The organism is Variovorax sp. 01N429, from assembly GCF_056399425.1.
Window position 1 is genome coordinate 448,620 of the sequence record NZ_JBFTRG010000001.1, and the last position, 54,624, is coordinate 503,243.

Sequence of the window (54,624 nt, forward strand, 5' to 3'; positions counted from 1 at the left end):
GCTTACCTGGGCGTGGAGCATTGACGATGGGCTTCCTACTCGAAACGCTGTTCGGCGGCCTGATGGTCGGCATGCTCTATTCGCTGATCGCGATCGGGTTCGTGCTGATCTACAAGGCCTCGGGCGTCTTCAACTTCGCGCAGGGCGCGATGGTGCTGTTCGCGGCCTTGGCGATGGCGCGCTTCTCCGAATGGATTCCGCAGTGGCTGGGTTTCGAGAGCCAGGTGCTGGCCAACGTGCTCGCTTTCTTTGCGGCGATGGCGGTGATGATCGTGGTGGCATGGCTGATCGAGCGCCTGGTGCTCAGCAAGCTGGTCAACCAGGAAGGCATCACGCTGCTGATGGCGACGCTGGGCATCGCGTATTTCCTCGACGGACTCGGGCAGTCGATCTTCGGCAACGACATCTACAAGATCGACATCGGCATGCCGAAGGAACCGCTGATGGTGCTGGAGAACATCTTCCAGGGCGGGCTGCTGCTCAGCCAGGAAGACCTGATCGCCGCACTCGTTGCCGCCGCTCTGGTCGTGGTGCTGGCGCTGTTCTTCCAGAAGACATCCACCGGCCGTGCGTTGCGCGCCGTTGCCGATGACCATCAGGCCGCGCAATCGATCGGCATTCCGCTGAATCGCATCTGGGTCATCGTGTGGTCGGTCGCGGGCTTTGCGGCACTGGTGGCCGGGATCATCTGGGGTTCCAAGCTGGGCGTGCAGTTCTCGCTGTCGCTGGTGGCGTTGAAGGCACTGCCGGTGGTGATCCTCGGCGGCCTGACCTCCATCCCGGGCGCGATCGTCGGTGGTTTGCTCATCGGCGTCGGCGAGAAGCTTTCGGAGATCTACCTCGGCCCGATGCTCGGCGGCGGCATCGAGATCTGGTTCGCGTATGTGCTGGCGCTTGTCTTCCTGCTGGTGCGGCCACAGGGTCTCTTCGGCGAAAAAATCATCGATCGGGTCTAGACATGTTCTACCGCGAGAACGGCCAATTCAAGTCGACCTACCGCGCCGATCAGCAGATCTTTCCGATCCGGCAGGACCGCGTGCTCATCCTCGCGCTGCTGGTGTTTGCCTTTGCCGTCGTGCCGGTGATCGCGCCGGAGTACTGGTTCCGCGCGATCCTGATTCCATTCCTCATCCTTGCGCTTGCCGCGTTGGGGCTCAACATCCTCGTCGGCTACTGCGGACAGATCTCTCTCGGCACCGGTGCCTTCATGGCCGTCGGCGCCTATGCGGCCTACAACTTTCATGTCCGCACCGACGGGATGCCGCTCATCCTTTCGCTGCTGCTCGGCGGGTTGTGCTCGACGGCGGTCGGCGTGCTCTTCGGCATACCCAGCCTGCGCATCAAGGGGCTGTATCTCGCAGTCGCGACGCTTGCCGCGCAATTCTTCATCGACTGGGCGTTTCTGCGGATCAACTGGCTGACGAACAACTCATCGTCGGGCTCGGTGTCTGTGTCGGGGCTGAGCCTGTTCGGGCTTCCCATCGAGACGGCCGTGCAGAAATACCTGCTGTGCCTGACGCTGCTTGCAGTCTTCGCGCTGCTCGCAAAGAACCTCGTGCGCAGCGCCATCGGGCGCGAGTGGATGGCGATCCGCGACATGGATGTGGCGGCGGCGGTGATCGGCATCCGCCCGGTATACGCCAAGCTCTCGGCGTTTGCGGTGAGCTCGTTCATCGTCGGCGTCGCCGGCGCGCTCTGGGGCTTCGTTCATCTGGGCACCTGGGAGCCGGCGGCTTTCAACATCGACCGTTCGTTCCAGTTGCTCTTCATGGTGATCATCGGTGGGCTGGGCTCGGTCATGGGCAGCTTCTTCGGAGCGGCCTTCATCGTGCTGCTGCCCATCCTGCTCAATCAGCTTCCGCGCTGGTTCGGAGTGTCGATGTCGACCGCGTTCGCCTCGCATCTCGAGTTCATGATCTTCGGCGCGCTGATCGTGTTCTTCCTCATCGTCGAACCGCATGGCCTTGCGCGGCTGTGGTCCACGGCGAAAGAGAAATTACGCCTCTGGCCCTTCCCGCATTGATTTCGTCAGCAAACCGGCACTTTGGTGCCCATAAGGAGACAGGCATGAAACTGAAATCGCTCGCCGTAACCGCCGCCCTGGTGGCCAGCACCTTCGGCGCGGTGCTCGCACCTTCGCTCGCGCAGGCTCAGGCCAAGGAGCAGTTCTTTCCGCTCCTGGTCTACCGCACAGGGCCCTATGCGCCCAACGGCACTCCCTGGGCCAATGGCAAGCAGGACTACATCAAGCTCATCAACGCGACCGGCGGCATCAACGGCGTGAAGATCAGCTACGAGGAATGCGAGACGGGCTACGCCACCGACAAGGGCGTCGAATGCTATGAACGCCTGAAGGACAAAGGCGCCACGCTGATCGATCCGCAGGCGACCGGCATCACCTTTGCGCTAACGGACAAGGCACCTGCCGACAAGATCCCCCTGCTGACGCTCGGCTACGGCCTCTCGGCCTCGCAGGATGGAAACGTGTTCAAGTGGAACTTCCCCCTGATGGGCAGCTACTGGACCGCGGCCGACATCCTGATCCAGCACATCGCGAAGAAAGAAGGCGGTGCCGACAAGCTCAAGGGCAAGAAGATCGCACTGGTCTATCACGACTCGCCTTTTGGCAAGGAGCCGATTCCGCTGCTGCAGGAGCGCGCCAAGATGAACGGATTCGAGCTGACGCTGATTCCGGTCACGGCACCTGGCATCGAGCAGAAGTCGGCATGGCTGCAGGTGCGCCAGCAGCGGCCTGACTACGTGCTGCTCTGGGGCTGGGGCGTGATGAACTCGACGGCACTCAAGGAAGCAGTCGCTACCGGCTATCCGCGCGAGAAGATGTATGGCGTGTGGTGGGCCGGCGCGGAGCCGGACGTGAAGGACGTCGGCGCCAACGCCAAGGGCTACAACGCACTCGCGCTCAATTCCTCCGGCACGCAACCCAAGGTCATCCAGGACATCCTGAAGAACGTGCATGACAAGGGCCAGGGCACGGGTCCGAAGGAGGAAGTCGGTTCGGTGCTCTACACGCGCGGCGTCATCATCCAGATGCTCGGTGTCGAAGCGGTGCGGCGCGCACAGGAGCGCTTCGGCAAAGGCAAGGTCATGACCGGCGAACAGGTTCGCTGGGGCCTGGAGAACCTTGCGCTCGACCAGAAGAAGCTCGATGCACTGGGCTTTGCCGGCGTGATGCGGCCGATCAGCACTTCGTGCCAGGACCACATGGGATCGAGCTGGGCACGCATCGAGACGTGGGACGGCAGCAAGTGGAATATCGCGCCCGAGTGGTATGAGGCCGACGAACAGATCATCAAGCCGATGGTCAAGGCGGCGGGCGAGAAGTACGCGAGCGAGAAGAAGCTGAACCGGCGCGACGCCGCTGACTGCAGCGCTTCCTGAACCGCACACTGCGCGATCACTTCGAGGCACCATGAGCGAACGCAAGGTCCTTCTCGACGTCAATGGCATCGAGGTCATCTACAACCATGTGATCCTCGTGCTGAAGGGCGTTTCGCTCACGGTGCCTGAAGGCGGCATCGTCGCGCTGCTGGGGGGCAACGGCGCGGGCAAGACGACCACACTGCGCGCCGTCTCGAACCTGCTCGCCGGTGAACGGGGCGCGGTGACGAAGGGAACGATCGAACTGCGGGGTGAGCGCATCGAGGCGCTCTCGCCCGCGGAGCTCGTCAAGCGGGGGCTGATTCAGGTGATGGAAGGACGGCATTGCTTTGCGCACCTGTCGATCGAAGACAACCTGATGACGGGCGCCTACACGCGCACCGACGGCAAGGCCGCCGTTGCCGAGACGCTGGAGAAGGTCTATGCCTATTTCCCTCGCCTGAAGACGCGGCGCACCTCGCAGGCGGCCTATACCTCCGGCGGTGAGCAACAGATGTGCGCCATCGGACGCGCGCTGATGGCCAATCCGAACATGGTGCTGCTGGACGAACCCTCGATGGGGCTCGCGCCGCAGATCGTCGAAGAAGTCTTCGGCATCGTGAAGGACCTGAACGAAAAGGAAGGCGTGACCTTCCTGCTGGCCGAGCAGAACACCAGCATGGCGCTGCGGTTCGCGGATTACGGCTACATCCTCGAGAACGGCCGTATCGTGATGGATGGCGAGGCCAGGAGCCTGCGCGAGAACGAGGACGTGAAGGAGTTCTATCTCGGCGTCGGCGGGGCGGATCGCAAGAGCTTCAAGGACGTCAAAAGCTACAAGCGCAGAAAGCGATGGCTGGCTTGATTCACCCCCAGGCTTCGCGCACTTCGTGTCGCTGCGCCACCCCCCTCGCTGGGGGCAACACCAGCGGCCCGGCGGAGCCGGCTCCGCGGTGTTTCCCGTATGCACGATGAACTTGAAGGATGGGCACGCTGATGATCGACTGTTATGACGCGCTCGAAGTGCGCGACCCCGAAGAGCGGGAGCGCGACCTGCTTGCCGCTTTGCCGCGCCAGATCATGCAGGCGCAAACGGGGGCGTCGGCGCTGGCGAAGATCCTCGACGGCATCGCGCCTGCGGACATCACGAGCCGCGAAGCGCTCGCGAAGCTGCCGGTCACACGCAAATCCGAGCTGCTGGCGTTGCAGACTGAAAGGCGCGCGAGCGACCCGTTCGGCGGCTTCTCCGCGATCCGGTTCGGCTCGCGCATGACGCGCGTCTTCGCGAGCCCGGGACCGATCTACGAGCCCGAAGGCGAGGCGACCGACTATTGGCGTACCGCGCGCGCACTGCATGCCGCAGGCTTTCGCAATGGAGAGTTGGTACACAACAGCTTCAGCTATCACATGACGCCCGCCGGATCGATCATGGAAAGCGGCGCGCGCGCGCTGGGCTGTACGGTATTTGCCGGCGGCACCGGACAGACCGAACAACAAGTGGAAGCCATGGCCCATCTGCGCCCGGCAGGCTATGTGGGCACGCCGAGCTTCCTGAAGATCATCATCGAGAAGGCCGCTGACAAAGGCGTCGCGCTGTCCTCGCTCACCAAGGCGCTGGTCTCCGGCGAAGCCTTTCCGCCGAGCTTGCGCGACTGGATCGCCGAACGCGGCGTGACGGGGATGCAGTGCTATGCGACCGCCGACCTGGGCCTCATCGCTTACGAGACGAACAGCCGCGAAGGGCTGGTGCTCGACGAGAGCGTGATTGTGGAAATCGTGCGGCCCGGCACTGGCGATCCCCTGCCCGAGGGCGAGGTCGGCGAGATCGTGGTTACCACGCTCAACCCTGATTACCCTTTGATCCGCTTCGGCACGGGGGATCTTTCCGCTGTGCTGCCGGGACGCTGCCCCACGGGGCGCACCAACACGCGCATCAAGGGATGGCTCGGCCGCGCGGACCAGACGACCAAGGTGCGCGGCATGTTCGTCCATCCCGGCCAGGTCGCGGAGATTGCGCGGCGCTTTCCCGAAGTGCTGCGCGCACGCCTGGTGGTTGAAGGCGAGATGGCTGATGACCGCATGACGCTCCGGCTCGAATGCGCCTCCGCGCCGGACAACCTCGCCGAGCGCGTCGGAGAAGCGGTTCGCGATGTCACCAAGCTGCGCGGCGCGGTGGAGTTCGTCGGGCCCGGGAGCCTGCCGAACGACGGCAAGGTGATCGAGGACCTGCGCAGCTATCGCTAGACGTCCACGTCGGCGCTGTCGAACTCAGCCGCGCGCCTTCTGGCTGCGCTCCCAGGTGCGCAAGCTGCGGTTCCACGCGCGCAGGCGTTCATCGGCGCCCAGGCTTCCTGATGACGTCGCGATGATTTGATCGAGCAGGATCTCCTGGTCGCGACTGAGTTGTTCCGGGAACACCGGCTTCACCGCGATCATCTGGTCTCCCCGGAGACCGCGCCGCGTGACAGGAAAGCCGTGACCTTTCAGGCGATACATCAATCGATCGCGGCGCAAGGCGATCGACTGGAATCCTGCAACCGTCGGAACCTGGATCTGGCGATTGGCGATCCATGCAAACCCGTCCACCGGAATCTCGCAACGGACCGTCCCGTCATCGTCGAGCGTGAAGAACGCATGGTCCAGCAGCTCGACCTTGATTTCGAGATCGACACCCGGCGGATTCGAACTTGCGCGTCGTCCGTCGACATGCAGGAGATCGCCCTGCCGCACACCCGCGGGGATGCGTACCTTCAATTGATAAGCGCGGATTTGCGTGCCGGCACCGTTGCAGTCGGGGCACGTGCGCTGCGCGATGCCGCCGCCATGGCAGGCGGCGCATTCGCTTTTGCCGCCGGGCCAGCCAAAGAAGGAGCGCTTTGCCACCGCCCCAGAGCCGCCGCAATGGCTGCAGTTGCCGCCGAGCACCTGGTGGCCGGCACCATCGCATGTGGCGCAGACATGCGTCGCTTTGCCGCGGACGGTCTTGATGCAGCCCAGCGCAGCCTCTTCGAGCGTGAGCTTGATCTTGCGGTTGATCGGGCGCCGGCGGGGCTCGGTGTCCTTGGATTGAGCCTCTGCAGACGCGGAAGCGGAAGCGGGCGCGGACTCTGGGCGAGGCTGGGCATCGCTGCTCCCGGCGCTCCCGGCGGTATCGACGAATCCGGCATTGCGGATCTGCTCGAATGCGCGATTGATGCGCTGCATCCTCGCGACGGCATCGGCGCTGCTGTTGCGGTCCGGGTGCCACTGCGACACCAGCCGCCGCCATGCAGCCTTCACCTCGCGCTCGGTGGCGCCGGAGGCAAGGCCCAGTTCAGCGAAAGCGTTGTCGGTGCCCAAGTTCAAATCCTTGTTTCTTCAAACTGCCAAGCGGTTCGGCACGAGACGCGAACCGCCGGAGCGAATTATCGGCGAGCAATTCCGCGCGATCACAGGCATGCTCCTTGCGACCGGCCTTTGCGCAAGAATCATTCCTCTTTCCTCGATGAGACAGATGCGCCACATGAGCCAGATGAGTCACTCGTTTTTTCAGCCCCCCGCCACCACGCGCTATGCCCTGCGCAACCTTCGCGCGCCTCGCTGCCTCGTGCAGGCCGAACTGCCGGGCGACGCGGATGACGAACTCGTCGGCGTCGACCTGCTGGTGGATGACGGCCGCATCGCTGCCATCGATGCAGCGGGCGCGATGCCCATCGAACTGGGACCCGACCTGGACGCCTCCATGGTGCTGCCCGGCATGGTCGACTGCCACACGCATCTCGACAAGGGCCACATCTGGCCGCGCCAACCCAATCCGACCGGCGACGGCGCCGGCGCATCGATGGCCACCCTGCGCGACCGCACCGCGCGCTGGAACGCAGAAGACGTTCGCCGGCGCATGGAGTTCGGGCTCAATACCGCCTATGCCAAGGGCGTCGTCGCCATCAGCACCCACCTCGACTCGCTCGCCCCGCAGCCGTCGATCTCGTTTCCCGTGTTTCGGAAGATGCGCGAGCGCTGGGCCGGGCGGATCGACCTGCAGGTGTCGTCGATCGCACCCCTCAATGTCTTCCTGACGGACGAAGGCCGCCAACTGGCCGACACCGTGGCTGAAAGCGGCGGCAAGCTGGGTTGCGTGACGCGCTCGGCCAAGCACCCGAACGAAACCATGCCACCGGATCTGGACGAGGCGCTCGTGCGGGTGTTCCAACTCGCGGCCGAGCGTGGGCTGAACCTGGACCTGCACGTGGACGAATCGACCGATCCGCACGCGCGTGCGCTCATCCGGGTGGCGCGCACCGCTGTGGCACAGCACTTCAAGGGGCGCATCCTGTGCGGCCACGTCACTTCGCTGGCCCTGCAGACTGACGAGTTCATCGAAGAGACGATCGCTGCGTGCAAGGACGCCAACATCGACATCGTCAGCTTGCCGACCGTCAACATGTACCTGCAGGACCGCAGCCAGGAAGCCCGCACACCCAGATGGCGCGGCGTGACCGTGCTGCACGAAATGAAGGCGCGTGGGCTGCGCGTGGCGGTGGCGGGCGACAACTGCCGCGACCCCTTCTACGCCTACGGCGATCACGACATGCTCGACACCTTCACGCAAGCCGTGAAGATCCTGCACCTCGACCACCCGTTGGGCGACTGGATACGCGCCGCGACTGAAACGCCGGCGGCGATCATGGGCATCGACCGGGGTGTGCTGAAGGCCGGCACGCCAGCGGACTTTCTCGTGCTGAAGGCCCGCAACTATTCGGAGATGCTGGCCCGCACGCAATTCGATCGCACGATCGTTCGTGCCGGGCGCGCCATCGACACGACACTGCCGGACTACCGCCTGCTCGACGATCTGATGGTCGGCTGAGCATCCGCAGCGTCCAAGTTTTCGCGTCTTTTCGTGCGGTCTTGCCGCGGGCCGAATCCGGCGTGTTCAGCGGCGGGCGCAGGGCCGGAGCCACTCATGGCATCCTCGTCATGCCTTCAAGCAGAGGCGCAGCTCGATGACACGATGACACGATGACCTTTGAGAGACTTCGAATTACCGGACACCGCGGGAAAGACTACGAGCTCGGCGAAGCCATGGAGGTGCACGACGCAGCCGTCCACCTCGGCACGCTCGATCCCGTGAGCGTCAGCCGCGACGGAACCGAAGTGTCGATCGGGCGTTTTCTGCCATCGCAGTTCGTGAAAGTCCAGAAGCGAAATTTCGGTCCACTGGTGCTGCTCGAAACCACCGCATTTCTCACCGAGAACTTCCAGGGTCTGCAGGCGGTGCGCTATGCGCTGAATCGTGAGATCGAGATGCATGGCGACGGAATGCAAGTGGCCGGCGCGCGCTCTGCGCTCCTGCAGGCGATGGGCGCCGAGGCGGTGACGATCTCGCCGATGCCGGATTCGGAAACGCCCGGCAACTTCGTGGTTCGGGGCATCTGGGCTTACAACGAGCGCAATCTTGAGGCACTCGGCCAATGCCTGAAGCAGGAAAGGGAGGTGTACCGGCAATGGGATGCGGCCCATGCCTCGAACGCCGCCCAGCCGATTCCGGCGCTGCGAAAGCGACTGCGCCAATTGCTGGCGCGCGGACCTGCCGACCGGGGCTTCAGGGGCGGCGAAACGGCCGACTGAAGCAGCCCGCCCTCAGCAGGATCAGGACGCTGGCTTTCGCCAGACGCTTGCCAGCCACGGCTGCTCCTCGAGCGGCAAGCCGGCGGGCCGAAAGTAGTGAGCCAGTTCAATAAAGCCCGCGGCCGTCATGAGATGGCGCCAACCCGCGAGGTCATGATAGGCCCCGTAGCGGTCCCCGCGCCAGCCTTCCTGCCCTTCGCCCCGAGGGTTCGAACTGAACAGCACACCCCCAGGCTTGAGTGTCTCGCGCAATTCGCCCAGCACGCGCGGCAACTCTTGTGCAGGCACGTGAAACAGCGATGCGTTCGCGAACACGCCATCGAACCGGGCGGGCGGGAGGTCCAAAGACAGAAAGCTCTGGTGCCATACCTCGCAACCGCTATAGGAACGCGCCATCTCGACGAACTGCGCAGCGCCATCGAGCCCGGTGGCGATGTGGCCGATCTGGCGGAAGGTCCGGAGGTCGCGACCGGGGCCGCAGCCGAAATCCAGGATCTCGAACGGCGGCGTTGCCTGGATGTGCTCGAGCAGCGCCGCGATGTTCTGGCTCACGTCGTGGCCGCGCGTGCCGGCCCAGAAATCTTCCGCCTGCCCGTCGTAATGGGCGAGCGTGAGTGCTTCGATGTGTTCGAGCTCTTCGGAGGTCAGGGGCATGGGCCTCCCGTCAGCGGGTCTCCCCGGCGATGTAGTGCTGCAACTGCTCGATGATGAAGTTCTGCTCCGAGATGATCCCCTTCACGATGTCCCCGATGGAGATCAGGCCCACCAGCTTGCCGTCGTCCATCACCGGCAGGTGGCGCACGCGGTTCTCGGTCATGAGCGCCATGCATTCCTCGCTCGTCTGGTTGGGCCGAACGTAGATCACCGCCGAAGTCATCACCTCGCGCAGCGGCGTGTCTTTCGATGAACGCGACAGCAGGACGACTTTGCGCGCGTAGTCGCGCTCGGTCACCACGCCCAGGATGCGGTCACCCTCCATGACGAGGAGTGCGCCCACGTTCTTCTCTGCCATGCGTTTGACGGCGTCGAAGACCGAGGCCGAAGGCTCGATCGAAAAGACGCTCGAATCGCCTTTGGCCTTGAGGATTTCAGCCACTGTTTTCATGAGTCGTTTTCTCCGGATGGGGCAATCGTTTCCAGTTTCCATTCTGCGCGGCCTGCAGGGTCGTCACAAGCCAATGCACCCCACGCCCGCCCCGACATTTACAGGTCTGCGGTGGACGCTCAGAATGCAAGCCCCCATCCTTCAAAGGAGAGTGGCCATGGATCTCGGACTCAAGGGCAAGCGCGCCCTCGTCACCGGCGGCAGCCGGGGAATCGGCAGGGCCATCGCAGAGTGCTTCGCGGTCGAAGGCGCGGATGTCGCCATCTGCGCGCGCAAGGAAGACGAGGTGGGCGAAGCCGCTGCGGCCTTGCAGGCCAAGGGCGTGAAATCCTTCGGACGCGCGCTGGACGTGGCCGACGGCCCTGCGCTTTCGGCGTGGATCGCCGCGAGCGCCGGCGTACTGGGCGGCATCGACGCCCTGGTCTGCAACGTGAGCGCGCTGGCGGTCGGGGACAGCGCCGAGTCCTGGGAGAAGTCGTTCCGCACCGACATGATGCATAGCGTCAATGCGGTCGCGGCGGCAGTGCCGTTCCTGGAGAAATCCGACTGCGGCTCCATCGTGCTGATCTCGAGCGTTTCGGGGTTCGAGGTCGACTTCGCAGCCGGCTCCTACGGAGCGATCAAGGCGGCGCTCATTCACTACGCCAAGGGGCTGAGCCGGCAGCTTGTCGGCAAAGGGATCCGCGTGAACAGCGTCTCGCCGGGCAACACCTATTTCGAAGGAGGGATCTGGCAGAACATCGAGAAGAACCTGCCGGACCTGTACGCGTCCACCCTCAAGGTCAACCCGACGGGCAAGTTCGGCACGCCCGATGAGGTCGCTCGCGGCGTGGTGTTCATTTCGAGCCCTGCCGCCAGCCGGATCTCCGGGACCAACCTGGTGATCGACGGCGCGCTGACGGTGGCGGTCTAGGAGTGCCGGCCATGAGCGAACCGGTGACGCACCATACGATCCACAGCAAGCACATCCATCACGGCTGGAACAATGCCTTTCCGCCCCGCCTGACGATCGCGCCGGGAGAGACGGTGCAGTTCGAAACGCTCGACGCATCTTCCGGCCAACTCACGCGCACGTCTACCGCGGCCGACGTCGGGAAGCTCGATCTTGCGCACGTGAATCCGGTGACCGGGCCGGTGTATATCGACGGCGCAAGGCCCGGTGACGCGCTCAAGGTGACCGTGCTGTCACTGCGGCCGTCGGGCTGGGGCTGGACCGCGAACATTCCCGGCTTCGGATTGCTCACGGACCAGTTCCCGGACGCGAGACTTCATCATTGGAACTACGATCCGGGCCTCACGCCGGCAATGTACGGACCGGGCGGCCGCGTGCCATTGAAGCCGTTCACCGGGACCATCGGCGTCGCACCTGCCGAACCGGGCTTGCACAGCATCATTCCGCCGCGCAATGTCGGCGGCAACATGGATGCGCGCGACATTGCGGAGGGGACCGAGCTCTACCTCCCGATCGAGGTCGAAGGCGCGCTCTTTTCCGTGGGCGATACGCATGCTGCGCAGGGCGACGGCGAGGTCTGCGGCACCGCCATCGAAAGTCCCATCGACGTGGCGCTCAAATTCGAACTCGTGAAGGATGCCCGGCTGCGCTCGCCGCGCTACGTGACACCGGGCCCGGTCAGCCGCCATTTCGACACGCACGGCTACGAGGTCACCACAGGCATCGGTCCCGACCTCATGACAGGCGCCCGGATGGCCGTTTCGGAAATGATCGAGCTCCTGAGCAGCCGCTATGGCTATGAGCCGATCGACGCCTACATGCTCTGCAGCGTGTGCGCGGACCTTCGCATCAGTTCGATCGTCGACGTGCCCAACTGGGTGGTGTCGTTCTATTTTCCGAGAGTGGTGCTCGTGTAGTCGATGCCCGCGATGAGCTTCGGCAACAGGTCTTCGGCGGGACCGCGCAAAACCGCGCTGGCCGAGGCGTCGAGATGCAGCGGCTCCATGTTGAGCGTGATGAGCTTGCTGCCGTGCCCCACCGCTTCCAGCGGCAAGGCGGCAGCCGGATAGACGACCGCGGTGCTCCCGACGACGATGAATGCGTTGCTCTCCTGCGCGGCCGTTTGAGCATCGAGCAGCACGCCCTCGTTCAGCATCTCGCCGAACATCACGATGTCCGGCCGTGCGCGCGACCCGCAACGCTTGCACCGGTGCAGCAGCCAGGGGCCGCGGCGATTGCCGCAGTGATCGCAACGCCAGCGGCGCAGCGATCCGTGCAGCTCCAGCACGTCGACGCAGCCAGCCAGCGTCAGCAAGCCGTCGACGTTCTGCGTGATGAGCCGCGTCGCGGGACGAAGCCGCTGCAATCGAGCCAGGGCCACGTGCGCCGGGTTGGGCTTGGCGCCCTCGACCGCCGCGAGCCGCTGCGCCCAGAACCGCGTGAAGCCCGCTGGGTCGCGCTGCAAGTCATCGGCATGCGAGAACTGCACCGCGTTCTGGTTCATCCAGAGCCCATCGGCGTCGCGGTAGGTCGGAATACCCGACGCCTTGGACAGCCCCGCACCCGAGAAGACGACGATGCGGTTTGCCTCGCGCAGCAGCTCGATGGCGGTCTGCAAGGGCTGCTGGCTTTCTGTCATCGAATCGGCGGGAACAGGGTTTTCGGGCGGCGCCAGGGATTCTTGCACTAAGGGCAATCCGGGATAAGTCAGCTTCTGGTCAGATCTTAAGATCACCACCATTTCGTTTTCGATCTGGAGTGACCATGAAGAAATTGCTCGCTTTCACGGCGCTTGCCGCGGCTGTCGCGTGCGTCCACGCACAGGATTTCCCTGCCGGCAAGCCCATCAGCATCGTGGTGCCGTTCGCCGCGGGCGGCCCGACCGACCGAGTCGCGCGAGACCTTGCCGAAGCCCTGCGCAAGCCGCTCGGAGGCGTGAGCATCGTGATCGACAACGTGCCCGGTGCCGGCAGTTCGATCGGTGCGGCCAAGGTGGCGCGGGCGGCGCCGGACGGCTATACGCTGCTGCTCAACCACATCGCCATGTCCACCATCCCCACGCTGGTGCGCAACGTGCCCTTCAAGGTCGACACGGACTTCGAGTACCTCGGCATCGTCAACGACGTTCCGATGACGCTGATCTCCAAGCCAAGCTTGCCGGCCAGCAACTACAAGGAACTCACCGCCTGGATTGGGGCCAACAAGGGCAAGATCAACCTCGGCAATGCGGGCGTCGGCTCGGCCTCGCACCTGTGCGGCCTGCTCTACCAGACCGCGATGAAGACCGAAATGACGCCGGTCCCTTACAAGGGCACGGCGCCCGCCATCACTGACTTGATCGGCGGGCAGATCGACTTGCTGTGCGATCAGACGACAAACACCTCTCCGCACATCGAAGGCAAGAAAGTAAAGGCCTTTGCCGTGACCACGGACAAGCGCTTGACCACGCCCTTGCTCAAGGACCTGCCGACGCTGCAAGAGGCCGGCCTGAAGGACTTCCAGGTCACGATCTGGCATGGCCTCTATGCGCCCAAGGGCACGCCGGCTGCCGTCACCAAGAAGCTGAACGATGCGTTGAAGGTCGCCCTGAAGGACCCTGAATTCGTCAAGAAGCAGGAAGGACTCGGCGCGGTCGTGGCCAATGACGGCCGCATCGAACCCGAGGGTCACAAGAAGTTCGTGATGGCCGAGATCGCGAAGTGGAGCCCGATCATCAAGGCGGCGGGCGTTTATGCAGACTAGAAGATAGGGCTCGCCTCCAGGCTCGCGCACTTCGTGTCGCTCTCCACCCCCTGCCGGGGGCAACACCAGCGGCCCGGCAAAGCCGGTTCCGCGGTGTTTCGCGAATTCCCTGCCGAACGGGGGCGCTCGATGGTCATGTCGAATTGGGTTGACCTCTTGGCGACCGTGGGTCCGCGGCGGGGTGGGGGTCGATTTGGCCTCGCGTGGGCAAGCCTAGAGCGGCCGCGGCGATGGCGGCCTGGGTTCGGCTGGTGACGTTGAGGGCTCGGAAGACGGCTGTGATGTGCGCCTTCACGGTGCGCTCTGCCAACCCAAGGTCGCGGCAAATGATCTTGTTGGGGGCGCCGTTGGCGATGTGCTGCAGCACGGCGAGTTGACGGCCGGTAAGGCCCAATGTTTCGAGTGACAACTTGGCTGTGCGCACCCGAGTTGCCGGCGGGTTGCGGCGATCGGTGGACGACAGCAACTCTGGCGGGAGGTATTTGCCGCCGTCGAGCACGAGGCGCACAGCGTCGAGGGTGACTTCGTTGCTGGAGGACTTCGGGACGAACCCCGCCGCGCCAGCTGCGAAGGCGCCAAGCACCGTCTGCTGATCATCGGTTGCAGACAGCACGACCACCGGCACAGCGGGAAATCGCGCGCGCCATGTCTTCAGCGCCGCAATTCCGGAGAGCCCCGGCAGATTCAGATCGAGCAGCACAAGATCAGGCTCGACACCTTGCGACGCCATGTCGAGGCCGCGCCCGCAGTCGCTCGCCACAGCAATGTCGACTTGCGCATGGAGGCGCCGCAGCACATTGCTCATCGCTTCCTGAATGAGCGGATGGTCATCGACGACAAGCACTCTCATGCCGGCCCTTTGGGGTAGGCCCGAAAGGGCCGGATGCCCTGCAGTGAAAAGCCCGGATCGTCATTCGGCATGTCGCTCCTTTGGCGCGATTGTCTGGCGCGGGACTCCATGGAGATTGGGCAGGCGCCGGCCCTTTGGTCCGATTCATTTGCCAGCCGCGTCTGCCCAGAATGGGGCCACGCAACGGTGCAATCCCGGGCCGTGCGGACCACCCAATCACCCTACTGGAGCCTGAACATGACAAATCGATCGAATCATGCATGGACCGCGGCCGCATTGGCAATATGTGCAATGGCGTGGTCCGCGCCAGGCTCGGCGCACGACGCGAACGGACCGCAGCAGTGCAGCCTGCATACGCTGAGCGGCTCGTACGTCCTTGCGGCGAGCGGCTTCACCATTCCGCCGGGCACCACCACGGCCCTTCCGAAGGCGATCATCGAGCAACTTCGCTTTGATGGCGAAGGCGCCGTTACGTCGCCGAACGCCACGGTGAGCATGAATGGCACCTTGAGAGTGACCACTGGCAGTGTCGGGACCTACAGCCTGCTCGCGGACTGTACCGGGACGCTCAATTTCTCCGACGGTTTGAGCCACACAATCTACATGGGGCCGGACGGCGACGAAGGATGGTTCATTCAGAACACAGCGCCCAACAACTCAGCCAATATCTTCCAGGGCACGCTGGCCCGAGTCTCGCCGTCCAGGAGTCGGCGCGATGGTCATTGAGGCCGCCATGAATGCGATGCGCTTTCAGGCAAGAGGCGCGATCCGGCTTGCGGTCGTCGCCTCAACATTGCTTGTCCACGCTTGCGGTGGTGGTGGCGGCGGCTACATGCCGACTGCATTGACTGACAGTGCATCAACCGGCACGAACACGCCAGCTGTCTGCCCGGACCGTTCAGCGCCCTGTCAGGGCGCACGGTGACACCAGCTCGGAAGCCGGGTACGCTGCGCTCCCGCGAACGCGCAGCCTGCGATATCGCGATGCTGTCATCCGAGGGCAAGGCTCATGCAGCTTTTCGCGCGCCGGACACTGTTGTGGAAGTACGCCGCGTATTTCGCCGGGCTGGTGAGCGTCCTGCTCGCCGCGAGCGGCGCAATCAGCGGCTACTTCGCGTATCGGGGGTCAGTTGCCGCGCTGGCGGAAGTCCAAGGCGCCACGGCGCACTATGCCGCCAAGGAAATCGCGAACTTCATCCGCGGTGTGCAGGACGCGATGCACATCAGCGTGGGCAAATTCGGCACTTCGGCAAACATCGACACCGGCGACCTGCAACTCGAACTGGTGGCCCTGTTTCGACATCACCCGGAGATCAGCGAGCTGCGTTGGATCACGGCGGCGGGAAAAGAGCAACTCTTTCTCTCCCGCTTCGGCTTCAATGTGCCGGACAGCGGCCGCGACTGGTCCGCCGATCCAAGCTTCGAGAAGGAACATCAATCGACGGACTACGTCGGGCGGGTCCATTTCCTTCAGGGAACCGAGCCGTACGTGGTCGTTGCCGTGACGCGTGAGGCGATGGGCAGCGTGCTCGAAGCAGAGGTCAATCTCAAGTACGTGTGGGATGTGATTGCGCAGGCGCACCTGAAGTCCGGTGGCGTTGCCTACGTGGTGGATCGCGAAGGGCAACTCATCTCCCATCCCGACATTTCACTGGTTCTGTCCAAGTCGAACCTGTCTGCCCTCGCCCACGTGCGCCGAGTACTCGACGGCGGAACACAAACCAGCGCCTTCATCGGCGAAGCTTTCGACGTCCATGGCACGCCGGTGGTTTCGATCGCCGCGCCGGTGCCCGAAATGGGGTGGACTGTGTTTGCCGAACAGTCGCTCGCGGAGGCTTTCCGCCCTGTCTACGCGTCCGTCGGCCGATCGGTCGCGCTGGTCTTGCTGGGCATCGTCGCTGCCATTGCCACCATCGTGCTGCTCGCTCGGCGCATGGTGCGGCCCATCCGCGAGATCGAGACGCGCGCCAGACAACTGGGTAGTGGTCAACTCGATCAGCGAATTGCGCTGCGCACCGGTGACGAGCTCGATGGCCTTGCCACCCAGTTCAACCGCATGGCCGAGCGCTTGCAGGAAACGCACTCGAACCAGGAAACACGAATCGCCGAGCGGACTCATGACCTGGCGGTGGCGAACGAGGCAAAGACTCGTTTCCTTGCCGCGGCCAGTCACGACCTGCGCCAGCCAATCCACGCCCTGTCGTTGTTCGTCGGCGAGTTGCGCACGGTCGCATTGCCGCCAGAGGCGAGCGTGCTCGTAGAGCGGATCGAACAGTCGGCCGGCGCGCTCGCGGATTTGCTCGATGGCTTGCTGGATCTTTCCAAGCTCGATGTTGGCGCCATTCACGCGGATCCCCAGCCGCTGGCGCTGCAACCGCTCCTGTCGCGCCTTGCCTCCCAATTCGCGCTAGCTGCGCAAGCGAAAGGGCTGGCGTTGACGCAGGTGCGAACTTCGGCGTGGGTTCGCTCCGATCCATTGCTGCTGGAGCGAATTCTGCTCAACCTGATCGCCAATGCCGTGCGCTACACGCGTAAGGGCCGGATCGTGATCGGCTGCCGCCGGCGCAACGGCGAAGTCGCGGTAGTGGTGGCAGACACTGGTGTCGGCATTGAGGCAGAGCACCTGCCTCGCGTTTTCCAGGAGTTCTATCGGGCGGGCGCGACAGATCGCGGCACCGGCGAAGGCATGACCGGCGGTCTCGGACTTGGCCTTGCCATCGTCAAGCGGCTTGCGCTGCTGCTTGGGCATCGCATAGAGATCGAATCCCTGCCGGGCAAGGGAACGCTCGTGCGCGTATGGATGCCGTGTGTCAACGCACCGGCGAACGCCGAGGCTGAGACCGATGACAAGGCACCGCGCGCGTCGATCGTTGACAGTCTGCGCGGCAAGTGCGTTTTGGTCATCGACGATGAAGAGCCCGTTCGCGAAGCTATGCGCGGCCTGCTCACACGATGGCACTGCGACGTCATGGCCGCCGCCAATGGCGACGTCGCCTTGGCGCACGCGAGGCTGCGTCGGCCCGACATCGTCCTGTGCGACCTGGATTTGCAGCAAGGCGAAACCGGTGTGCAAATCGTGGAAAAGCTTCAAATCGAGCTGGGCCCCCGCCTGGCGTGCGCATTCGTCACCGGTGAAGCTTCACCGGCACTCATGGCAGCAGCGCGCGCAACGGGATGCCCGGTCATGCTCAAGCCGGCGCCGGCGGGCAAGCTGCGGGCACTGCTGGAGCATCTCGCCCAGTCTGACAGCGGAGCCCCTGTCATCGAATCAATCTGTCAGCTTGCAGCAGCAGCGTCTGCGAGATTTTGAGTCCGAGGCTGAGGGCGGTTGTCTGGTTGATTGCCAGATACAGCTTGCGCGGCCGCTCGATCGGCATGTCTGCAGGGTTGGCCCCATGAAGAATCCTGTCCACGTATCCTGCAGCGCGGGAGGAAAGATCGACGATGTCGGGACCGTACGATGCAAGCCCGCCGATCTCCACGAAATTGGAGAAGCTGTAGACGGCGGGCAATCGATAGCGCGCCGAGAGCGACACGAGTTGCTGTCGCTGCTGCGTGAATTCAGGGCCGGAAAGAACAACCAATGAGCGGGTATCGGCATCGACGATGCGAGCGAACGCCGGTGGGTAGTCCGCGGCCTCGGTCACTTCGACCACCTGCAAGCGAATGCCACGGGCTTGCGCCGGAACACGCAGTGCATCGATCTGCGCCGTATGGTCCACCCCTCGCGGCGACCTCATCACGGCGACGGATTTCAGCCCCGGAACAAGCGCCAGAAGCAACTCCAGCTTCTTCGCAACGATGTCGGCCGCAATGGCTGTCAGCCCTGTCGTGTTGCCGCCAGGATGCGAGAGCGACGCTGCAATGCCGGTCTTGACCGGATCGTCGCCGCTGAAAGCCATGACGATCGGAATGTTTCGCGTGGCGACACGGGCGGCATGAATCGCCGCGGGCGACGAAGCAACGATGACGTCGACGTGCTGATCGACCATGTCGGCGGCCATCGCGTCCAGCCGCTCCGGCTTGCCGTCGGCGAACCTCGCTTCAACAAGCAGGTCTTGGCCCACGGTATAGCCAAGCTCCTTCAGCCCCCGCAAAAAGGCTGGATAGGCGACATCCTGCGGATCCGTCGGGTGCAAGTAGCCGATTCGAAAAGCGCGGGGCTTCGGCTGCGCATCCACGTCCGGCAGCGCGGCACACCCACAAAGCACAGCGACGAGGGTGCGGCGCCTTTCCATTCATGCGCGCCTCTGGCGCCCTACTTCGGCCGTATCGCGTCCGCAGTCCCCTGGATGAACGCCTTGATCTTCTCGACGTCCTCGGTCGTCAGCTTGCCGGTGAAGTCGGGCATGCCGCGTGTCGTCGCCGGTCCGTTGAACACGAACTTGTCGAGGTTCTCGATGAAGGCCGAGTTCATGTAGCCCAGGTTCGGGATGTTGCCGCCCCGATCCACGCCAGGCACGCCGTGGCAGAAGACGCAGTTGCTCACGTAGAGCATGGTGCCCGCTTCGACTTTGGCAGGGTCGTACTTGACGCCCTGCAGCAGCGCGTCCATGCGGTATTGCACGAACGCGGGCTTGGGCGCGGTGCCGCCGATGGCGAAGGTGTAGACGGTGCCCGGGCCCTGCCGCTCGGTCGCGCGGGCGGCCAGGCCATAAACGCCGCCCCATCCGACGGCCACCGACACGTACTGCTTGCCGTCGGCCATGTAGGTGTTCGGCGCCGCCACCACGCCGGTGCCGGTGGGTGTTTCCCAGAGCTTGTCGCCGGTCTTGGCGTTGTAGGCGACCAGGCGCCCGTCGGCCGTTCCCTGGAACACGAGGTTGCCTGCGGTCGTGAGCGTGCCGCCGTTCCATGGCGAGACGTAGTCGACGCTCCACGCCGCCTTTTGCGCGATCGGGTCCCAGGCGACGAGCCTGCCCATGGGCTTGCTGACGGGCGGCTGGACGTTCGCGAACTTGGCGGTGTTCCAGCCCAGCGCGGCATGCGGGCGCCCGGGCACGTTCTCGTTGAACTTCCAGTCCTTGTCGTCCATGAGGTTGATCGGCACGTGCTGGGCGGGCAGATAGGCGTATCCGGTCTGCGGATTGAAGGACATCGGATGCCAGTTGTGCGCTCCGAAGGGCCCTGGAATGGTGTCGTTGGGTTTGGTGCCCTCGCGCGCCGAGGCGATTTCGATCGGCCGGCCGTTCTTGTCATAGCCGCTCGCCCAGTTCACGTCGACGAAGTTCTTGGCGGAAATGAACTTGCCGTTGGTTCGATCCACCACAAAAAAGAAGCCGTTCTTCGGCGCATGCAGGATCACCTTGCGCGGCTTGCCGTCCAGCTTGATGTCGGCCAGGATCATCGACTGCGTCGAGGTGTAGTCCCAGTTGTCGCCGGGCGTCTCCTGGTAGTGCCACACGTACTTGCCGGTGTCTGGATTGAGCGCGACGATCGACGCGAGATAGAGGTTGTCGCCGCCCTTGGGACTGCGCTGGCTGCGTGCCCATGGCGAACCGTTGCCCGTGCCGATGTACAACAGGTTGAGTTCGGGATCGAAAGCGACCGAATCCCATGGCGTTCCCCCGCCGCCCGACTCCCAGTACTTGTTGCTCGGGTCCCACGTCTTAGCGGCCTTGGCCATTGACGCGTCCTCGTAGGGCTTCGACGGATCGCCGGGCACCGCGAACCAGCGCCATCTCTGCTGGCCCGACGCGGCGTCATAGGCCGTGATGTAGCCGCGCACGCCATACTCCGCGCCGCCATTGCCGATCAGCACCTTGCCCTTGACCACGCGCGGCGCGCCGGTGATCGTGTAGGACTTCGAGTGGTCGATGACGGTGTCTTTTTCCCAGACGACTTTTCCGGTCGATGCATCCAGAGCGATCAAGCGCCCGTCGTATGCGCCCACGTACACCTTGCCCTGGTAGATGGCGACCCCGCGGTTGACCACGTCGCAGCAGCCTCTGTAGCCCTTGGACCGATCGACGCCCGGGTCGTAGGTCCAGATCTGCTTGCCTGTTCGCGCATCGATCGCATGCACGACGCTCCACGAAGCGGTGACATACATGATGCCGTCGACCACAAGCGGCGTCGCCTCGACGCCGCGCGTGGATTGAAGATCGTACGACCACACGAGCCCGAGATCCTTCACGTTGGCGGCATCGACCTGGTCAAGCTTGCTGAAGCGCGTCTCGGCATAGTCCAGCCCGTAGCTGGGCCAGTCGGGCGTCTTCGCAGCGTTGGCTCGGATGAATGCGCCGTCAACGCGTTGCGTCGCCGACTTGATGAATTCGGGAGAACCTTTCGCGGGCTCGGCGCCCGCAACCACGGCAGCCATGCAAAGCAACGCGCCCAACGCCAGCCTGGCGTGTGTCTTGGTCATCGTGTGTCTCCTTCGTTGTGGGACGAAGGATCGTCTTCTTGGCAGCTTTGTACATCCTCGGGATTTCCCTAGACCCCCAATACCCGAGTACCGAGTAGCCGCTCCGCGTGAAGTCGTCAGCCCGCCGCCGCGCGTTCGCGCCGGGCTTCGGTGTTCGGATGCAGCGGCCGCAGGTGTTCGTGCAGTGCGAGCGCTGCGGCGCCGATGGCCGGCGTCCATTCGCCATAGCGCACTCCGCGCACGACCGGCGGAGGGATGCCGGCGCTTTCGGCGTAGCGCTTCACGGTGTCGATCGCGCCGCGCAGGAAGTCCGGATGCGCCTGGCACGACTTGCCACCGACAACGATCGCACGCGGCTCGAAGGTGACCCACAGGTTCTGGAGCAGCACACCGAGGAAACCCGCCGCACGTTCGCGATCGGCAGCACTGCGCTCCAGCACGCGCGAACCGAGGAAGACTTCGGCACAGCCCCTCCGGCCGCACGAACAGCGCGGTCCATCGATCTGCAGCACCGTATGCCCGATCTCACCGGCCATGCCTTGTGCGCCGATGAACAGCCGGTCGTTCAACACGATGCCGGCACCCACGCCGACGTCGCAGCTCACATAGACCAGGGGATCTTCGCCCTCGCCTGGCGAAAACTCATATTCACCGAGCACCGCTGCGTCCGCATCGTTCTGCAGTTGCACGGCGATCCCGGAGACGCCTTCGATGGCGAGAGCGCCGGTGAGTCCCGGCAACAGGTCCACGTTGCGCCAACCCAGATTGGGCGCAAAGCGCACCACGCCCGTCGGGTCGTGCACAGCACCCGGAACACCCACGCCGATGCCCGAAGGCCTCAGGCCCGATGCCAGCAGATGCCGGTGCGCAGCGGCAACCATGCGCGCCACCTGCGCACAGACTGCCGGCGGTGAGTGGTCGTCGAGCGACTGCGCATCGGCATGGAGAACGTCGCCCTGCAACGAGACGCACACCACGCGCACGATTTCGACGGCGATCTCGACGCCGATCAACGCTCGCACGCCGACGTTGATGCGCAGCGGTGTCGACGGGCGCCCGAGGCCATCGACAACGGGCGCGCCAGCCTCTTCGAGCCAGCCATCGTCGAGCAGTTCGCGCACCAGCAGGCTCACGGTCGACTTGGTGAGGCCACTCTCTGCCGCCAGCCTGGCGCGCGACAGACCCGGCTGCGCCCGCACCAGGCGCAGCAGCACGCTGCGATTGATGCGTTTGACCAGTTGCTGATCGCCGATCATGAACTCACCCCCAAGGTTCGCCCACTCGTGTGGCAAATCACCGGTGCGCCTGCTCCTTTCCTTCGGGGCGCTTGCCCGCGATGATCATCCCGAGCACTTCGTCCTCGGTCACGTCGGCCGTGCGGTAGGTGCCCACCAGCCGGCCGTTCTTCATCACGGCGACCCGGTCGCTGAGCCCGAACACGTCGGGCATGTCGTGCGTGATGAGAAAGATCCCCACGCCGTCAGCCTTGAGTTGCTTCACCAGCGCGCCGACCATGGCCGTTTCCTCCGGCCCGAGGGCCGCGCAGGGCTCGTCCATGATCAGGATGCGAGCGTTGAAATACAGCGCCCGGGATATCGCCACCACCTGCCGTTGACCGCCCGAAAGGCGCCGCACCGGCACGCGGATGTTGGTGAAGTTCTTGTTCAGGCGCTGGAAGACCTTGCGCGCCTGCCCTTCCATGAAGTGATCGTCGAGCGTGCGCCATGGCGTGAGCTTCTCGCGGCCAAGGAAGAGATTGGCGACCGAATCGAGGTTGTCCGCCAGCGCGAGCGTCTGGTAGATGGACTCGATGCCCTGTGCCTGCGCTTCGGAAGGCGTGCGGATGGTGACCTTCTCGCCTGCGATCAGTGTGTCGCCCGAATCGATTGGGTAGGCGCCCGCCAGCATCTTCATGAGCGTCGACTTGCCTGCGCCGTTGTGGCCAAGCAGCGCGACGACTTCGCCGGGATGCAGGTTGACGCTCACGCCGTCGACGGCCTTCACGCCGCCAAAGGCCTTGTGGATGTCGCGCAGTTCGACCAAGGGTGGGTTCGTGGTCATCAGCTCTCTCCGAAGCGTTTGCGGTAGAGCACGTCGAATACGACAGCGACGATCAGCACCTGACCGATGATCACCATGCGCTTGCCGATGGGCACATCCAGCAGCAGCATGCCGCTGTCCAGCGATTGCATGATCAGTGCGCCAAGAACCGATCCGAAGATCGAGCCGCTGCCGCCTGCCAGCGCAGTGCCGCCGATGACTGCCGCGGCGATGACGTAGAGCTCCATGCCTGTGCCGAGCGAATTCGTGCCGGCGTTGAGGCGCGCGATGGAAACGATCGCCGCAATGGTGACCAGCACCGCAAGCAGCGCGAAGAGCATCAGCGTCACACGCTTGACCGGAATGCCCACCAACGCCGCCGCATCCGGGTTGCCGCCCATGGCGAACACATAGCGGCCGAAGCGCGTTCGATGCACGATGAATGACAGCACCACCGCGACCGCAGCCCAGATCAGCACCGGAATGGGCATGCCTTGCGGCTCCGTCTTCGACGAGATCTGGTAGCTGTTCATCGTGGCCGAAAAGGCGAAGACGACGGCGACGGGCACGGCGGTCAGCAGCAGGTCCATCCAGAGCGGTTCCACCGGCATCTCGTGACGCTGCCGCGCACGACGCTTTTGCCACATGCGTGCAAAAAAGATGACGCCGACGACCACGGCCAGCACCCACGTTGCCGTCGTGCCGATGCCGCCGTCGTAGCCGCCGCCCAACCGCTGGAAGAACTCGTCGTTGACCGGCTGCGTCTTGCCGTCCGCGACCAGGAACGCCGCGCCGCGGAATGACATGAGTCCGCCAAGCGTCACTACGAAAGAAGGCACGCCCAGCACCGCAGTGAGTCCGCCCTGGTACAGCGACACCAGCAACGCGACGGCAAGTCCCGCAAGACTCGCCGCCGGCCAGGACCAACCGGCCGTGTATTGCAGGTAAGCCACCAGCACGCCGACGAAGCCCATCACGGAGCCCACCGACAGATCGATGTGGCGCGCCACGATGATCAGCACCATCACGGTGGACACGATGCCCACCACTGCCGTCTGCTGCGCAATGTTGTAGAGATTCTCGGGCGAGAGAAACACCCCGCCCGAGAGCATGTTGAACACGATCGCCATGACCACCAGCAGCAAGCACATCAGCAGCAGCCGGAGGTCGACGCCCGTGCGGCGCCAGAACCCGGGAGAACTCATCGCGTTACTTGCATGCGGCAGGAGCCTTGTCGGCGGGGACGCCCTTGCAGAGCTCGTCCTTCTTGATCCAGCCCTCCTTCACGACGACATCCAGGTTGTCACGCGTGATGGGCACCGGGGTCAGAAAGCGCGAGGAAATCGCGACCTTCTTCTCGCCGCCGCTCCAGTTGGACGCCTTTTCCGCGGGCTTGCCCTGCGCCAGCGCAACCGCGGCGGAGGCGGCTTCGCGGCCGAGCTCGCGCGAATCCTTCCAGACCGTGACGGTCTGCGTGCCGAGTGCAATGCGGTTGAGCGCTGCGAAATCCGCGTCCTGCCCCGACACAGGAATACCGCGGATGCCCTTGGCCGAGAGCGCGGCCACGGCACCACCCGCGGTGCCGTCGTTCGATGCCACCACCGCATCGACCTTGTTGCCGACCTTGGTCAGGATCTGCTCCATGTTCTTCTGGGCGACCTCGGGCTTCCAGCCGTCGGTGTATTCGTCGCCGACGATCTTGATGTCGCCTTTCTTGACGGCATCGCCGATGACCTCTTGCTGACCCGCACGCAGGAAGTTGGCGTTCGGGTCGGTCGGCGATCCCTTGATCATCACGTAGTTGCCTTTCGGCTGCACCTTGTAGACCGCGCGCGCCTGCATGCGGCCGACCTCGGTGTTGTCGAAGGTGATGTAGAAGACGCCCGGCGTTTCGATCAGGCGGTCATAGGCGACGACGGGCACTTTCTGCTTCAGCGCCTTGTTGACCGCCGGAAGGATGGCGTCCTTGTCCATGGCCAGCACGATCAACGCCTTCGCGCCTTTGGACATCAGACCTTCGATGTCGCCGAGCTGCTTTTCCGGAGAGCCGCCAGCATCGGCACTGACGTACTTCGCGCCCAGCTTTTCCAGTTGCGCCTTGATGGCCGCCTCGTCCGTCTTCCAACGCTCTTCCTGAAAGTTGGACCAGCTGACACCCACCACGGTCTGGGCGCAAGCGCCGATGGCAGTCAGGCCGAAGGCCAGGGTGGTCAAGGTACGGGCGAGCTTCATGGGCATGTCTCCAGGCTTTGGTGGTTCGTTGGCTTCGAGTTAGTTCGAGTGCCGAACTAACTATCGCAGCCGTGGAGCCGCGCAGCCATCGGGACTATCCCTGCGGGTAAATGCGCTATATCTCTAATCGTCACGTTCGATACGATTTCCGGCGAAACGCACGCGGTTCGTGCGCTGGGGAACACATGGAGACCGGGAATGGGGGCGCCTCGCGCACAGCGCTCTATCGAACGATGGTGCGCATTCGCGCATTCGAGAACGCGGCCGAGGCTGCGAGCCAGGGCGGCGTCAGCGCCTATGGTCAGGAAGCGGCCGGCGCGGCGAAGGTGCGCGGGCCGCTGCATCTCTCGACCGGGCAAGAAGCCGTCCCCGCAGGCGTCTGCGCGCATCTCACTGCTGCCGACTATCTGACTTCCACGCATCGCGGCCATGGCCATACGCTGGCCAAAGGCGCGGACCTCGGCCGCATGATGGCCGAGCTTTTCGGCAAGGCGACAGGCTTCAATGGCGGCAGGGGCGGCTCCATGCACATTGCCGACTTCTCGGTCGGCATGCTGGGCGCGAACGGCGTCGTGGCGGCGGGCCTGCCGATTGCTGTGGGCGCAGCGCACGCGCAGAAGCTGCTGAAGAAGAACGCGATCACCGTCTGCTTCTTCGGCGACGGTGCGATCAATCGCGGTCCCTTTCTCGAAGCGCTCAACTGGGCGCGGGTCTACGAGCTGCCGGTGCTGTTCGTCTGCGAAGACAACCGATGGAGCGCCACCACCGCGAGCGGGCCGATGACGGCCGGGGACGGCGCCTCGGCGCGGGCAGAGGCCATGGACATCGCGGCGACGCAGGTCGATGGCAACGACGTGTTTGCCGTCGACGCTGCGGCTGGAAGCTTGATCGCGGAAATTCGAAGCGGAAGCGGCCCTCGGCTTTTGCATGCGCTGACCTATCGGGTCAAAGGCCATGTATCGGTCGATCCTGCCGCCTACCGCGATCCAGCCGAGTTGGCTGCCGCGCTGGAGACCGATCCGATCGCACATGCACGGGGCCGACTGATTGGCGAGGGCATCGAGCATGCCGCGCTCGACACGATCGAGAACGAAGCGCACGCCGAGGTCGAGGCCGCCCTTGCCGCAGCCGACGCCGCGCCCTGGCCCAAGGCCGACGCTGCATTCACGGACGTGCAGACCACCGGAGCGGGCCAATGGATATGAGCAACGACATTGCCCGAGACCGCTTGCCCGCATCGACGGCGATTCAAGACCTCAGCTACGCCGAGGCCGCCGTGCTCGCAGTGCGCCGCGAAATGGAGGCAGACCCTCGCGTCGTCGTGCTCGGCGAAGACGTCGGACGCGGCGGCATCTTCGGCCAGTACAAGGGCTTGCAGCATGACTTTGGCCGCGAGCGCGTGATCGACACCCCGATCTCCGAAGCGGCCATCATGGGTGCCGGGGTCGGCATGGCGCTCGCGGGTCTGCGTCCGGTGGTCGAAATGCGCGTGGTCGACTTCGCGCTCTGCGGCATGGACGAGTTGGTGAACCAGGCCGCCAAGAACCGCTTCATGTTCGGCGGCCAGGGCCGCGTGCCGCTGGTGGCGCGGATGCCGGGCGGCATCTGGGACGCATCGGCGGCACAGCATTCGCAATCGCTGGAGGCCTGGTTTGCGCACTTGCCCGGCGTGGTGGTGGTGACTCCGTCGACACCCCAGGACAACTATGCGCTCCTGCGCGCGGCATTGCAGTGCGGCGACCCAGTGGTCTACATCGAACACAAGACCTTGTGGGGCACACGTGGGCCTGTGGACGAGGCGCAAGAAGTGCCACTTGGCAAGGCTGCGCACGTGCGCCAGGGGAATGCATTGACGCTGGTCAGCTGGAGTCGCCAGATGCAAGCCTGTATCGCCGCCTGTGACCGGCTCGCAGCCGACGGCATCGAAGTCGACCTGATCGATCTGCGCACGCTCTGGCCCTGGGACCGCGAAACGGTGCTCGCATCGTGCGGACGCACCGGTCGCCTGCTGGTGGTCCACGAAGCTGTGCAGGCGGCGGGATTTGGCGCGGAGATCGCCGCGACGGCGGCCGAAGCGACGGGTTGCCGCGTCGCGCGGATGGGTGCGCCGCGTATTCCTGTGGGCTACGCACCGGTGCTGGAGGCGCAATCGCGAGTGAGCGTCGACCAGATCGTGAACGCGGCCAGGAAGTTGCAGCGATGAACGCCGCGGTGGACACCAGCATGCCAGCGCCGCAGATCGCTGCCACCGGAGACTCGGTCTTCTTCAAGCTGGTCCGCGTGGTGAACCTGACGGCGAGGCCCTTTCAGCAGCGCGTCGGCCGGCAACATCAACTCACGCTGAACGAATGGCGCACGATGGCGGTGCTGGGCGCACGGCCCGGCCTCACGGCGACGCAGGTCGCCGACTTGACGGGGCTCGACAAGATGGCGGTCAGCCGAGCCCTGGCCGGGCTGCAGCGCAACAAGCGCCTTCACCGCCATGAAGATCCGACCGACCTGCGGCGCAGCCGGCTCCATCTGAGCAGTATCGGCAAGGCGCTGTATGCCGAGGTACTCGTCCAGGCACACGAACGCGAGGCCGAACTGTTCGCAGGGCTCGCCGCCGATGAGTTGCAGCAACTCGACGCTACGCTCGACAGGTTGATCGCCTCTGTCGCCGGAAGCTGCAGCGCCGGACGCACGGGGTTTCCAGTCGCGACGGTGGGCGCTCTTCACGTGTAAAACCAGAATCGAATCAAAGGAACACTCGAATGGCCCTCTTTTCACTTCCGCGCCGCGGCGCCCTGACGGTGCTTGCAAGCGCCGCGCTCATGGTTGTCGCCGGCCCCGCTGCCGCCGACAACACCTGGCCCACCAAGCCCGTGCGCATCGTCGTGCCGTTCGCGCCTGGCGGCACCACCGATATCCTTGCGCGCGCGGTCGCACCCGAGCTTTCAAAGGCTTTCGGCCAGCAGTTCATCGTCGACAACCGTGCGGGCGCGGGCGGCAACGTCGGCGCCGAAATCGTCGCGAAATCGGCAAATGACGGCTACACGCTGCTGATGGGCACCGTCGGCACCCACGGCATCAACCGTGCGCTGTACCCGAAGATGCCCTTCGACCCGATCAAGGACTTCGCACCGATCACGCTCGTCGCAGCAGTGCCGAACGTCATGGAAATGAACGTCGACAAGGCCAAGGCGCTGAACATCAACAACGTGGCCGACTTCGTCAAATATGCCAAGGCCAACCCGGGCAAGCTCAACATGGCGTCGAGCGGCAGCGGCACATCGATCCATCTGGCTGGCGAGCTTTTCAAGAGCATGACGGGCAGCTACATGATCCACATTCCCTATCGTGGATCGGGCCCCGCGCTGATGGACCTCGTGGGCGGCAATGCCGATGTGATGTTCGACAACCTGCCCTCGTCGATGCAGCAGATCAAGGGCGGCAAGCTCAAGGCGCTTGCAGTGACGAGCTCGCAGCGTTCTCCAGCATTGCCCGATGTGCCCACCATCGAGGAAGTCGGCGGCCCTGCGCTCAAAGGCTACGAAGCCAGTTCATGGTTCGGCCTGCTGGCGCCCGCTGGCACCTCTCCGGACATCATCAACCGCATCCAGCAGGAAGTCGCCAAGGCTTTGGCCACCCCCGCCCTCAAGGAAAAGATGGTCGCCCAAGGCGCCATCCCCAGCGGCAACACCCCCGCCGAATTCGCCAAGCTCATCCAGAGCGAACACGTCAAGTGGGCCGCGGTCGTCAAAACCTCCGGCGCAAAAGTCGACTAGAAAATCCGCCGAGGCCAGGCCTCTTCCAGAAACACCGCGGAACCGGCTTCGCCGGGCCGCCGGTGTTGCCCCCGGTCAGGGGGGTGGAGAGCGACACGAAGTGCGCGAGCCTGGGGGCGAGCTCAAACAGACCAGGTCACATCCTTGCCATCGGCAAGGGACTCTTTGAGCATGTGCAGCAACGGCTGCCCACGCTGGCGCAGCCCGACGTGCTGCTTCTCGGCATCTTCATCGTGCCCTTCGACGGCATAGTCGTCGGCGTTATGGGCGTTTCGTCCTTCGCGCGCCATGGCCGCTTCCAGGGCCGAAATGGCGGCAGGCATCTGCTCAATGGTCACCACACCCTGCGGCGCTGGCGCCTTCCCGATGATGTCGAACAGCTGTCGGGCATGGACTTCGAGCATCACGAAAGGGGGCGTAGCGCGAGAGTTGAAACGATAGAGCATGGATCCTCACTTGTAGATGTAATCGCGGACAAAAGGGTACTCCGATTGTGCGCCGCGGAGCGCTCTGGCCTCCACGTTCCCGTCCCGCTTGGTGGACAGCATCTGGTGCAACGCGATCCAGCCCTGCTCGAAGCTCATGGCCGATCCCGCAAGGTAGAGCCGATAGGCGCGCAGGATGCGTTCGGCGTTTTCTCCTTGCCGTCCTCCGGCGCGCTTGAGCACTTCGCGGGCCGCGTCGAGCTGGGCTTCGAGCGAATCCGACCACGCCCAGAGCGTGCGCGCATAGTGCGGGCGCAGGTTCTCGGTGTCGACCATCTCGAGCCCCGCGGCGGCAGTCTCGCGCAGCACGTGCGTCACGTGCAGGAGCTCGCCGCCCGGAAAGATGTACTTCTCGATGAAGTCCCCCATGCCGGCGCCGAGTTGCTGATAGTCGAGTTGGCCTGACGTGATGCCATGGTTCAGTACCAGCCCGCCCGGCATGAGCAGCGCGTTGATCTTCCGGAAGTACGTCGGCATGTTGGCGCTGCCGACGTGCTCGAACATGCCCACGGACGAGATCTTGTCGAAAGGCTTGCCCTCGTCGAGCTTGCGATAGTCGAGCAGCTCGACGCGCACGCGGCCCTCCAGGCCCTTCTCCTTGATCAGCCGCTGCACGTGCGCATGCTGGTTCTTGGACAGCGTGATGCCGGTGGCATCCACGCCGTAGTGCTCGGCCGCCCACATCAGAAGCCCACCCCAGCCAGAGCCGATGTCCAGAAAGCGCTCGCCCGGCTTGAGCATGAGCTTGCGGCAGATGTGATCGAGCTTGGCCTCCTGCGCCTGGGCCAGCGTCATGTCGGCGTCGCGGAAGTAGCCACACGAATACACGCGGCGCGGATCGAGCCACAACGCGTAGAAGTCGTCCGACACGTCGTAGTGGAACTGGATCTGCGCGGCGTCTTTCCCGAGTGAGTGCGCGCCGCGTGACTTGGCTCGCCTTTGCAGGCGGCTCCACCAGCTCGTGTTGGTCTCGGCGGGGTTTCCAGGCAGAAGGCCGACCGCCGCATCGATCAGGTCGCGCATCGCGCCTTCGATCTGGACGCGTCCCTCAACGTACGCCTCGCCAATGGCACCGATCTGGCGCCCCGCCAGCTTGGCGAGGGCGGACCATTCGTTGAAGGCCAGCGTGACACGTGAGCCGGGTTTGGCGACTTGCCGGCCATCCGGCAGTTGCAGCGTGACCGGAACTGACAAGGTGGAAAGCTGGGACTCGATCTTCGGTATCAGGCTTTGCATGTATCTGATTCTTGCGAGCGCGCAGAGGCTCGTCAACTGGGGTCCCCCGACGCCCCCTGGGCCAGCCCGGGTTGACACCCGATCGTTTATGTCTAAACTATTTATCCATGAATAGCTTCACCCCGAACCTTCAGCGCGTCTTGTGCATCGGCGGCGGCCCTGCCGGCCTGTACTTCGCGCTGCTGATGAAAGCCCGGCAGCCAAGCCTCGACGTCACGGTGGTCGAGCGAAACCGCCCGTTCGACACCTTCGGCTGGGGTGTCGTGCTGAGCGACCAGACGCTTGCCAACCTGGCGGCGGCCGACCCCGACACCGCATCGCTGATCGGCAGCGAGTTCCATCATTGGGACGACATCCAGGTCTTCTTCAAGGGACGACAGGTCCGGTCGGGGGGGCACGGCTTCTGCGGCATCGGCCGCAAGCGGCTCCTGAACATCCTGCAGGAACGCTGCCTGGCGCTCGGCGTCAAGCTGGTGTTCGAAACCGATGTCGCGGATGACCAAGCGCTGGCGGCGCAGTACAACGCGGATCTCGTGATCGCGAGCGACGGGCTCAACAGCCGCATCCGCCAGCGCTATGCGGAGGTGTACGAGCCCGACGTCGATCTGCGCCAATGCCGGTTTGTATGGCTCGGCACTCATCAGACCTTCGATGCCTTCACTTTTGCGTTCGAACAGACGGAGCATGGCTGGTTCCAGGCTCACGCATACCAGTTCGACGACAAGACGTCGACCTTCATCGTCGAGACGCCCGAGGCCGTCTGGCAGGCCCACGGTCTGGACAAGATGGAGCAGCCCGAAGCGATCGCGTTCTGCGAAAGGCTCTTCTCCAAATACCTGGGCGGCCACGCACTCATCAGCAATGCCACGCACCTGCGCGGCTCGGCGAACTGGATCCGCTTCCCGCGCGTGGTCTGCAAGCATTGGACGCATCGCATCGAAGTCAACGGCAAGCCCGTTCCCGTGGTGCTGATGGGCGACGCCGCCCACACCGCGCACTTCTCCATTGGCTCTGGCACCAAGCTTGCGCTGGAGGACGCCATCGATCTCGCCAATGAGTTCGCCACCGGCGGCGGCATCGACGATGTGTTGGAAGCCTACGAGTCCCGCCGCAGCGTGGAGGTGCTCAAGATCCAGAACGCAGCGCGCAACTCGACCGAGTGGTTCGAGAACGTGCCGCGCTATACGGGCATGGAGATCGAGCAATTTGCCTACTCGCTGCTCACCCGATCGCAGCGCATCAGCCACGAAAACCTGCGCGTGCGCGATACCAAATGGCTCGGCGGCTACGAGCAATGGCTATCGGGCGGCAAATCGCTGCCGCCGATGTTGATGCCGCTCACGGTCCGGGGGTTGACGCTCAAGAACCGGATCGTCGTCTCGCCGATGGCGACGTATAGCGCCGTTGATGGCGTACCGCAGGATTTCCTGCTCGTTCATCTCGGGGCTCGCGCGCTCGGCGGAGCCGCCATGGTGTTCGTGGAAATGACGAGCCCGACACCCGAAGGCCGCATCACGCCGGGTTGCACCGGGCTCTACAACGATGCGCAGTCGGCGGCATTCAAGCGCATCGTCGATTTCGTCCACACGCAGTCGAGCGCAAAAATCGGCATGCAACTGGGCCACAGCGGCCCGAAGGGTTCGACGCAAGTCGGCTGGGAAGGCACCGACGAGCCGCTGCCCGCTGGCAACTGGCCCCTGCTGGCAGCCAGCGCGCTCGCCTACGGCGAACAAAACCAGCTGCCGGCCCAGATGACGCGCGCGGACATGGATCTGTTGAGGGATCAGTTCGTCGCATCGACGAAGCGTGCGGCCGAAGCAGGCTTTGACTGGCTCGAGCTGCACTGCGCGCATGGTTATCTGCTCGCGTCTTTTCTCAGTCCATTGACCAACCTGCGCACGGATGAGTACGGCGGCGATATCGACAACCGCCTGCGCTATCCGCTCGAAGTGTTTCGCGCGATGCGCGCCGCATGGCCGGCCGACCGGCCGATGAGCGTCCGAATTTCCGCGCACGACTGGGCCCCTGGCGGAAATACCGACGCCGACGCCATCGTGATTGCACGTGCCTTCAAGGAAGCGGGCAGCGATTTCATCGATGTTTCTTCGGGCCAGACCACCCGCGCCGCGAAGCCGGTGTACGGGCGCATGTACCAGACGCCGTTTGCCGATCGAATTCGCAATGAGGTTGGCATTTCGACGATCGCCGTCGGCGCCATCACAGACGCCGACCAAGCCAACAGCATCATTGCGGCGGGACGCGCGGACTTGTGTGCGATCGCGCGCCCCCACTTGGCAGACCCAGCGTGGACATTGCACGAGACCGCCAAGCTGCAGACCCGCGACATCGAATGGCCTAAGCAATACCTGAGCGGCCGCGATCAGTTGTATCGCGAGATTGCAAAGCAGCAGCAACTCGCGGCTGCGATGGCCGCGGCGCCGCGCATACCTGAAGAGGAGCAATAGATGGATCTCGAAGCCAGAGCCCACAGCGAGCACCCCGAGGAGCTTCGCCTGTGGTTGCGTCTGTTGACTTGCACTCAACTCATCGAGAAGCAGGTGCGCAATGAACTGCGCGAGCAGTTCGCGACCACGCTGCCTCGCTTTGATCTCATGTCGCAACTGGAGCGCTCCCCCGAAGGGCTCAAGATGAACGAGCTGTCGCGCCGCATGATGGTGACGGGCGGGAACGTCACTGGCATCACCGACCAGCTCGTCACGGAAGGGCTCGTGGAGCGCGTCGACGTCGCGGGCGATCGCCGCGCCTGGCGCGTTCGACTGACGGCGCGGGGGCGCAAGCTCTTCAATGAAATGGCACAGCAACACGAGGCATGGATCTGCGATGCCTTCGCCGCACTGAACGGCAAGGAGATCGCCCAACTGCACAAGCTGCTGGGCAAGGTCAAGCAACATTCACATCATCAATTGGCGGAGGCTCTATGAAGCATTACATCGGCGCGGACAGTCCCCTGCGCGCGCAGTTCGAACCCAAGGCCGGGTATGTCGCCACGCATTTTTCGTGGTCTTTCGAGACCGGCGTCGGGACCATCACGCTCAACCGCCCGGAGCGCAAGAACCCGCTGACCTTCGACTCATACGCCGAACTGCGCGACCTGTTCCGCGCGTTGAGCTTCGCCACGGACGTGAAAGCGATCGTCGTGACGGGCGCAGGCGGCAATTTCTGCTCGGGCGGCGACGTGCACGAAATCATCGGGCCGCTCACGCGAATGCGCATGCCCGAGCTCCTGGAGTTCACGCGCATGACGGGTGATCTCGTGAAGGCGATCCGGCACTGCCCTCAACCGATCGTCGGAGCAATCGACGGGGTCTGCGCCGGGGCTGGCGCGATGATCGCGCTGGCTTGCGACCTGCGGTACGGAACGCCCGGCACGCGCACCGCCTTCCTCTTCACGCGGGTCGGCCTCGCGGGCGCTGACATGGGGGCCTGCGCACTCTTGCCTCGCGTCATCGGCCAGGGACGCGCGTCGGAACTTCTTTTTACGGGCCGGGCCATGACTGCGCAAGAAGGCCACGCATGGGGCTTCTTCAACGCGCTGCACGAAAGCGATGCTCTCGTCGGCGCCGCAACTGCCATGGCTCGCGAATTGGCCGACGGCCCGAGCTTTGCGCATGGCATGACCAAGACCATGCTGTCGCAGGAATGGTCCATGACGATCGACCAGGCCATCGAGTCAGAAGCGCAGGCACAGGCGATCTGCATGCAGACCGAAGACTTCAAGCGCGCCTACGAAGCCTTCTCGGCAAAACGCAAACCTGTGTTCGGAGGAGATTGATTCATGGCCGCTTCTGCTGTCGATCCCTCCACAGCGCACCTGGCGCTGCCGTTTTTCGAGGAGACACACCGCGCACTCGCGGGCGGGCTTCTGCCTTGGGCCGCCGCGCAGTCCGTGGACGAGCGCGACGACCGCGCAGCATGCCGCGATTGGGTTCGCCGGCTGGGCAGCGCCGGCTGGCTGCGCTTCTGCGTGCCCGCTGCGTCGGGCGGCGCGCTCGACAAGCTCGATTCACGCGCGCTCGTGTTGCTGCGCGAGACGCTGGCATTCCACTCGCCACTGGCCGACTTCGCCTTCGCGATGCAGGGCCTGGGGAGCGGGGCCATCACACTGGCGGGGTCGGCCGCACAACATGCGGACTATCTCGCACCAGTGGGACGGGGCGACAAGATCGCCGCCTTCGCGCTCAGCGAACCTGAAGCAGGGTCTGACGTCGGTGCGATGGCGATGCGCGCAGAAGAAACGGCTGATGGCTGGCGGCTGACCGGTGAAAAGACCTGGATCAGCAACGGCGGCATCGCCGACTTCTACTGCGTGTTCGCGAAGACAGATCCGACAGCTGGCGCTCGCGGAATCACTGCCTTCATCGTCGACGCAAAGACTCCCGGGCTCGACACGTCCGCGCACATCGACGTGATGGCGCCGCATCCTCTCGCGACCCTGCGCTTCGACGGCTGCGTGGTGCCGCGCAGCGCGCAACTGGGCGAACTGAATGGCGGCTTCAAGCTCGCGATGCGCACGCTCGACATCTTTCGCGCGTCGGTTGCCGGCGCTGCACTCGGAATGGCTCGCCGCGCGCTCTCCGAAGCCGTACAGCACGCACAGAAGCGAAAGATGTTCGGCCACACGCTCGCGGACTTTCAGCTCACGCAGGCGAAGCTCGGCGAGATGGCCGCCTTGATCGACGCAGGCGCACTGCTGACCTATCGAGCCGCCTGGATGCGTGACGACTGCGAACGCCGGGGCGAGCCTCCAGTGGGCGATCTGACCGCCGCGGCAGCAATGGCCAAGATGACCGCGACAGAGAACGCAAGCCGCGTGATCGACATGGCGCTACAGATGCACGGCGGCCTTGGCGTCAAGGTAGGGACGAAGGTCGAGAGCCTCTATCGCGACATCCGATCGCTGCGCATCTATGAAGGCGCGACGGAAGTGCAACAACTGATCATCGGCAAGTCCGTATTGAGGGCCAAATGACTCCAAGCGCGCAGATCGACCGCTTCGTACATGACCGGCTCCCGCCAGCGCACCTGCTACCGATCTTCAGGTATGACCTGCCCGAGCTTCAGTTGCCCGACCAGTTGAATCTGGTGGAAGAGCTGCTGGACAAGGCGGCTTCCAAGGGCATTGCCGACAATCCGATGCTGCGTTCGCCGAGCCGGACGTTGACCTATGCGGAGTCTGCTGTCGAAGTCAACCGCATCGCCCAAGTGCTGACCGAAGACCTCGGCCTTGTGCCCGGCAACCGCGTGCTGCTGCGGGGCGGAAACTCAATTGCGATGGCCTTGTCGTGGCTGGCTGTCGTCAAGGCCGGGATGATTGCCGTTGCGACGATGCCCTTGTTGCGTGCCAAGGAACTCGGAGACATCCTGGAGAAGTCTCAGCCGACAGTCGCGCTTTGCGATGGAAAGCTGCTGGACGAACTCAAAGCCGCGCAGTTGCAGCATCCTGTGCTGAAGACGATCGTCGCTTTCAACCAGCCGGACGCACCTGATTCGCTGTCGGCGCGCAGCGGCGCAAAGAGTGGCATCTTCGACGCCTGTCCGACTTCTGCGGACGACATCGCCCTTCTGGCCTTCACCTCAGGCACGACCGGCAAGCCCAAGGCGCCCGTCACCACGCATCGCGACGTGCTCGCGATGTGCGAGACCTGGCCGCGCCATGTATTGCGGGCTCGCACCGACGACATCGTCATCGGCTCTCCACCTTTGGCCTTTACCTTCGGGCTCGGCGGGCTGTTGATCTTCCCCATGTACGCGGGCGCCTCTGTGTACTTTCACGATGCGCCGTACACGCCGGAATCGATGGTCCAGGTGATCCGCACAGTCGGCGCGACCATCAGCTACACCGCCCCGACCTTCTACCGGCAAATGGCCGCGTTCGCCAAGGCTGCCGGCGTGCCCACCCTTCGCATCAGCGTCAGCGCCGGCGAAGCCCTTCCCGACGCCACACGTCAATTGTGGAAGCAGGCCACGGGCATCGAGATGCTCGACGGCATTGGGGGGACAGAGGTGTTTCACATCTACATATCCGCTGCGGGCGATCAGGTCCGCCGAGGTGCGGTTGGCAAAGCTGTCGCAGGCTTTACCGCAAAGATCGTCGATGACCACGGCAATGAAGTTCCTCGAGGAACGGTCGGCAAGCTGGCCATCATCGGTCCTGTTGGTTGTCGCTACCTGGACGACGCGCGGCAAGCGGACTATGTGCGAAACGGATGGAATTACCCTGGAGATGCATTCATCCAGGACGACGACGGCTACTTCTTCTATCAGTCTCGCGCTGACGACATGATTGTCACGGCTGGGTACAACGTCGGTGGCCCGGAGGTTGAGGACGCACTTCTGAAGTACCCGGCCATCGCCGAATGCGGCGTCATCGGCAAACCAGACGAGGAGCGCGGCATGATCGTCAAGGCTTTCTGCGTGCTCAAGCCCGGGAATGCCGCCGATGCTGCCATGGTCAAGGCACTGCAAGACCACGTAAAGGCGACCATTGCGCCCTTCAAATACCCCCGAGAGATCGAGTTCGTGGCAAGTCTGCCCCGTACAGAGACCGGGAAACTCCAACGATTCAAATTGAGGCAATTCGCATGATCAAGTTTCTCCAACCTCCCGGCTGGGTTCCTCCCAAGGGTTATGCCAATGGCGTCGCCGCCCGTGGAACCACGGTCTTCGTCGGCGGGCAAATCGGCTGGAATGCTCAACAGCAGTTCGAATCGGACGACTTCATTCAACAGACAGGTCTGGCGCTCCGAAACATCGTGGAAGTGCTGCGAGAAGCCGGGGCCGGACCGGAGCACATGGTGCGCATGACTTGGTATGTCACTGATCGGGACGAATACAACCGACGTCTGGGCGAGCTCGGCCCCGTCTACCGCGAGGCCATGGGGAGAAACTTCCCGGCGATGACATGCGTGCAGGTTGCGGCGCTCGTCGAATCACGGGCAAAGGTTGAGATCGAAGTGACGGCGGTAGTGCCTGACTGAGCACCAGCACTTGGGGACGTCGCGAGTCGCGGGGCTCGAGTGCTCTGTCCATGTGCGGTCTGCAAACTGCGCAATATGGTCTCGCAACTAACCCCAGAACGTTGGCAGAGATCAAACGCAAACGCCAAAGGACAAAAACAAAAAAGCCCACCGAAGTGGGCTTTTTGATCGGCGTTTACACGCCCATGTTGGTTGCGCGAGCAAGATTTGAACTTGCGACCTTTGGGTTATGAGCCCAACGAGCTACCAGGCTGCTCCATCGCGCGGCAAGGCTGAATTATAGCTTATTCCGCAGCGTTCTGCTCGTCCGCAGCAGCTTCATTTACTACGGGACGATCCACCAACTCGACCAGCGCCATGGGTGCGTTGTCGCCAACGCGGAAACCCATTTTCAGAATGCGCGTATAGCCGCCTGGGCGAGCCTGGAAGCGGGGACCGAGTTCGCCGAACAGCTTCACGACGCTGTCGCGATCACGGAGGCGGTCGAATGCCAAACGCTTATTGGCGACCGTAGGTTTCTTTGCCAACGTGATCATCGGCTCAATGACACGACGCAGTTCCTTGGCCTTTGGTACCGTCGTCTTGATGACTTCGTGCTCGATGAGCGAATTCATCATGTTCTGCAGCATCGCTAGACGGTGCGAGCTGGTGCGGTTGAGTTTGCGGAGTCCGTGTCCGTGACGCATGGTGCTTTCCTTTACTTTATAAAAACAGGCAGCCGTGTCAGGTACTGCCCGGTGCACAGGCCTATGAGGCCGATCTTGAAAATCAGCGCTTGTCGAGACCGGCCGGCGGCCAGCTTTCGAGCTTCATACCCAAGGTTAGCCCACGGGAGGCAAGCACTTCCTTGATCTCGTTGAGCGACTTGCGGCCCAGATTCGGCGTTTTGAGCAATTCATTCTCGGTACGCTGGATCAGGTCGCCAATGTAGTAAATGTTTTCCGCCTTGAGGCAGTTGGCCGAGCGAACCGTTAGCTCAAGCTCATCGACCGGACGCAGCAGGATCGGGTCAAACTGCTGGGCACTGCGCGGCGCCGGTGCATCGAATGCAGCCAATTCGCCGCCTTCGAGCTGAGCGAAGACTGCCAATTGCTCGACCAGGATCTTGGCCGAAGCACGCACGGCGTCTTCAGCGGTGATCGCGCCGTTGGTTTCGATTTCAACTAGCAGCTTATCAAGGTCCGTGCGCTGCTCCACCCGAGCGCTTTCAACGGTATAGCTTACGCGCTTGACTGGAGAGAACGAGGCGTCGAGGACGATGCGACCAATCGACTTCGTCGGCTCATCCGCGTAACGGCGCATCGTACCCGGCACATATCCACGGCCCTTTTCGACCTTGATCTGCATGTCGAGCTTACCGCCCTGCGACAAGTGCGCGATCACGTGATCAGGATTGATGATTTCCACGTCGTGCGGCGTTTGGATATCCGAGGCCGTCACGGCGCCTTCGCCGTCTTTGCGCAGACTCAGGGTGACTTCGTCACGGTTGTGCAACTTGAAGACCACGCCTTTCAAGTTCAGCAAGATGTTAACGACATCTTCCTGCACGCCATCGATGGACGAGTACTCGTGCAGCACGCCTGCAATCGTGACTTCGGTCGCTGAGTAACCAACCATCGACGACAGTAGGACACGGCGCAGTGCATTGCCAAGCGTGTGGCCATAGCCACGCTCAAAAGGCTCGAGCGTGACCTTAGCTTTGTTAGGCGCGAGTTGCTCGACCTGAATGGTCTTGGGTTTCAGCAGGGTGGTTTGCATGCAGACTTCCTCTCAATACCCCCGGCTCGTTACACCGGTAAGGCTGGTGAAGCACCTGCCTTGCAGCAAGGCTCAAGGCAGGAACGTGAATAAAAACAATCAGCCCTCGACGAAACCCACCTGAGGCTGCGAGGAAGGCAGGTAAATCAACGCGAATACAGTTCGACGATCAACGATTCGTTGATGTCAGCTGCGAATTCGTCGCGATCGGGGACCTTCTTGAAGGTGCCTTCGGCCTTATCGGCATTAACTTCTACCCACGCTGGAATGCCGACCTGTTGCGCCAGTTGGAGTGCTTCGACAATACGGTTCTGCTTCTTGGACTTGTCGCGAACAGCGATTACGTCCCCCGTCTTGACCAGATAGGACGGAATATTGACCGATTGGCCATTCACAGTGATCGCCTTGTGCGAAACGAGCTGCCGTGCTTCCGCGCGCGTCGAACCAAAGCCCATGCGATAGACGACGTTGTCCAAGCGCGATTCAAGGATGAAAAGCAGGTTGGCGCCGGTATTGCCACGGCGACGATCGGCTTCTTCGAAGTAGCGGCGGAACTGCTTTTCCAACACGCCGTACATGCGCTTTACCTTCTGCTTTTCACGCAGTTGGAGGCCGAAGTCCGAAGTGCGCTGGCCAGAGGTCCGCCCGTGTTGGCCAGGCTTCGAGTCAAACTTAGCCTTGTCTTGGATTGAACGACGCGCGCTCTTCAAGAACAGATCGGTGCCTTCGCGGCGGGAGAGTTTGGCCTTGGGGCCTAGATAGCGTGCCACTTGATCTTCCTTTGGGTCATCTGCCGCAGGGGACTGCGGGAGCCGTCAGCGGCGTGCTGATGGCGGTGGGCTTGTAAAAAGCAAATGCGCAGCCGCTGCGAAGCGGCTGCGCGTACGTCTTCGCCTTAGATGCGACGACGCTTCTGTGGACGGCAACCGTTGTGCGGCACCGGAGTCACATCGGCGATGGAATTGATCCGAATACCGAGCGCGGCGAGCGCTCGCACCGACGATTCACGACCAGGTCCCGGACCCTTGATCTCGACGTCAAGGTTCTTGATACCTTGCTCGACCGCAGCCCGGCCGGCAACTTCCGAGGCGACCTGCGCAGCGAACGGTGTCGACTTGCGGGAGCCCTTGAAGCCCTGACCACCGGAGGACGCCCAAGAAAGAGCATTTCCCTGGCGGTCCGTGATGGTGATGATGGTGTTGTTGAAGGAGGCGTGCACGTGGGCAATGCCGTCCGCAACGTTCTTGCGAACCTTCTTGCGAACGCGCTGTGCGGCGTTGTTGGCAGGAGCTTTAGCCATGCTGGTCTATCCTTATTTCTTGAGGGACTGCGCAGCCTTACGCGGACCCTTGCGAGTGCGAGCATTGGTGCGCGTGCGCTGACCACGCATCGGCAGGCCGCGACGGTGGCGGAAACCGCGATAGCAGCCGATGTCCATCAAGCGCTTGATGTTCATCGTCGTCTCGCGGCGCAGGTCGCCCTCGATCGTGAATAGAGCGATCTGATCGCGAATCTTTTCCAGATCGGCGTCCGTCAAATCTTTGATCTTCTTCGAATACTCGATGCCACTTGCTTCGCAAATCTTGCGAGCGCGCGTGCGACCGATGCCGAAAATAGCGGTCAGACCGATTTCAGCGTGCTTGTGCGGCGGAATGTTAATGCCAGCAATACGTGCCATGTGCGTCCTCTAATACTCTTACGATCAACCCTGGCGCTGCTTGTGGCGCGGGTCGGTGCAGATCACACGCACCACACCCTTGCGGCGGATGATCTTGCAATTACGGCAAATCGTTTTGACCGAAGCCGAAACTCTCATTTCATTCTCCTAAACTCTTTTTCAACCGGCGACCGATTTCGCCTGAAACACTATGCGCGCCCGGCTTAAGTCGTAGGGCGATAACTCATTGGTGACGCTGTCACACCTGGAGGGATCCAGATACGACGCGTCCGCGTCCCTATCTTCATGACGTCTTGAAGTTCGCCTTCTTTAAGAGCGATTCATATTGCTGAGACATCATGTAGTTCTGTACTTGTGCCATGAAGTCCATCGTGACGACCACGATGATCAACAACGAAGTCCCCCCAAAATAGAACGGCACGTTGTACTTCAGAATGAGGAACTCGGGCAGCAAGCAAACAAAGGTGATGTAGACCGCCCCCGCTAGCGTCAACCGGACGAGGATCTTGTCTATGTAGCGCGCGGTTTGGTCACCCGGACGGATCCCCGGAATGAAAGCACCGCTCTTCTTCAGATTGTCAGCAGTTTCACGACTGTTAAACACGAGCGCCGTGTAGAAAAAGCAGAAAAACACGATCGCACTAGCGTACAGCAGCACATAAATGGGCTGCCCAGGTCTGAGCGCACTGGCAATGTCCTTGATCCAGCGCATGCTCTCCCCGGTGCTGAACCAGCCCACAACCGTGGTCGGTAGCAGGATGATCGAGGAGGCGAAGATCGGTGGGATCACGCCAGCCATGTTCAACTTGAGTGGAAGATGCGATGACTGACCGCCATAAACCTTATTGCCGACCTGTCGCCGCGCATAGTTCACCAGGATCTTGCGCTGACCCCGCTCGACAAAGACGACGAAGTAGGTCACCAGCACAACCACAGCCACGATGAACAGTGCTACCAGCACATTCATGGCGCCGGTACGAACCAGTTCAAGCAGCCCCCCGATCGCGTTCGGAAGACCTGCCGCAATTCCGGCAAAGATCAGGATCGAGATCCCATTTCCAAGCCCACGCTCCGTGATTTGCTCACCGAGCCACATCAAGAACATTGAGCCAGCCGTGAGACTGATCATTGCAGTAAGGCGAAAGCCGAAGCCAGGCGAAATAACCAAACCGGCCGACGACTCCAATGCAACCGCAATGCTGAACGACTGAAAGAGTGCGAGAGCCAGCGTGCCGTAGCGCGTGTACTGCGTAATCTTCCGGCGACCCGCCTCGCCCTCCTTCTTCAACTGCTCAAAGGTCGGCACGACGTAGGTCATCAATTGCATGATGATCGACGCGGAGATGTAAGGCATGATGCCCAACGCGAACACCGTGAAGCGCGAAAGGGCTCCGCCGGAGAACATGTTGAACAGGCTCAGGATGCCACCTTGCTGACCTTGGAACAGCTGCGCCAGTTGGTCCGGATTTATGCCCGGCACCGGGATGTGCGCCCCGATGCGATAGACCACGAGCGCGAGCAGCAAAAAGACAAGCCGGCGACGCAAGTCACCGAACTTACCTGTCTTTGCGAGCGTTGCCGCGTTGGTTGCCACGAAGAACTTCTTTCGGTTCGTGTTTAGGCGACGCTACCACCAGCGGCTTCAATCGCTGCTCTGGCCCCGGCACTGGCGCCGATTCCCGTCAGCTTAACCGCCTTGGTGATCTCGCCTGACTTGATGATCTTGACGACCTTAGCGATCTGGCCAACGAGACCCGCCTGCTTAAGCACCAGCACGTCGACTTCAGCCAAACCAAGATTTTCGAGGGACGTCAGCGTCACCTCGGCGTTGTACTTCAGCAAATGCGACTTGAAGCCACGCTTGGGCAACCGACGCTGCAGAGGCATTTGACCGCCCTCGAAGCCGACCTTATGGAAGCCGCCTGCGCGCGACTTCTGCCCCTTATGACCACGACCTGCAGTCTTGCCGAGGCCAGAGCCGATACCACGGCCGACTCGCCGCTTCGCGTGCTTGGCGCCGGCTGCCGGCTTGATGCCATTGAGTTCCATATACGTCTCTCTCAGCGGCTCTTTTAGAGCACTTTGACCAGATAACTGATCTTGTTGATCATGCCTCGCACCGCCGGCGTATCCTGCAGCTCGCTCACGCTGTTGAGCTTGCGCAGGCCCAGTCCGCGCACGGTGGCGCGATGCGATTCCTTGGTGCCGATCGGACTCTTGACCAATTGCACCTTCAATGTTTGTTGTTGCGTCGTCATCTCATTACCCCAGGTTTAGGCGAAGAGTTCTTCGACGGTAAGGCCACGCTTGGCTGCCACTTCAGAAGCGGTGGTCGAGTTCTTCAACCCATCCAGCGTGGCACGGACCATGTTGTAGGGATTCGAAGAACCATGGCTCTTCGCCACGATGTCCGTAATGCCCATGACTTCGAAGACTGCGCGCATCGGACCGCCAGCGATGATGCCCGTACCCTTAGGTGCTGGAATCATGACCACGGATGCGGCACCGTGGTGACCCGTCACGCGGTGGTGGAGGGTCCCGTTCTTGATCGAAATCTTTGCCAGATTGCGCCGAGCCTCTTCCATCGCCTTCTGCACCGCAGCTGGGACTTCCTTCGACTTACCCTTCCCCATGCCGACGCGGCCATCGCCGTCACCCACGACCGTGAGCGCCGCGAACCCGAGAATGCGACCACCCTTCACCACCTTGGTGACACGGTTGATCGCGATCATCTTCTCGCGCAAGCCGTCTTCGGGGCCTTCGTTCTGCGTTCTTGCCTGAATCTTTGCCATTTTGAATCTCGTGTCCGGTTAGAACTGCAAGCCAGCTTCGCGGGCGGCATCGGCCAGCGCCTTTACGCGACCGTGGTATGCAAAACCTGCGCGATCGAAAGCAACCTTCTCAACGCCGGCAGCCTTTGCCTTTTCGGCGATCCGCTTGCCAATGGCGATCGCAGCAGCGGCGTTGCCACCCTTGCCCGACCCACCTAGCGAAGCGCGCACCTCGGCTTCGGCCGTCGACGCAGTTGCGATCACCTTTGTGCCGTCGTCGGAAATGACGGTGGCGTAAATGTGCAGATTGGTGCGATTCACCGTCAAACGTGCCACGCGCTGCGTCGCAATGCGGATGCGGGTCTGGCGTGAACGGCGAAGACGCTGTGCTTTTTTGGTCAACATCATTTTGCTGCCCCTTACTTCTTCTTGGTCTCTTTGATCACAATCTTCTCGTCCACATAGCGGATGCCCTTGCCCTTGTACGGCTCTGGCGGACGAATAGCTCGGATCTCAGCGGCCACCTGGCCGACGCGCTGACGGTCGGCACCCTTGACAATGACTTCGGTCGGGGTTGGTGTCGCCACCGTAATGCCCTGCGGCATGTCCTTGTTGACCGGATGCGAATAACCAACCTGCAAGTTCAGCTTGGCGCCCTGCGCCTGAGCCTTGTAGCCGACGCCAACCAGACTGAGCTTCTTTTCGAAGCCCTTGGTTACGCCCACCACCATGTTGTTAACCAATTGGCGAACCGTGCCGCTCATCGCGTTTGCTTCACGCGATTCATTTGCTGGCGCAAAGCTGAGCTTGCCATCTTCGCTGGTAACGATGACCAGCGCATTGCGAGGCAGGTTGAGCGTGCCGCCCGAACCCTTGACGCTGATCTGGTCTTCCTTGATCGACACATCCACACCTGTGGGAATGGCGACCGGCATTTTTCCTACTCGGGACATTTCAGTTTCTCCTAGATGTCTCGTTTAGGCGACGTAGCACAGCACTTCGCCGCCAATACCGGCAGCGCGCGCCTTGCGATCGGTCATCACACCCTTTGGGGTCGTGACAATCGCCACACCCAGGCCGTTCTGGACTTGAGGAATGGCTGAGCTGGCCTTGTAGACGCGCAGGCCGGGACGGCTTACACGCTCAATGCGCTCGATGACCGGGCGACCGGCGTAGTACTTCAACGCGATTTCGAGTTCGCTCTTGCCGGCTTCAGTCTTGACCTTGAAGCCGTCGATGTAGCCCTCGTCCTTGAGGACCTGCGCGATCGCAACCTTCACCTTGGAAGACGGGACCGACACGGTCGGTTTTGCCACCATCTGCGCGTTACGGATACGCGTCAGCAAGTCGGCAATGGGATCACTCATGCTCATGTTGTTTGCTCCTGCCTGGCTTACCAGCTGGCCTTGGTGACACCAGGGATGTCGCCATTGAAGGCCAGTTCGCGGATCTTGGCCCGAGCCAGACCGAATTGACGGAAGGTGCCACGCGGGCGACCAGTGATTTCGCAACGGTTGCGCTGACGGGTCGGATTGGCGTTACGCGGGAGCTTCTGCAGACCCAGGCGGGCGGCAGCGCGCTCTTCGTCGCTCTTCTTCGCATCGTTGGCGATCGCCTTCAGTTCCGCGTGCTTCGCGGCGTACTTTGCGACCAGTTTTTCTCGCTTGAGCTCGCGCTCGATCAAAGCTACTTTAGCCACAAACCACCTCAGTTCTTGAACGGAAAACGGAAGCCAGCGAGAAGCGCCTTCGCCTCTTCGTCAGTCTTGGCCGTCGTCGTGATGCTGATATTGAGGCCGCGCAGCGCATCGACCTTGTCGTACTCGATCTCAGGGAAGATGATCTGCTCTTTGACGCCGATGTTGTAATTGCCACGACCATCGAAAGCGCGACCCGAGATACCGCGGAAATCGCGAACACGCGGCAGCGCGACAGTCACGAAGCGGTCCAGGAATTCGTACATGTGCACGCCACGCAGCGTGACCATGCAGCCGATGGGCTGGTTCTCGCGAATCTTGAAGCCTGCGATCGCCTTCTTCGACTTGGTCACCACCGGCTTCTGGCCAGCAATCTTGGTCAGGTCAGCGACAGCATTGTCGAGCACCTTCTTGTCGGCAACCGCTTCGCCGACGCCCATGTTGAGCGTAATCTTGCTCAAGCGCGGAACCTGCATAGGAGACGTGTAGCCGAATTTTTCGGTCAGGTCTTTCGCGATCTTTTCGCGATAGTGTTGTTGGAGACGAGCCATGTGAGTACCCCTTAGGCGGCCTTGATTTCTTCGCCGCTGGACTTGAAGACGCGCACGCGCTTGCCGTCCGCGACTTTGATGCCCACGCGATCAGCCTTGCCGGTCACAGCATTGAAAATCGCCACGTTGGATTGGTGAATCGGCATGGCCTTTTCGACGATACCGCCGGTCGTACCCTTCAGAGGGTTCGGCTTGGTGTGCTTCTTGACGAGATTGATGCCGTCAACGATGACATGCGAGTCGTCCTTGCGCAGCGACACGGTGCCGCGCTTTCCCTTGTCGCGTCCAGCCAATACGATGACTTGGTCGCCTTTGCGAATCTTGTTCATGGCACTGTCCTTACAGAACTTCAGGTGCCAGCGACACGATCTTCATGAACTTTTCAGTGCGCAGCTCGCGCGTGACTGGTCCAAAGATACGGGTGCCGATGGGCTCCAATTTGGCATTGAGCAGCACAGCCGCATTGCCATCGAATTTAACAAGCGAGCCGTCGCTGCGACGAATGCCCTTGGCGGTGCGAACCACCACTGCACTGTAGATCTCGCCCTTCTTGACGCGACCACGCGGAGCGGCTTCCTTGATGCTGACCTTGATGACATCACCTACGCTGGCATAGCGCCGCTTGGAGCCACCTAGCACCTTGATGCACAAGACGGATTTCGCGCCCGTGTTGTCGGCTACGTCGAGCCTGGATTCAGTTTGGATCATTTTGTGATATTCCCAACTTGTACCGCTTACCGATCGGACAACTCCGACGCGATTTAACGATCAGTCTTGGGCCCGTCGTCCACGCACCGAAACCACTTCGATGCGCTTCCGCTGGGCAGAAGCTTCGCCTTTCTGAAGCGAAGCCCGCGATTGTTGCACAGCATTTTGCGGCCGTCAACACACTACTTCGTGCGCCGGCCTGCAAGCCGACGATTTTTGGCCGGACGTCAATGTTAGTGCCACCCTCGCAGATGGCGCTTGCGTCCACCAGGGAGGGTCCAACGGCGGCGAGCGCCCTCCAGGTTGGGCTCAGCTGATCGACCCGTGGCGTAGTGACAACAGCCAACAGCTCGTGGTGGCTCCTACAAGTGATTTCAAGCGTTCAGCCGCATTCTTATTGCGACAAGGGACACAATTTCCTTCGCAGACCAGCTGCTTTAGCCTTTGAATTTACCGAAGTAGTCATGAACATCGCAGTCACCTTCCTTCCTCGCCAGGAACTCGCCCCCCTCCCGCCCATAGGCTTCATTGGGGGAGGGAATATGGCAAGCGCCATCATCGGCGGGCTTGTGAAACAAAATGCTCCCGCCAGCGCGTTCGAAGTGGTGGAGCCGCTCGCCGAAGCTCGCATCAAGCTGGCGAACGATTTCGGTATCGACGCGCAGCCGGAAGCGGGCGCCGCGCTGGGCCGCTGCGAAGTCATCGTGTGGGCAGTCAAGCCGCAAAGTTTTGCGACGGCAACGGATGCAATACGAGGACTTGCACCAAACGCGCTACATCTCAGTGTCGCGGCGGGAATTCCGTCCGACAGCATTGCCCGTTGGCTCGCCACTGAACAGGTGGCTCGCGCTATGCCCAACACACCCGCCCTCATTGGTCAAGGAATGACTGGCCTGTTTGCACGCGACGCTGTCGGCGATGAAGGTCGCAAGCTCGTCGAACAGGTCCTGGCCCCCACCGGTGATCTGATGTGGGTCGACGCGGAGCCGGCACTGGACGTTGTGACCGCCGTTTCCGGCTCTGGTCCGGCCTACGTGTTCTATTTCATCGAGGCCATGACCGAGGCAGGTATTGAACTAGGACTGACGGCAGAGCAGGCACATCGACTCGCCATTCGAACTTTCACCGGCGCTTCGGCCCTGGCAAGCAATGCGACGGAGCCGCCTTCCGCATTGCGTGAACGGGTCACTTCGAAGGGCGGGACCACCCATGCGGCGATCACGAACATGGACGACGCTCAGCTCAAAGCCAAGTTCAAGGCCGCAATCCGCGCCGCGCATGAGCGCGCCGCTGAACTCGGCCAAGAATTTGGAAAGTCTTGAAGGCGAAGCCAAGGGTCGAAGCCTTGGCCGGCAGGGCTGATGCCCGACTCAACGCAGCATGTAGCCTGCCGCGACACCGGCGAACACTGTGAAGCCGAGCCAATGATTGAGCCTGAAGGCCTTGAAACAACCGTCGCGGGTGCGATCGTGAATCAGACGCCAGTGCCAGACGGCTTGAGCGCCGGCGATGCCTATGGCGACATAGAAGATTGCGCCGAGCGCTCTTCCGGCACCGGCGGCCGCCCATCCGGCAAGGAAGATTGCATAGCTGACCATGACCATCGCCACATCGAATCGACCGAACGTGATTGCTGAGGTCTTCATGCCGATCTTCAGATCGTCGTCGCGGTCGACCATTGCGTATTCGGTGTCGTAAGCCAATACCCAGAACAAATTGCCTGCGAGCAGCCACCAGGCCAACTCGGGCACGCTGCTGCGCACGGCGGCAAACGCCATCGGAATGCCGAAGCTGAACGCGATGCCGAGGACAGCCTGTGGAACCGACACGAAGCGCTTGGCAAACGGGTAAGCCAGCGTCACCGCAAGAGCCGCGAACGACAACGAGACTGTGACGCGATTGGTGGTCAGGACCAGTGCAAAAGCAGCCAGCGCGAGGACGGCCCCGAGCGCAAGCGCTTCTCTCACCGAAACGGCACCGCTCGTGACTGGCCGCTGGGCTGTTCGCTTGACGTGGCGGTCGAACTCCCGGTCAGCAACATCGTTGACGCAGCAGCCTGCGCTGCGCATGAGGATGGTGCCGAGGACGAACACCGTCAGGAGATGCCAACCCGGCCATCCTTCGGCTGCGAACCACAGTGCGCCAAGTGTTGGCCAAAGCAGCAGGAGCCAACCTGCCGGGCGGTTCCATCGGATCAGATCCAGGTACAGCGCAAAACGCCCGCGTTGCGGCTCGGGCGCGGGTTGGAAGGGCCCACCAGCGGGCATCACCGGTGCGTCAGTCTTCAAGGAGGGAACGCAGCATCCAAGCCGTCTGGTCATGCACGGTGCAGCGTGCCGTCAGCATGTCCGCCGTGGGATCGTCTCCTGCCTCCTCGRCAACCGGGATGAATTCGCGAGCGATGCGCGAGACTGTTTCATGACCCTTGACCAGAATGCGCACCATCTCCATGGCCTTTGGCGGACTTTGCGGAACGTCGGGCACGGTCGCGATCTTGCTGAATTCAGCGTACGAGCCGGGCGCGTAGTGCCCCAGCGCACGAATGCGTTCGGCGATGACATCCGTCGAGCCCCAAAGCTCGGTGTACTGGGTCATGAACATCGCGTGGAGCGAGTTGAAGTGAGGCCCCGTCACGTTCCAGTGGAAGTTGTGCGTGGTGAGATAGAGCGTGTAGGTGTCCGCAAGCACGCGGCTCAAGCCCTCGGCGATCGCGGCGCGATCCTGGCGCTCAATGCCGATATTGATGATCGGGGCATTGCGGCTGCCCGAGGCCTCCGCGACCACGACATCGCCCTTCTTGGGCACCTTTCCGGCAGACGGAGCGCTGGTGTCTGGAGACTTGGGTTTCTTCACGACTTTGGCCATGGCGATGAGCTCTTTCTTCAAGTGAATTGACGTCAGGAAAGCAGCACTCTAGCGCAGCCTCTGCATCCGGCGCAGGATGGGTCCGTCGACGTGCGGCGCGTTTCTCACGGTTCTTAGGAAAGGCGCTTGACGCCCGGCAGCTCGCAGGCGTAGATCGCGTTTCGGAGTGCCGCAATCGCCTCGTAGCGGGTGAAGCTGCGCCGCCACGCCAGCACGACGCGGCGCGTCGGCGGCTCACCGCCTTGCGTATCGCGAACGGGGAGATAGCGCACGATCTGCTCAGGCTCCTTCCGCCCCTTGGCCCTGGGCTTGAGCGCATCAGCCGGGACCGACAGCCGCGGCACCAGGGTGACGCCCATTCCCGAGGCGACCATGTGCTTGATGGTCTCCAGCGAAGAGCCCTCGAAGCTCTTTCGGATCCCTTCAGCATTGCTGGAAAAGCGTGCGAATTCGGGGCAAACCTCCAGCACGTGGTCGCGAAAACAATGTCCCGTACCGAGCAGGAGCATCGTTTCATTCTTGAGTTCGTCGGAAGTGACGGACTCCTTGTTCGCGAGCGGATGGTTGGCGGGCAGTGCGGCCACGAATGGCTCGTCGTAAAGCTGCGCCATGGCCAAGCCCGTGTCCGGAAACGGCTCGGCCATGATGGCGCAGTCGATCTCGCCGGATCGAAGCATTTCGAGCAGCTTGGCGGTGAAGTTCTCTTGCAGCACCAGCGGCATCTGCGGGTTACGTGCAATGTTCTGGCGCACGAGATCAGGCAAGAGATACGGCCCGATGGTGTAGATGACGCCCAGGTTGAGCGGACCCGACAGCGGGTCCTTTCCACGCTTGGCGATTTCCTTGATGCTGGCCGCCTGGTCCAGCACGCTCTGCGCCTGCTGCACGATCTGCTCGCCAAGCGGCGTGACAGTGACTTCGCCCGCGCTGCGCTCAAACAGCTTGACCTCGAGTTCGTCCTCCAGCTTCTTGATCGCCACGGACAAGGTTGGCTGCGACACATAGCAGGCCTCTGCGGCTTTGCCGAAATGCCGCTCTCGCGCAACCGCGACGATGTATTTGAGTTCTGTCAGCGTCATAGTTGGAAATTATTGCTCGCCGCAAGCTCATGCCTTTAGATATTCGGCCTTGGCGCCAAGCCAGCGATCGATGTGTTTTTGCGCCAGATCGGGGTGACGGTCGAGCATTTTGGGCGCAAGCTCCCGGGCCCAGTCCAGGAGGAGAACGTCTGTGCTCAGGTCTGCGAAGCGCAGAAGAGGGGCGCCGGACTGGCGGGCGCCGAGAAATTCGCCGGGGCCGCGAATGTCGAGGTCGCGTCTCGCAATCTCGAAGCCGTCGCTGGTCTCGGCCATGGCTTTCAGGCGCGCGCGAGCAGCTTCTCCAACGCGGCCACCTTCGTTAGGTGCGTAGAGCAAGACACAGGCGGAAGCAGCCGCACCCCGACCCACACGACCGCGCAATTGGTGCAGTTGCGACAAGCCGAAGCGCTCCGCATGTTCGATCACCATCAGCGAAGCATTGGGCACATCCACGCCGACTTCGATCACGGTGGTGCTTACGAGCACCTGCAGGCGGTTGGCTGTAAAGGCCTCCATGACCGCCTGCTTCTCAGTCGTTGGCATGCGCGAATGAAGAAGGCCGACGCTGACGTCAGAACCCAGTGCATCGGCCAGTTCATCTCGCGTCTCGGTCGCGTTCCGCAGGTCCACCGCTTCGCTTTCCTCGATCAAAGGGCATACCCAGTAGACCTGTCGCCCTTGTGCGAGCTGGGCGCGAATGCGATCGACGACTTCATCCCGCCGGTGGTCCGCGACGAGCTTCGTGACGATCGGCGTGCGGCCTGGCGGCAGTTCGTCGAGGGTGGACACGTCCAGGTCGGCGTAGTAGCTCATTGCCAAGGTTCTCGGAATCGGCGTGGCGCTCATCATCAGCAGATGCGGCTCGAAATCGCCGTTCGCCTTTCCGCGAAGGGCTAGTCGCTGTGCCACGCCGAAGCGATGCTGTTCGTCAATGACGGCGAGAGCCAGATTCTTGAACCGCACCTTCTCGGAAATGACAGCGTGGGTTCCGATGACAAGCGCCGCCTGGCCGCTCTCGACGGCAGTTGTCATCGCATCGCGTTCCTTCTTCTTCTGACTGCCGGTGAGCCACGCGACGCGCAAGCCGCGCTCGGCCAACAGCGGATCGAGCCAGCCGACGAGTTTGCCGAAATGCTGAGCCGCGAGAATTTCGGTCGGCGCCATCAGCGCGCATTGGTAGCCGGCGTCGATGCAACGCGCGGCAGCCAGCGCTGCTACGACCGTCTTCCCCGATCCCACATCGCCCTGGAGCAGGCGGTGCATCGGAATCTCACGGGCCAGATCGCGCGTGATCTCGCCTCCGACTCGCTGCTGCGCACCCGTCAGAGCGAAGGGCAGCGCCGCCAGCAAGTCGCGATGCAGAGCGCCTCCGGACGCGTCAGCCTCCAGAACAGGCGCCCGTTGCGCTGCGCGCACCCGCCGCGCCTGAAGCTGCGAAAGTTGCTGGGCGAGGAGTTCGTCGGCCTTCAGGCGCTGCCAGGCTGGATGACTGTGATCCTCCAACGTGGCGACCGCGACGTCGGGCGTTGGATAGTGGAGGAAGGTCAGCGCACGACGCAGATCCCATGCACCGTGCGGAGTTGCGCCTGCCGGGAGCGTCTCGTCAAGCACGGCCCGGGCCAACCCGGAGCGAACCTCGCGCCGCAACACCGGCTGAGCCAGCCCGGCGATGGTCGAATACACCGGCGTCAACGCCTCCGGCAGCGCGGTGCCGGCAGCCTTGACGGTCGGATGCATCATCTGCCGCCCGACGAACCCGCCGCGCACTTCGCCCCGCACGCGCACCTTTGCGCCCACTGCAAGCTGCTTCTGTTGCGACGGATAGAAATTGAAGAAGCGCAGTTGACAGGTGTCGCTGCCGTCGTCGACTGTGACGATCAATTGCCGACGGGGACGAAAGACCACCTCGCATTCGGTGACCACCGCTTCGATCTGCGCCATGTCCCCGTCACGCGTATCCGCCAGTCGCACGACCTGCGTCTCGTCCTCGTAGCGCATCGGCAGGTAGAGGGCGAAATCGATGTCGCGCACCAGTCCCAGCTTGCGGAGCGCGCGTTGAACCGCGCTCAGCCCCGTGCCAGGCGCAGGCGCGGATGCGGTCGCATTTACGGTGGCCGACGCTGCAGTAGGCTTTTCCGGGGGCGAAGGTTTGGCGGCGGCGGGCATGGGACAATTCTGCCCGCCTCCTTGCATCCATTCCTCCGCTTCCTTGGCACGGGCCTGTCCGGCCCTCAAGCACTCATGCGCGACTACACGCTTTCCGATTTCGATTTCGACCTGCCGCCTGAACTGGTGGCGCAACATCCAGCTTCCGAACGCAGTGCTTCCCGACTTCTGGACGGATCCGGTCAGGCACCGGTCGACCGGATCTTCAGAGACCTCCCCTCGCTGCTCCAGGCGGGCGACCTGCTTGTCTTCAACGACACGCTTGTCGTCAAGGCCCGCCTTTTCGGCGAAAAGCCTACCGGCGGCAAGCTTGAGCTGCTCGTCGAGCGCGTGCTGCAAGGAGCTGAGGTGGTCGCGCACATGAAAGTCAGCAAGAAGCCGCAGGTGGGCACCACACTCGCGATGGTGGGCGGCTTCAGCGCAACGCTGCTCGGTCGCTGGCCGGAAGAAGATGGGGCCCTCTTCCGTTTTCGCCTGGAAAGCCCGGCGGGCGAAGACCCGTATGCGCTGATGGCCCGCTGCGGCCATGTGCCACTGCCCCCCTACATCACGCATACCGATTCGGCTGACGACGAAAGCCGCTACCAGACAGTGTTCGCCCGGGTGCCCGGCGCCGTGGCAGCACCGACGGCGGCCCTTCATTTCGATTCGGCGCTGCTCGCCAGGCTCGAAGCGCGCGGCGTGCAGCGCGCCAATGTCACCCTTCACGTTGGTGCCGGCACTTTTCAGCCCGTCAAGACGGAGAACATCGCCGAGCACACGATGCATGCCGAGCGCTATGAAGTGCCCGCCGCCACGCAAGCCGCCATTGCCAACGCCAAGGCGCGCGGCGGCCGCATCGTCGCCGTTGGGACGACCACCGTTCGCACGCTCGAATCGTGGGCCAAGAGCGGCGAGGCCTCAGGCGACACACGCATCTTCATCACCCCTGGTTTCGCCTTCGAGCATGTCGACTTGCTCGTTACCAACTTCCATCTGCCCAAAAGCACACTGATGATGCTGGTCAGCGCCTTCGCCGGTTACGAACACGTGATGGCGTTGTATGCCCACGCCATTCGCGAGCGCTATCGCTTCTTCAGTTACGGCGACGCCATGCTGCTCGCCAGAAAGCACTGATCCATGCTGAACTTTGAACTTCTCGCAACCGACGCTGGAAGCCACGCGCGCCGCGGCACGCTAACGCTGAACCACGGCGTGGTGCAGACACCCATCTTCATGCCCGTGGGTACCTACGGGACCGTCAAGGGCGTGATGCCGCGCAGCCTCGAAGAGATGGGCGCGCAGATCATTCTTGGCAACACCTTCCACCTTTGGATGCGGCCGGGACTCGACGTGATGGCCAGCTTCGGCGGTCTTCATCAGTTCGAGAAGTGGAACAAGCCCATCCTCACCGATTCGGGTGGCTTTCAGGTGTGGTCTCTCGGAGCCATGCGCAAGATCAGTGAAGAAGGCGTGAAGTTCGCCTCGCCCGTCAACGGCGACAAGCTGTTCCTCACGCCCGAGGTCTCGATGCAGATCCAGACCATCCTCAACAGCGACATCGTCATGCAGTTCGACGAATGCACGCCGTACGAGACCCAAGGCCACGTCACA

60 protein-coding genes and 1 tRNA gene (2 of these 61 running past the window's edge) are annotated in these 54,624 nt (G+C 62.9%); 26 read left to right on the top strand and 35 right to left on the bottom strand.

Annotated elements, in window-relative coordinates; translation table 11 throughout:
* The 6 genes from AC1DSF_RS02135 to AC1DSF_RS02160 all read left to right on the top strand — a co-directional run.
* A protein-coding gene (locus AC1DSF_RS02135; RefSeq protein WP_478125064.1) for an ABC transporter ATP-binding protein crosses the window boundary here: on the top strand, positions 1-24 show its 3' end. 759 nt of this gene lie to the left of the window's left edge; only the last 24 of its 783 coding nucleotides appear in the window; the start codon falls outside the window, past its left edge; its stop codon occupies positions 22-24.
* A 2-nt stretch (positions 25-26) separates the two neighbouring features.
* A complete protein-coding gene (locus AC1DSF_RS02140; RefSeq protein ID WP_478125065.1) occupies positions 27-956 on the top strand; it encodes a branched-chain amino acid ABC transporter permease in 930 nt (309 codons plus the stop codon).
* Between the two features lie 2 nt (positions 957-958).
* Positions 959-2,023, top strand: coding sequence for a branched-chain amino acid ABC transporter permease (locus AC1DSF_RS02145; protein WP_478182251.1), 1,065 nt, complete (start codon positions 959-961; stop codon positions 2,021-2,023).
* A gap of 44 nt (positions 2,024-2,067) precedes the next feature.
* Positions 2,068-3,399 (top strand): ABC transporter substrate-binding protein, encoded by a 1,332-nt coding sequence (locus AC1DSF_RS02150; protein WP_478125067.1) that lies wholly within the window; start codon positions 2,068-2,070, stop codon positions 3,397-3,399.
* 31 nt (positions 3,400-3,430) lie between these two features.
* Positions 3,431-4,243, top strand: coding sequence for an ABC transporter ATP-binding protein (locus AC1DSF_RS02155; protein WP_478144174.1), 813 nt, complete (start codon positions 3,431-3,433; stop codon positions 4,241-4,243).
* A 131-nt stretch (positions 4,244-4,374) separates the two neighbouring features.
* Positions 4,375-5,622, top strand: a complete 1,248-nt coding sequence (locus AC1DSF_RS02160; protein WP_478182252.1) for a phenylacetate--CoA ligase family protein — start codon at positions 4,375-4,377, stop codon at positions 5,620-5,622.
* Positions 5,623-5,646: 24 nt separating this feature from the next.
* Here the strand turns inward: AC1DSF_RS02160 and AC1DSF_RS02165 are convergent, their stop codons facing one another.
* On the bottom strand, positions 5,647-6,717 hold the full coding sequence (locus AC1DSF_RS02165) for a DnaJ C-terminal domain-containing protein (protein ID WP_478182253.1): 1,071 nt from the start codon (positions 6,715-6,717) through the stop codon (positions 5,647-5,649).
* A gap of 163 nt (positions 6,718-6,880) precedes the next feature.
* Between AC1DSF_RS02165 and AC1DSF_RS02170 the strand changes: the two genes are divergently transcribed.
* The gene (locus AC1DSF_RS02170) at positions 6,881-8,224 is read left to right on the top strand and encodes a cytosine deaminase (RefSeq protein WP_478182254.1); all 1,344 of its coding nucleotides are present in this window, start codon (positions 6,881-6,883) and stop codon (positions 8,222-8,224) included.
* 152 nt (positions 8,225-8,376) lie between these two features.
* On the top strand, positions 8,377-8,985 hold the full coding sequence (locus AC1DSF_RS02175) for a hypothetical protein (RefSeq protein ID WP_478182255.1): 609 nt from the start codon (positions 8,377-8,379) through the stop codon (positions 8,983-8,985).
* A gap of 21 nt (positions 8,986-9,006) precedes the next feature.
* Here AC1DSF_RS02175 and AC1DSF_RS02180 read toward each other — a convergent pair whose 3' ends face one another.
* Positions 9,007-9,639 (bottom strand): class I SAM-dependent methyltransferase, encoded by a 633-nt coding sequence (locus AC1DSF_RS02180; RefSeq protein ID WP_478125073.1) that lies wholly within the window; start codon positions 9,637-9,639, stop codon positions 9,007-9,009.
* A 10-nt stretch (positions 9,640-9,649) separates the two neighbouring features.
* On the bottom strand, positions 9,650-10,090 hold the full coding sequence (locus tag AC1DSF_RS02185; protein ID WP_478125074.1) for a CBS domain-containing protein: 441 nt from the start codon (positions 10,088-10,090) through the stop codon (positions 9,650-9,652).
* Between the two features lie 157 nt (positions 10,091-10,247).
* Here AC1DSF_RS02185 and AC1DSF_RS02190 point away from each other — a divergent pair, with 157 nt between their 5' ends.
* Entirely contained in the window at positions 10,248-11,003 is a 756-nt protein-coding gene (locus AC1DSF_RS02190; protein WP_478125075.1) for an SDR family NAD(P)-dependent oxidoreductase, read from the top strand.
* An 11-nt stretch (positions 11,004-11,014) separates the two neighbouring features.
* Positions 11,015-11,959: an acetamidase/formamidase family protein gene (locus AC1DSF_RS02195; RefSeq protein ID WP_478125076.1), complete on the top strand. Its 945-nt coding sequence runs from the start codon at positions 11,015-11,017 to the stop codon at positions 11,957-11,959.
* Here AC1DSF_RS02195 and AC1DSF_RS02200 read toward each other — a convergent pair.
* Positions 11,932-12,729, bottom strand: coding sequence for an SIR2 family NAD-dependent protein deacylase (locus AC1DSF_RS02200; protein ID WP_478125077.1), 798 nt, complete (start codon positions 12,727-12,729; stop codon positions 11,932-11,934). The two genes, AC1DSF_RS02195 and AC1DSF_RS02200, sit on opposite strands and share 28 nt — an antisense overlap.
* Before the next feature lie 77 nt (positions 12,730-12,806).
* Between AC1DSF_RS02200 and AC1DSF_RS02205 the strand changes: the two genes are divergently transcribed.
* Positions 12,807-13,784: a tripartite tricarboxylate transporter substrate-binding protein gene (locus AC1DSF_RS02205; protein ID WP_478125078.1), complete on the top strand. Its 978-nt coding sequence runs from the start codon at positions 12,807-12,809 to the stop codon at positions 13,782-13,784.
* Between the two features lie 133 nt (positions 13,785-13,917).
* Here the strand turns inward: AC1DSF_RS02205 and AC1DSF_RS02210 are convergent, their stop codons facing one another.
* Positions 13,918-14,634 carry a response regulator gene (locus AC1DSF_RS02210; RefSeq protein WP_478125079.1) on the bottom strand — a complete coding sequence of 239 codons (717 nt, stop codon included), beginning with the start codon at positions 14,632-14,634 and terminating at the stop codon, positions 13,918-13,920.
* A 237-nt stretch (positions 14,635-14,871) separates the two neighbouring features.
* Between AC1DSF_RS02210 and AC1DSF_RS02215 the strand changes: the two genes are divergently transcribed.
* Both AC1DSF_RS02215 and AC1DSF_RS02220 read left to right on the top strand, forming a co-directional pair.
* Entirely contained in the window at positions 14,872-15,360 is a 489-nt protein-coding gene (locus tag AC1DSF_RS02215) for a hypothetical protein (RefSeq protein ID WP_478125080.1), read from the top strand.
* Positions 15,361-15,643: 283 nt separating this feature from the next.
* Entirely contained in the window at positions 15,644-17,944 is a 2,301-nt protein-coding gene (locus tag AC1DSF_RS02220) for a hybrid sensor histidine kinase/response regulator (RefSeq protein ID WP_478182256.1), read from the top strand.
* Here AC1DSF_RS02220 and AC1DSF_RS02225 read toward each other — a convergent pair.
* The 6 genes from AC1DSF_RS02225 to xylF form a co-directional block, all read right to left on the bottom strand.
* Positions 17,895-18,872 (bottom strand): ABC transporter substrate-binding protein, encoded by a 978-nt coding sequence (locus AC1DSF_RS02225; RefSeq protein WP_478125083.1) that lies wholly within the window; start codon positions 18,870-18,872, stop codon positions 17,895-17,897. The genes AC1DSF_RS02220 and AC1DSF_RS02225 overlap by 50 nt on opposite strands.
* 20 nt (positions 18,873-18,892) lie before the next feature.
* Positions 18,893-21,001, bottom strand: coding sequence for a PQQ-dependent dehydrogenase, methanol/ethanol family (locus AC1DSF_RS02230; protein ID WP_478182257.1), 2,109 nt, complete (start codon positions 20,999-21,001; stop codon positions 18,893-18,895).
* 116 nt (positions 21,002-21,117) lie between these two features.
* Positions 21,118-22,257 (bottom strand): ROK family transcriptional regulator, encoded by a 1,140-nt coding sequence (locus AC1DSF_RS02235; RefSeq protein WP_478144187.1) that lies wholly within the window; start codon positions 22,255-22,257, stop codon positions 21,118-21,120.
* Positions 22,258-22,294: 37 nt separating this feature from the next.
* Positions 22,295-23,062 carry an ATP-binding cassette domain-containing protein gene (locus AC1DSF_RS02240; RefSeq protein ID WP_478125086.1) on the bottom strand — a complete coding sequence of 256 codons (768 nt, stop codon included), beginning with the start codon at positions 23,060-23,062 and terminating at the stop codon, positions 22,295-22,297.
* Positions 23,062-24,246 carry a sugar ABC transporter permease gene (locus AC1DSF_RS02245; protein ID WP_478125087.1) on the bottom strand — a complete coding sequence of 395 codons (1,185 nt, stop codon included), beginning with the start codon at positions 24,244-24,246 and terminating at the stop codon, positions 23,062-23,064. The genes AC1DSF_RS02240 and AC1DSF_RS02245 overlap by 1 nt, the downstream gene beginning before the upstream one ends.
* A gap of 4 nt (positions 24,247-24,250) precedes the next feature.
* Positions 24,251-25,273: a D-xylose ABC transporter substrate-binding protein gene (gene xylF / locus AC1DSF_RS02250; protein WP_478182258.1), complete on the bottom strand. Its 1,023-nt coding sequence runs from the start codon at positions 25,271-25,273 to the stop codon at positions 24,251-24,253.
* 185 nt (positions 25,274-25,458) lie between these two features.
* Between xylF and AC1DSF_RS02255 the strand changes: the two genes are divergently transcribed.
* From AC1DSF_RS02255 to AC1DSF_RS02270, 4 genes are read left to right on the top strand one after another with little or no spacing between them, the layout of a single operon-like run.
* Positions 25,459-26,478: a thiamine pyrophosphate-dependent dehydrogenase E1 component subunit alpha gene (locus AC1DSF_RS02255; protein ID WP_478182259.1), complete on the top strand. Its 1,020-nt coding sequence runs from the start codon at positions 25,459-25,461 to the stop codon at positions 26,476-26,478.
* Positions 26,475-27,476 (top strand): alpha-ketoacid dehydrogenase subunit beta, encoded by a 1,002-nt coding sequence (locus tag AC1DSF_RS02260; RefSeq protein ID WP_478125286.1) that lies wholly within the window; start codon positions 26,475-26,477, stop codon positions 27,474-27,476. The genes AC1DSF_RS02255 and AC1DSF_RS02260 overlap by 4 nt, the downstream gene beginning before the upstream one ends.
* Entirely contained in the window at positions 27,473-27,997 is a 525-nt protein-coding gene (locus AC1DSF_RS02265; protein ID WP_478125090.1) for a MarR family winged helix-turn-helix transcriptional regulator, read from the top strand. The genes AC1DSF_RS02260 and AC1DSF_RS02265 overlap by 4 nt, the downstream gene beginning before the upstream one ends.
* 29 nt (positions 27,998-28,026) lie before the next feature.
* Positions 28,027-29,040, top strand: a complete 1,014-nt coding sequence (locus AC1DSF_RS02270) for a Bug family tripartite tricarboxylate transporter substrate binding protein (RefSeq protein ID WP_478144191.1) — start codon at positions 28,027-28,029, stop codon at positions 29,038-29,040.
* A gap of 122 nt (positions 29,041-29,162) precedes the next feature.
* Here AC1DSF_RS02270 and AC1DSF_RS02275 read toward each other — a convergent pair whose 3' ends face one another.
* Positions 29,163-29,486 (bottom strand): DUF1840 domain-containing protein, encoded by a 324-nt coding sequence (locus AC1DSF_RS02275; protein ID WP_478144192.1) that lies wholly within the window; start codon positions 29,484-29,486, stop codon positions 29,163-29,165.
* Between the two features lie 6 nt (positions 29,487-29,492).
* Entirely contained in the window at positions 29,493-30,761 is a 1,269-nt protein-coding gene (locus tag AC1DSF_RS02280; protein WP_478125093.1) for a class I SAM-dependent methyltransferase, read from the bottom strand.
* A 107-nt stretch (positions 30,762-30,868) separates the two neighbouring features.
* On the opposite strand from AC1DSF_RS02280, the gene AC1DSF_RS02285 reads away from it, so the two are divergent.
* The 6 genes from AC1DSF_RS02285 to AC1DSF_RS02310 are packed head-to-tail and all read left to right on the top strand — an operon-like array spanning position 30,869 to position 37,759.
* Positions 30,869-33,226 (top strand): bifunctional salicylyl-CoA 5-hydroxylase/oxidoreductase, encoded by a 2,358-nt coding sequence (locus tag AC1DSF_RS02285; protein ID WP_478125094.1) that lies wholly within the window; start codon positions 30,869-30,871, stop codon positions 33,224-33,226.
* The gene (locus AC1DSF_RS02290) at positions 33,227-33,703 is read left to right on the top strand and encodes a MarR family winged helix-turn-helix transcriptional regulator (RefSeq protein ID WP_478125095.1); all 477 of its coding nucleotides are present in this window, start codon (positions 33,227-33,229) and stop codon (positions 33,701-33,703) included. It begins immediately after the preceding gene.
* A complete protein-coding gene (locus AC1DSF_RS02295; protein ID WP_478182260.1) occupies positions 33,700-34,554 on the top strand; it encodes an enoyl-CoA hydratase family protein in 855 nt (284 codons plus the stop codon). The genes AC1DSF_RS02290 and AC1DSF_RS02295 overlap by 4 nt, the downstream gene beginning before the upstream one ends.
* Positions 34,555-34,557: 3 nt before the next feature.
* Positions 34,558-35,751 (top strand): acyl-CoA dehydrogenase family protein, encoded by a 1,194-nt coding sequence (locus AC1DSF_RS02300; RefSeq protein ID WP_478182261.1) that lies wholly within the window; start codon positions 34,558-34,560, stop codon positions 35,749-35,751.
* On the top strand, positions 35,748-37,367 hold the full coding sequence (locus AC1DSF_RS02305; protein WP_478182262.1) for an AMP-binding protein: 1,620 nt from the start codon (positions 35,748-35,750) through the stop codon (positions 37,365-37,367). The genes AC1DSF_RS02300 and AC1DSF_RS02305 overlap by 4 nt, the downstream gene beginning before the upstream one ends.
* Positions 37,364-37,759, top strand: a complete 396-nt coding sequence (locus tag AC1DSF_RS02310; protein WP_478182263.1) for a RidA family protein — start codon at positions 37,364-37,366, stop codon at positions 37,757-37,759. The genes AC1DSF_RS02305 and AC1DSF_RS02310 overlap by 4 nt, the downstream gene beginning before the upstream one ends.
* Before the next feature lie 189 nt (positions 37,760-37,948).
* Here the strand turns inward: AC1DSF_RS02310 and AC1DSF_RS02315 are convergent.
* The 18 genes from AC1DSF_RS02315 to rplN form a co-directional block, all read right to left on the bottom strand.
* Positions 37,949-38,025 (bottom strand) — tRNA-Met (locus tag AC1DSF_RS02315).
* An 18-nt stretch (positions 38,026-38,043) separates the two neighbouring features.
* Complete coding sequence (rplQ, locus tag AC1DSF_RS02320) at positions 38,044-38,445, bottom strand: 50S ribosomal protein L17 (protein WP_478125100.1); 402 nt, start codon at positions 38,443-38,445, stop codon at positions 38,044-38,046.
* A gap of 82 nt (positions 38,446-38,527) precedes the next feature.
* The gene (locus tag AC1DSF_RS02325) at positions 38,528-39,517 is read right to left on the bottom strand and encodes a DNA-directed RNA polymerase subunit alpha (RefSeq protein WP_158721727.1); all 990 of its coding nucleotides are present in this window, start codon (positions 39,515-39,517) and stop codon (positions 38,528-38,530) included.
* 146 nt (positions 39,518-39,663) lie between these two features.
* The gene (gene rpsD, locus AC1DSF_RS02330) at positions 39,664-40,287 is read right to left on the bottom strand and encodes a 30S ribosomal protein S4 (protein WP_478098886.1); all 624 of its coding nucleotides are present in this window, start codon (positions 40,285-40,287) and stop codon (positions 39,664-39,666) included.
* A gap of 125 nt (positions 40,288-40,412) precedes the next feature.
* A complete protein-coding gene (gene rpsK, locus AC1DSF_RS02335) occupies positions 40,413-40,817 on the bottom strand; it encodes a 30S ribosomal protein S11 (protein ID WP_009124825.1) in 405 nt (134 codons plus the stop codon).
* Between the two features lie 12 nt (positions 40,818-40,829).
* A complete protein-coding gene (rpsM, locus tag AC1DSF_RS02340; protein ID WP_019653977.1) occupies positions 40,830-41,195 on the bottom strand; it encodes a 30S ribosomal protein S13 in 366 nt (121 codons plus the stop codon).
* 24 nt (positions 41,196-41,219) lie between these two features.
* Positions 41,220-41,333, bottom strand: coding sequence for a 50S ribosomal protein L36 (gene rpmJ / locus AC1DSF_RS02345; protein ID WP_038201958.1), 114 nt, complete (start codon positions 41,331-41,333; stop codon positions 41,220-41,222).
* A gap of 145 nt (positions 41,334-41,478) precedes the next feature.
* A complete protein-coding gene (secY, locus tag AC1DSF_RS02350; protein ID WP_478125101.1) occupies positions 41,479-42,789 on the bottom strand; it encodes a preprotein translocase subunit SecY in 1,311 nt (436 codons plus the stop codon).
* Between the two features lie 23 nt (positions 42,790-42,812).
* Positions 42,813-43,244, bottom strand: a complete 432-nt coding sequence (gene rplO, locus AC1DSF_RS02355) for a 50S ribosomal protein L15 (protein WP_478125102.1) — start codon at positions 43,242-43,244, stop codon at positions 42,813-42,815.
* Between the two features lie 23 nt (positions 43,245-43,267).
* The gene (gene rpmD / locus AC1DSF_RS02360) at positions 43,268-43,453 is read right to left on the bottom strand and encodes a 50S ribosomal protein L30 (RefSeq protein WP_009124818.1); all 186 of its coding nucleotides are present in this window, start codon (positions 43,451-43,453) and stop codon (positions 43,268-43,270) included.
* 15 nt (positions 43,454-43,468) lie between these two features.
* A complete protein-coding gene (rpsE, locus tag AC1DSF_RS02365; protein ID WP_028250822.1) occupies positions 43,469-43,987 on the bottom strand; it encodes a 30S ribosomal protein S5 in 519 nt (172 codons plus the stop codon).
* An 18-nt stretch (positions 43,988-44,005) separates the two neighbouring features.
* A complete protein-coding gene (gene rplR, locus AC1DSF_RS02370) occupies positions 44,006-44,371 on the bottom strand; it encodes a 50S ribosomal protein L18 (protein WP_478125287.1) in 366 nt (121 codons plus the stop codon).
* A 14-nt stretch (positions 44,372-44,385) separates the two neighbouring features.
* A complete protein-coding gene (gene rplF / locus AC1DSF_RS02375; protein ID WP_478125103.1) occupies positions 44,386-44,919 on the bottom strand; it encodes a 50S ribosomal protein L6 in 534 nt (177 codons plus the stop codon).
* A gap of 24 nt (positions 44,920-44,943) precedes the next feature.
* The gene (gene rpsH, locus AC1DSF_RS02380) at positions 44,944-45,339 is read right to left on the bottom strand and encodes a 30S ribosomal protein S8 (RefSeq protein ID WP_478125104.1); all 396 of its coding nucleotides are present in this window, start codon (positions 45,337-45,339) and stop codon (positions 44,944-44,946) included.
* Between the two features lie 20 nt (positions 45,340-45,359).
* Entirely contained in the window at positions 45,360-45,665 is a 306-nt protein-coding gene (gene rpsN, locus AC1DSF_RS02385; protein WP_068674578.1) for a 30S ribosomal protein S14, read from the bottom strand.
* A gap of 8 nt (positions 45,666-45,673) precedes the next feature.
* The gene (rplE, locus tag AC1DSF_RS02390; protein WP_478125105.1) at positions 45,674-46,213 is read right to left on the bottom strand and encodes a 50S ribosomal protein L5; all 540 of its coding nucleotides are present in this window, start codon (positions 46,211-46,213) and stop codon (positions 45,674-45,676) included.
* A gap of 11 nt (positions 46,214-46,224) precedes the next feature.
* Complete coding sequence (gene rplX / locus AC1DSF_RS02395) at positions 46,225-46,542, bottom strand: 50S ribosomal protein L24 (protein WP_478125106.1); 318 nt, start codon at positions 46,540-46,542, stop codon at positions 46,225-46,227.
* A 10-nt stretch (positions 46,543-46,552) separates the two neighbouring features.
* Positions 46,553-46,921, bottom strand: a complete 369-nt coding sequence (gene rplN / locus AC1DSF_RS02400; RefSeq protein ID WP_093105273.1) for a 50S ribosomal protein L14 — start codon at positions 46,919-46,921, stop codon at positions 46,553-46,555.
* Positions 46,922-47,385: 464 nt separating this feature from the next.
* Between rplN and proC the strand changes: the two genes are divergently transcribed.
* Complete coding sequence (proC, locus tag AC1DSF_RS02405; RefSeq protein WP_478125107.1) at positions 47,386-48,243, top strand: pyrroline-5-carboxylate reductase; 858 nt, start codon at positions 47,386-47,388, stop codon at positions 48,241-48,243.
* Positions 48,244-48,291: 48 nt separating this feature from the next.
* Here the strand turns inward: proC and ubiA are convergent, their stop codons facing one another.
* From ubiA to recG, 4 genes are all read right to left on the bottom strand, one after another.
* Entirely contained in the window at positions 48,292-49,188 is an 897-nt protein-coding gene (gene ubiA, locus AC1DSF_RS02410; protein ID WP_478125288.1) for a 4-hydroxybenzoate octaprenyltransferase, read from the bottom strand.
* 10 nt (positions 49,189-49,198) lie between these two features.
* Entirely contained in the window at positions 49,199-49,786 is a 588-nt protein-coding gene (locus tag AC1DSF_RS02415; protein ID WP_478182264.1) for a Dps family protein, read from the bottom strand.
* 113 nt (positions 49,787-49,899) lie between these two features.
* Complete coding sequence (locus tag AC1DSF_RS02420; protein WP_478125109.1) at positions 49,900-50,865, bottom strand: LysR substrate-binding domain-containing protein; 966 nt, start codon at positions 50,863-50,865, stop codon at positions 49,900-49,902.
* A 27-nt stretch (positions 50,866-50,892) separates the two neighbouring features.
* Positions 50,893-53,031, bottom strand: a complete 2,139-nt coding sequence (gene recG, locus AC1DSF_RS02425; RefSeq protein ID WP_478125110.1) for an ATP-dependent DNA helicase RecG — start codon at positions 53,029-53,031, stop codon at positions 50,893-50,895.
* Positions 53,032-53,106: 75 nt separating this feature from the next.
* Here recG and queA point away from each other — a divergent pair, with 75 nt between their 5' ends.
* On the top strand, positions 53,107-54,147 hold the full coding sequence (gene queA, locus AC1DSF_RS02430; protein WP_478125111.1) for a tRNA preQ1(34) S-adenosylmethionine ribosyltransferase-isomerase QueA: 1,041 nt from the start codon (positions 53,107-53,109) through the stop codon (positions 54,145-54,147).
* Between the two features lie 3 nt (positions 54,148-54,150).
* Positions 54,151-54,624, top strand: the 5' end (the start) of a protein-coding gene (tgt, locus tag AC1DSF_RS02435) for a tRNA guanosine(34) transglycosylase Tgt (protein WP_478125112.1). The gene runs 699 nt beyond the window's last position; the window shows 474 of its 1,173 coding nt (coding positions 1-474); its start codon is at positions 54,151-54,153; the stop codon falls past the right edge of the window.

What these genes read in the sequence shown, in the direction of transcription:
- AC1DSF_RS02140 (WP_478125065.1), top strand. Translation starts at nt 27, where the DNA reads ATGGGCTTCCTACTCGAAACGCTGTTCGGCGGCCTGATGGTCGGCATG.
- AC1DSF_RS02145 (WP_478182251.1), top strand. Translation starts at nt 959, where the DNA reads ATGTTCTACCGCGAGAACGGCCAATTCAAGTCGACCTACCGCGCCGAT.
- AC1DSF_RS02150 (WP_478125067.1), top strand. Translation starts at nt 2,068, where the DNA reads ATGAAACTGAAATCGCTCGCCGTAACCGCCGCCCTGGTGGCCAGCACC.
- AC1DSF_RS02155 (WP_478144174.1), top strand. Translation starts at nt 3,431, where the DNA reads ATGAGCGAACGCAAGGTCCTTCTCGACGTCAATGGCATCGAGGTCATC.
- AC1DSF_RS02160 (WP_478182252.1), top strand. Translation starts at nt 4,375, where the DNA reads ATGATCGACTGTTATGACGCGCTCGAAGTGCGCGACCCCGAAGAGCGG.
- AC1DSF_RS02170 (WP_478182254.1), top strand. Translation starts at nt 6,881, where the DNA reads ATGAGCCAGATGAGTCACTCGTTTTTTCAGCCCCCCGCCACCACGCGC.
- AC1DSF_RS02175 (WP_478182255.1), top strand. Translation starts at nt 8,377, where the DNA reads ATGACCTTTGAGAGACTTCGAATTACCGGACACCGCGGGAAAGACTAC.
- AC1DSF_RS02180 (WP_478125073.1), bottom strand. Translation starts at nt 9,639, where the DNA reads ATGCCCCTGACCTCCGAAGAGCTCGAACACATCGAAGCACTCACGCTC.
- AC1DSF_RS02185 (WP_478125074.1), bottom strand. Translation starts at nt 10,090, where the DNA reads ATGAAAACAGTGGCTGAAATCCTCAAGGCCAAAGGCGATTCGAGCGTC.
- AC1DSF_RS02190 (WP_478125075.1), top strand. Translation starts at nt 10,248, where the DNA reads ATGGATCTCGGACTCAAGGGCAAGCGCGCCCTCGTCACCGGCGGCAGC.
- AC1DSF_RS02195 (WP_478125076.1), top strand. Translation starts at nt 11,015, where the DNA reads ATGAGCGAACCGGTGACGCACCATACGATCCACAGCAAGCACATCCAT.
- AC1DSF_RS02205 (WP_478125078.1), top strand. Translation starts at nt 12,807, where the DNA reads ATGAAGAAATTGCTCGCTTTCACGGCGCTTGCCGCGGCTGTCGCGTGC.
- AC1DSF_RS02210 (WP_478125079.1), bottom strand. Translation starts at nt 14,634, where the DNA reads ATGAGAGTGCTTGTCGTCGATGACCATCCGCTCATTCAGGAAGCGATG.
- AC1DSF_RS02215 (WP_478125080.1), top strand. Translation starts at nt 14,872, where the DNA reads ATGACAAATCGATCGAATCATGCATGGACCGCGGCCGCATTGGCAATA.
- AC1DSF_RS02220 (WP_478182256.1), top strand. Translation starts at nt 15,644, where the DNA reads ATGCAGCTTTTCGCGCGCCGGACACTGTTGTGGAAGTACGCCGCGTAT.
- AC1DSF_RS02225 (WP_478125083.1), bottom strand. Translation starts at nt 18,872, where the DNA reads ATGGAAAGGCGCCGCACCCTCGTCGCTGTGCTTTGTGGGTGTGCCGCG.
- AC1DSF_RS02230 (WP_478182257.1), bottom strand. Translation starts at nt 21,001, where the DNA reads ATGACCAAGACACACGCCAGGCTGGCGTTGGGCGCGTTGCTTTGCATG.
- AC1DSF_RS02235 (WP_478144187.1), bottom strand. Translation starts at nt 22,257, where the DNA reads ATGATCGGCGATCAGCAACTGGTCAAACGCATCAATCGCAGCGTGCTG.
- AC1DSF_RS02240 (WP_478125086.1), bottom strand. Translation starts at nt 23,062, where the DNA reads ATGACCACGAACCCACCCTTGGTCGAACTGCGCGACATCCACAAGGCC.
- AC1DSF_RS02245 (WP_478125087.1), bottom strand. Translation starts at nt 24,246, where the DNA reads ATGAGTTCTCCCGGGTTCTGGCGCCGCACGGGCGTCGACCTCCGGCTG.
- xylF (WP_478182258.1), bottom strand. Translation starts at nt 25,273, where the DNA reads ATGAAGCTCGCCCGTACCTTGACCACCCTGGCCTTCGGCCTGACTGCC.
- AC1DSF_RS02255 (WP_478182259.1), top strand. Translation starts at nt 25,459, where the DNA reads ATGGAGACCGGGAATGGGGGCGCCTCGCGCACAGCGCTCTATCGAACG.
- AC1DSF_RS02260 (WP_478125286.1), top strand. Translation starts at nt 26,475, where the DNA reads ATGAGCAACGACATTGCCCGAGACCGCTTGCCCGCATCGACGGCGATT.
- AC1DSF_RS02265 (WP_478125090.1), top strand. Translation starts at nt 27,473, where the DNA reads ATGAACGCCGCGGTGGACACCAGCATGCCAGCGCCGCAGATCGCTGCC.
- AC1DSF_RS02270 (WP_478144191.1), top strand. Translation starts at nt 28,027, where the DNA reads ATGGCCCTCTTTTCACTTCCGCGCCGCGGCGCCCTGACGGTGCTTGCA.
- AC1DSF_RS02275 (WP_478144192.1), bottom strand. Translation starts at nt 29,486, where the DNA reads ATGCTCTATCGTTTCAACTCTCGCGCTACGCCCCCTTTCGTGATGCTC.
- AC1DSF_RS02280 (WP_478125093.1), bottom strand. Translation starts at nt 30,761, where the DNA reads ATGCAAAGCCTGATACCGAAGATCGAGTCCCAGCTTTCCACCTTGTCA.
- AC1DSF_RS02285 (WP_478125094.1), top strand. Translation starts at nt 30,869, where the DNA reads ATGAATAGCTTCACCCCGAACCTTCAGCGCGTCTTGTGCATCGGCGGC.
- AC1DSF_RS02290 (WP_478125095.1), top strand. Translation starts at nt 33,227, where the DNA reads ATGGATCTCGAAGCCAGAGCCCACAGCGAGCACCCCGAGGAGCTTCGC.
- AC1DSF_RS02295 (WP_478182260.1), top strand. Translation starts at nt 33,700, where the DNA reads ATGAAGCATTACATCGGCGCGGACAGTCCCCTGCGCGCGCAGTTCGAA.
- AC1DSF_RS02300 (WP_478182261.1), top strand. Translation starts at nt 34,558, where the DNA reads ATGGCCGCTTCTGCTGTCGATCCCTCCACAGCGCACCTGGCGCTGCCG.
- AC1DSF_RS02305 (WP_478182262.1), top strand. Translation starts at nt 35,748, where the DNA reads ATGACTCCAAGCGCGCAGATCGACCGCTTCGTACATGACCGGCTCCCG.
- AC1DSF_RS02310 (WP_478182263.1), top strand. Translation starts at nt 37,364, where the DNA reads ATGATCAAGTTTCTCCAACCTCCCGGCTGGGTTCCTCCCAAGGGTTAT.
- rplQ (WP_478125100.1), bottom strand. Translation starts at nt 38,445, where the DNA reads ATGCGTCACGGACACGGACTCCGCAAACTCAACCGCACCAGCTCGCAC.
- AC1DSF_RS02325 (WP_158721727.1), bottom strand. Translation starts at nt 39,517, where the DNA reads ATGCAAACCACCCTGCTGAAACCCAAGACCATTCAGGTCGAGCAACTC.
- rpsK (WP_009124825.1), bottom strand. Translation starts at nt 40,817, where the DNA reads ATGGCTAAAGCTCCTGCCAACAACGCCGCACAGCGCGTTCGCAAGAAG.
- rpsM (WP_019653977.1), bottom strand. Translation starts at nt 41,195, where the DNA reads ATGGCACGTATTGCTGGCATTAACATTCCGCCGCACAAGCACGCTGAA.
- rpmJ (WP_038201958.1), bottom strand. Translation starts at nt 41,333, where the DNA reads ATGAGAGTTTCGGCTTCGGTCAAAACGATTTGCCGTAATTGCAAGATC.
- rplO (WP_478125102.1), bottom strand. Translation starts at nt 43,244, where the DNA reads ATGGAACTCAATGGCATCAAGCCGGCAGCCGGCGCCAAGCACGCGAAG.
- rpmD (WP_009124818.1), bottom strand. Translation starts at nt 43,453, where the DNA reads ATGACGACGCAACAACAAACATTGAAGGTGCAATTGGTCAAGAGTCCG.
- rpsE (WP_028250822.1), bottom strand. Translation starts at nt 43,987, where the DNA reads ATGGCAAAGATTCAGGCAAGAACGCAGAACGAAGGCCCCGAAGACGGC.
- rplR (WP_478125287.1), bottom strand. Translation starts at nt 44,371, where the DNA reads ATGTTGACCAAAAAAGCACAGCGTCTTCGCCGTTCACGCCAGACCCGC.
- rplF (WP_478125103.1), bottom strand. Translation starts at nt 44,919, where the DNA reads ATGTCCCGAGTAGGAAAAATGCCGGTCGCCATTCCCACAGGTGTGGAT.
- rpsH (WP_478125104.1), bottom strand. Translation starts at nt 45,339, where the DNA reads ATGAGCATGAGTGATCCCATTGCCGACTTGCTGACGCGTATCCGTAAC.
- rplE (WP_478125105.1), bottom strand. Translation starts at nt 46,213, where the DNA reads ATGGCTCGTCTCCAACAACACTATCGCGAAAAGATCGCGAAAGACCTG.
- rplX (WP_478125106.1), bottom strand. Translation starts at nt 46,542, where the DNA reads ATGAACAAGATTCGCAAAGGCGACCAAGTCATCGTATTGGCTGGACGC.
- rplN (WP_093105273.1), bottom strand. Translation starts at nt 46,921, where the DNA reads ATGATCCAAACTGAATCCAGGCTCGACGTAGCCGACAACACGGGCGCG.
- proC (WP_478125107.1), top strand. Translation starts at nt 47,386, where the DNA reads ATGAACATCGCAGTCACCTTCCTTCCTCGCCAGGAACTCGCCCCCCTC.
- ubiA (WP_478125288.1), bottom strand. Translation starts at nt 49,188, where the DNA reads ATGCCCGCTGGTGGGCCCTTCCAACCCGCGCCCGAGCCGCAACGCGGG.
- AC1DSF_RS02420 (WP_478125109.1), bottom strand. Translation starts at nt 50,865, where the DNA reads ATGACGCTGACAGAACTCAAATACATCGTCGCGGTTGCGCGAGAGCGG.
- recG (WP_478125110.1), bottom strand. Translation starts at nt 53,031, where the DNA reads ATGCCCGCCGCCGCCAAACCTTCGCCCCCGGAAAAGCCTACTGCAGCG.
- queA (WP_478125111.1), top strand. Translation starts at nt 53,107, where the DNA reads ATGCGCGACTACACGCTTTCCGATTTCGATTTCGACCTGCCGCCTGAA.